This window comes from Nocardia lijiangensis NBRC 108240 (assembly GCF_001613045.1).
Taxonomy (GTDB): Bacteria; Actinomycetota; Actinomycetes; order Mycobacteriales; family Mycobacteriaceae; genus Nocardia; species Nocardia lijiangensis.
Genome location: NZ_BDBP01000072.1, coordinates 1 through 56,068, shown reverse-complemented (window position 1 = coordinate 56,068; position 56,068 = coordinate 1). Strand labels below are relative to the sequence as shown.

48 protein-coding genes, 1 tRNA gene and 1 pseudogene are annotated in these 56,068 nt (G+C 68.9%); 31 read left to right on the top strand and 19 right to left on the bottom strand.

The window, feature by feature from the left end:
- Both NL1_RS37840 and NL1_RS39680 read right to left on the bottom strand, forming a co-directional pair.
- Positions 1 to 239: pseudogene (locus tag NL1_RS37840) on the bottom strand (DUF4328 domain-containing protein); the annotation flags it as partial.
- An 85-nt stretch (positions 240 to 324) separates the two neighbouring features.
- Complete coding sequence (locus tag NL1_RS39680; protein WP_373862594.1) at positions 325 to 690, bottom strand: rhodanese-like domain-containing protein; 366 nt, start codon at positions 688 to 690, stop codon at positions 325 to 327.
- 593 nt (positions 691 to 1,283) lie between these two features.
- Between NL1_RS39680 and NL1_RS25270 the strand changes: the two genes are divergently transcribed.
- Entirely contained in the window at positions 1,284 to 1,895 is a 612-nt protein-coding gene (locus tag NL1_RS25270) for a hypothetical protein (RefSeq protein WP_067844223.1), read from the top strand.
- 71 nt (positions 1,896 to 1,966) lie between these two features.
- Here NL1_RS25270 and msrA read toward each other — a convergent pair whose 3' ends face one another.
- Positions 1,967 to 2,674 carry a peptide-methionine (S)-S-oxide reductase MsrA gene (gene msrA, locus NL1_RS25265; protein WP_067844220.1) on the bottom strand — a complete coding sequence of 236 codons (708 nt, stop codon included), beginning with the start codon at positions 2,672 to 2,674 and terminating at the stop codon, positions 1,967 to 1,969.
- Positions 2,675 to 2,871: 197 nt separating this feature from the next.
- On the opposite strand from msrA, the gene NL1_RS25260 reads away from it, so the two are divergent.
- The 3 genes from NL1_RS25260 (at position 2,872) to NL1_RS25250 (ending at position 5,315) form a co-directional block, all read left to right on the top strand.
- Positions 2,872 to 3,495: a superoxide dismutase gene (locus NL1_RS25260; RefSeq protein WP_067844217.1), complete on the top strand. Its 624-nt coding sequence runs from the start codon at positions 2,872 to 2,874 to the stop codon at positions 3,493 to 3,495.
- 350 nt (positions 3,496 to 3,845) lie between these two features.
- Positions 3,846 to 4,373 (top strand): peptidase, encoded by a 528-nt coding sequence (locus NL1_RS25255; RefSeq protein WP_067844214.1) that lies wholly within the window; start codon positions 3,846 to 3,848, stop codon positions 4,371 to 4,373.
- A gap of 123 nt (positions 4,374 to 4,496) precedes the next feature.
- Positions 4,497 to 5,315 carry a class I SAM-dependent methyltransferase gene (locus NL1_RS25250; protein WP_067844212.1) on the top strand — a complete coding sequence of 273 codons (819 nt, stop codon included), beginning with the start codon at positions 4,497 to 4,499 and terminating at the stop codon, positions 5,313 to 5,315.
- 67 nt (positions 5,316 to 5,382) lie between these two features.
- On the opposite strand, the gene NL1_RS25245 is transcribed toward NL1_RS25250, so the two are convergent.
- A complete protein-coding gene (locus NL1_RS25245) occupies positions 5,383 to 6,150 on the bottom strand; it encodes an SDR family NAD(P)-dependent oxidoreductase (RefSeq protein ID WP_067844248.1) in 768 nt (255 codons plus the stop codon).
- A gap of 208 nt (positions 6,151 to 6,358) precedes the next feature.
- On the opposite strand from NL1_RS25245, the gene NL1_RS25240 reads away from it, so the two are divergent.
- Together NL1_RS25240 and NL1_RS25235 are read left to right on the top strand one after the other, a co-directional pair.
- Complete coding sequence (locus NL1_RS25240; RefSeq protein ID WP_067844208.1) at positions 6,359 to 7,237, top strand: SDR family NAD(P)-dependent oxidoreductase; 879 nt, start codon at positions 6,359 to 6,361, stop codon at positions 7,235 to 7,237.
- A 58-nt stretch (positions 7,238 to 7,295) separates the two neighbouring features.
- Positions 7,296 to 7,964 (top strand): TetR/AcrR family transcriptional regulator, encoded by a 669-nt coding sequence (locus NL1_RS25235; protein WP_067844205.1) that lies wholly within the window; start codon positions 7,296 to 7,298, stop codon positions 7,962 to 7,964.
- Positions 7,965 to 8,071: 107 nt separating this feature from the next.
- On the opposite strand, the gene NL1_RS25230 is transcribed toward NL1_RS25235, so the two are convergent.
- From NL1_RS25230 to NL1_RS25220, 3 genes are all read right to left on the bottom strand, one after another.
- Complete coding sequence (locus NL1_RS25230) at positions 8,072 to 8,788, bottom strand: TMEM165/GDT1 family protein (RefSeq protein ID WP_067844202.1); 717 nt, start codon at positions 8,786 to 8,788, stop codon at positions 8,072 to 8,074.
- 418 nt (positions 8,789 to 9,206) lie between these two features.
- Positions 9,207 to 11,165, bottom strand: coding sequence for a molecular chaperone HtpG (gene htpG, locus NL1_RS25225; protein WP_067844245.1), 1,959 nt, complete (start codon positions 11,163 to 11,165; stop codon positions 9,207 to 9,209).
- Positions 11,166 to 11,211: 46 nt separating this feature from the next.
- On the bottom strand, positions 11,212 to 12,894 hold the full coding sequence (locus NL1_RS25220; protein ID WP_307623751.1) for a TM0106 family RecB-like putative nuclease: 1,683 nt from the start codon (positions 12,892 to 12,894) through the stop codon (positions 11,212 to 11,214).
- Positions 12,895 to 13,164: 270 nt separating this feature from the next.
- Between NL1_RS25220 and NL1_RS25215 the strand changes: the two genes are divergently transcribed.
- The 9 genes from NL1_RS25215 (at position 13,165) to rraA (ending at position 18,632) form a co-directional block, all read left to right on the top strand.
- On the top strand, positions 13,165 to 13,797 hold the full coding sequence (locus NL1_RS25215) for a DUF6474 family protein (RefSeq protein WP_067844196.1): 633 nt from the start codon (positions 13,165 to 13,167) through the stop codon (positions 13,795 to 13,797).
- Between the two features lie 11 nt (positions 13,798 to 13,808).
- Entirely contained in the window at positions 13,809 to 14,474 is a 666-nt protein-coding gene (locus NL1_RS25210; RefSeq protein WP_156095034.1) for a hypothetical protein, read from the top strand.
- 38 nt (positions 14,475 to 14,512) lie between these two features.
- Positions 14,513 to 15,160, top strand: a complete 648-nt coding sequence (locus NL1_RS25205) for a YcnI family copper-binding membrane protein (RefSeq protein WP_067844189.1) — start codon at positions 14,513 to 14,515, stop codon at positions 15,158 to 15,160.
- Positions 15,157 to 15,705, top strand: a complete 549-nt coding sequence (locus NL1_RS25200) for a copper resistance CopC family protein (protein WP_067844186.1) — start codon at positions 15,157 to 15,159, stop codon at positions 15,703 to 15,705. Before NL1_RS25205 ends, NL1_RS25200 begins: the two co-directional genes overlap by 4 nt.
- A gap of 7 nt (positions 15,706 to 15,712) precedes the next feature.
- Complete coding sequence (locus tag NL1_RS25195) at positions 15,713 to 16,642, top strand: CopD family protein (protein ID WP_156095033.1); 930 nt, start codon at positions 15,713 to 15,715, stop codon at positions 16,640 to 16,642.
- Between the two features lie 37 nt (positions 16,643 to 16,679).
- Positions 16,680 to 17,135 carry an SRPBCC family protein gene (locus NL1_RS25190; protein WP_067844183.1) on the top strand — a complete coding sequence of 152 codons (456 nt, stop codon included), beginning with the start codon at positions 16,680 to 16,682 and terminating at the stop codon, positions 17,133 to 17,135.
- Between the two features lie 3 nt (positions 17,136 to 17,138).
- Positions 17,139 to 17,528 carry a DUF5313 family protein gene (locus NL1_RS25185; RefSeq protein ID WP_067844180.1) on the top strand — a complete coding sequence of 130 codons (390 nt, stop codon included), beginning with the start codon at positions 17,139 to 17,141 and terminating at the stop codon, positions 17,526 to 17,528.
- 87 nt (positions 17,529 to 17,615) lie between these two features.
- A complete protein-coding gene (locus NL1_RS25180; RefSeq protein WP_067844177.1) occupies positions 17,616 to 17,981 on the top strand; it encodes a DUF5313 family protein in 366 nt (121 codons plus the stop codon).
- A gap of 165 nt (positions 17,982 to 18,146) precedes the next feature.
- The gene (gene rraA, locus NL1_RS25175; RefSeq protein WP_067844174.1) at positions 18,147 to 18,632 is read left to right on the top strand and encodes a ribonuclease E activity regulator RraA; all 486 of its coding nucleotides are present in this window, start codon (positions 18,147 to 18,149) and stop codon (positions 18,630 to 18,632) included.
- Between the two features lie 10 nt (positions 18,633 to 18,642).
- Here the strand turns inward: rraA and NL1_RS25170 are convergent, their stop codons facing one another.
- Positions 18,643 to 18,864 (bottom strand): RNA-binding S4 domain-containing protein, encoded by a 222-nt coding sequence (locus tag NL1_RS25170; protein WP_067844238.1) that lies wholly within the window; start codon positions 18,862 to 18,864, stop codon positions 18,643 to 18,645.
- A 257-nt stretch (positions 18,865 to 19,121) separates the two neighbouring features.
- On the opposite strand from NL1_RS25170, the gene lysX reads away from it, so the two are divergent.
- A complete protein-coding gene (gene lysX, locus NL1_RS25165) occupies positions 19,122 to 22,448 on the top strand; it encodes a bifunctional lysylphosphatidylglycerol synthetase/lysine--tRNA ligase LysX (protein WP_373862593.1) in 3,327 nt (1,108 codons plus the stop codon).
- Between the two features lie 139 nt (positions 22,449 to 22,587).
- Positions 22,588 to 22,920, top strand: coding sequence for a hypothetical protein (locus tag NL1_RS25160; protein WP_245673520.1), 333 nt, complete (start codon positions 22,588 to 22,590; stop codon positions 22,918 to 22,920).
- A gap of 106 nt (positions 22,921 to 23,026) precedes the next feature.
- Here the strand turns inward: NL1_RS25160 and NL1_RS25155 are convergent, their stop codons facing one another.
- Positions 23,027 to 23,605, bottom strand: a complete 579-nt coding sequence (locus NL1_RS25155) for a Uma2 family endonuclease (protein WP_067844232.1) — start codon at positions 23,603 to 23,605, stop codon at positions 23,027 to 23,029.
- A gap of 135 nt (positions 23,606 to 23,740) precedes the next feature.
- Here NL1_RS25155 and NL1_RS25150 point away from each other — a divergent pair, with 135 nt between their 5' ends.
- A complete protein-coding gene (locus tag NL1_RS25150; protein ID WP_067844168.1) occupies positions 23,741 to 24,352 on the top strand; it encodes a histidine phosphatase family protein in 612 nt (203 codons plus the stop codon).
- Positions 24,353 to 24,553: 201 nt separating this feature from the next.
- Positions 24,554 to 24,874, top strand: coding sequence for a hypothetical protein (locus tag NL1_RS25145; RefSeq protein ID WP_156095032.1), 321 nt, complete (start codon positions 24,554 to 24,556; stop codon positions 24,872 to 24,874).
- Between the two features lie 65 nt (positions 24,875 to 24,939).
- Here the strand turns inward: NL1_RS25145 and NL1_RS25140 are convergent, their stop codons facing one another.
- The 4 genes from NL1_RS25140 to aroQ form a co-directional block, all read right to left on the bottom strand.
- Positions 24,940 to 25,836: a cutinase family protein gene (locus NL1_RS25140; RefSeq protein WP_084510932.1), complete on the bottom strand. Its 897-nt coding sequence runs from the start codon at positions 25,834 to 25,836 to the stop codon at positions 24,940 to 24,942.
- 304 nt (positions 25,837 to 26,140) lie between these two features.
- Positions 26,141 to 27,610, bottom strand: coding sequence for a glutamate synthase subunit beta (locus NL1_RS25135; RefSeq protein WP_067844162.1), 1,470 nt, complete (start codon positions 27,608 to 27,610; stop codon positions 26,141 to 26,143).
- Positions 27,603 to 32,249, bottom strand: coding sequence for a glutamate synthase large subunit (gene gltB, locus NL1_RS25130; protein ID WP_067844159.1), 4,647 nt, complete (start codon positions 32,247 to 32,249; stop codon positions 27,603 to 27,605). Before gltB ends, NL1_RS25135 begins: the two co-directional genes overlap by 8 nt.
- Before the next feature lie 751 nt (positions 32,250 to 33,000).
- The gene (gene aroQ / locus NL1_RS25125; protein WP_067844156.1) at positions 33,001 to 33,576 is read right to left on the bottom strand and encodes a gamma subclass chorismate mutase AroQ; all 576 of its coding nucleotides are present in this window, start codon (positions 33,574 to 33,576) and stop codon (positions 33,001 to 33,003) included.
- A 183-nt stretch (positions 33,577 to 33,759) separates the two neighbouring features.
- Between aroQ and NL1_RS25120 the strand changes: the two genes are divergently transcribed.
- Both NL1_RS25120 and NL1_RS25115 read left to right on the top strand, forming a co-directional pair.
- Positions 33,760 to 35,550, top strand: a complete 1,791-nt coding sequence (locus tag NL1_RS25120; RefSeq protein WP_067844153.1) for a DUF4407 domain-containing protein — start codon at positions 33,760 to 33,762, stop codon at positions 35,548 to 35,550.
- 153 nt (positions 35,551 to 35,703) lie between these two features.
- Positions 35,704 to 37,257 carry an adenylate/guanylate cyclase domain-containing protein gene (locus tag NL1_RS25115; RefSeq protein WP_067844150.1) on the top strand — a complete coding sequence of 518 codons (1,554 nt, stop codon included), beginning with the start codon at positions 35,704 to 35,706 and terminating at the stop codon, positions 37,255 to 37,257.
- Positions 37,258 to 37,538: 281 nt separating this feature from the next.
- Here the strand turns inward: NL1_RS25115 and NL1_RS25110 are convergent, their stop codons facing one another.
- Positions 37,539 to 39,092: an MFS transporter gene (locus NL1_RS25110; RefSeq protein ID WP_067844147.1), complete on the bottom strand. Its 1,554-nt coding sequence runs from the start codon at positions 39,090 to 39,092 to the stop codon at positions 37,539 to 37,541.
- A gap of 88 nt (positions 39,093 to 39,180) precedes the next feature.
- Between NL1_RS25110 and NL1_RS25105 the strand changes: the two genes are divergently transcribed.
- The 5 genes from NL1_RS25105 to NL1_RS25085 all read left to right on the top strand — a co-directional run bounded on the left by NL1_RS25105 (position 39,181) and on the right by NL1_RS25085 (position 43,935).
- Positions 39,181 to 39,726, top strand: a complete 546-nt coding sequence (locus NL1_RS25105) for a TetR/AcrR family transcriptional regulator (protein ID WP_067844144.1) — start codon at positions 39,181 to 39,183, stop codon at positions 39,724 to 39,726.
- A 126-nt stretch (positions 39,727 to 39,852) separates the two neighbouring features.
- Complete coding sequence (locus tag NL1_RS25100) at positions 39,853 to 40,650, top strand: hypothetical protein (RefSeq protein ID WP_245673519.1); 798 nt, start codon at positions 39,853 to 39,855, stop codon at positions 40,648 to 40,650.
- Complete coding sequence (locus NL1_RS25095) at positions 40,647 to 41,669, top strand: DUF4129 domain-containing protein (protein WP_067844141.1); 1,023 nt, start codon at positions 40,647 to 40,649, stop codon at positions 41,667 to 41,669. Before NL1_RS25100 ends, NL1_RS25095 begins: the two co-directional genes overlap by 4 nt.
- Positions 41,666 to 42,646, top strand: a complete 981-nt coding sequence (locus NL1_RS25090; RefSeq protein WP_067844139.1) for an AAA family ATPase — start codon at positions 41,666 to 41,668, stop codon at positions 42,644 to 42,646. Before NL1_RS25095 ends, NL1_RS25090 begins: the two co-directional genes overlap by 4 nt.
- Before the next feature lie 2 nt (positions 42,647 to 42,648).
- Positions 42,649 to 43,935 (top strand): DUF58 domain-containing protein, encoded by a 1,287-nt coding sequence (locus NL1_RS25085; RefSeq protein ID WP_067844136.1) that lies wholly within the window; start codon positions 42,649 to 42,651, stop codon positions 43,933 to 43,935.
- 195 nt (positions 43,936 to 44,130) lie between these two features.
- Here NL1_RS25085 and NL1_RS25080 read toward each other — a convergent pair whose 3' ends face one another.
- On the bottom strand, positions 44,131 to 44,907 hold the full coding sequence (locus NL1_RS25080; RefSeq protein WP_067844134.1) for an RDD family protein: 777 nt from the start codon (positions 44,905 to 44,907) through the stop codon (positions 44,131 to 44,133).
- Positions 44,908 to 44,951: 44 nt separating this feature from the next.
- On the opposite strand from NL1_RS25080, the gene NL1_RS25075 reads away from it, so the two are divergent.
- On the top strand, positions 44,952 to 45,962 hold the full coding sequence (locus NL1_RS25075) for a stage II sporulation protein M (protein WP_067844131.1): 1,011 nt from the start codon (positions 44,952 to 44,954) through the stop codon (positions 45,960 to 45,962).
- Between the two features lie 743 nt (positions 45,963 to 46,705).
- Here NL1_RS25075 and NL1_RS25070 read toward each other — a convergent pair.
- On the bottom strand, positions 46,706 to 48,865 hold the full coding sequence (locus NL1_RS25070; protein WP_067844128.1) for an MMPL family transporter: 2,160 nt from the start codon (positions 48,863 to 48,865) through the stop codon (positions 46,706 to 46,708).
- Between the two features lie 88 nt (positions 48,866 to 48,953).
- On the opposite strand from NL1_RS25070, the gene NL1_RS25065 reads away from it, so the two are divergent.
- Positions 48,954 to 49,655, top strand: a complete 702-nt coding sequence (locus NL1_RS25065) for a TetR/AcrR family transcriptional regulator (RefSeq protein ID WP_245673518.1) — start codon at positions 48,954 to 48,956, stop codon at positions 49,653 to 49,655.
- 303 nt (positions 49,656 to 49,958) lie between these two features.
- Here the strand turns inward: NL1_RS25065 and NL1_RS25060 are convergent, their stop codons facing one another.
- From NL1_RS25060 to NL1_RS25050, 3 genes are all read right to left on the bottom strand, one after another.
- Positions 49,959 to 51,404 (bottom strand): NHL repeat-containing protein, encoded by a 1,446-nt coding sequence (locus NL1_RS25060; protein ID WP_067844122.1) that lies wholly within the window; start codon positions 51,402 to 51,404, stop codon positions 49,959 to 49,961.
- A gap of 57 nt (positions 51,405 to 51,461) precedes the next feature.
- Positions 51,462 to 52,229, bottom strand: coding sequence for an SDR family NAD(P)-dependent oxidoreductase (locus tag NL1_RS25055; RefSeq protein ID WP_067844119.1), 768 nt, complete (start codon positions 52,227 to 52,229; stop codon positions 51,462 to 51,464).
- A 599-nt stretch (positions 52,230 to 52,828) separates the two neighbouring features.
- A tRNA-Leu gene (locus tag NL1_RS25050) sits at positions 52,829 to 52,911 on the bottom strand.
- 236 nt (positions 52,912 to 53,147) lie between these two features.
- Between NL1_RS25050 and NL1_RS25045 the strand changes: the two genes are divergently transcribed.
- From NL1_RS25045 to NL1_RS25035, 3 genes are all read left to right on the top strand, one after another.
- Positions 53,148 to 54,578: an FHA domain-containing protein gene (locus NL1_RS25045; protein ID WP_067844116.1), complete on the top strand. Its 1,431-nt coding sequence runs from the start codon at positions 53,148 to 53,150 to the stop codon at positions 54,576 to 54,578.
- A 204-nt stretch (positions 54,579 to 54,782) separates the two neighbouring features.
- Positions 54,783 to 55,250, top strand: a complete 468-nt coding sequence (locus NL1_RS25040) for an FHA domain-containing protein FhaB/FipA (protein WP_067786390.1) — start codon at positions 54,783 to 54,785, stop codon at positions 55,248 to 55,250.
- A partial coding sequence (locus NL1_RS25035) for a PP2C family protein-serine/threonine phosphatase (protein WP_162272769.1) occupies positions 55,247 to 56,068 on the top strand: 822 nt, incomplete at its 3' end. The genes NL1_RS25040 and NL1_RS25035, both read left to right, overlap by 4 nt.

Below are 56,068 nucleotides of genomic sequence, written 5' to 3'. Positions count from 1 at the left end.
GGGATCTGCGTGTAGCGCGGGGTCGGCGAGGCGGGCCTGCGGCCGACCGCCGTGACGGGTCTGCCGTTCCGGTGGTCCGGGCGGCGCGCCACCCAGCGGTAGTTGCGCCGTTCGGCGGGTGCGTCGATGGGCCCCGGCGAGAGCAGCACGCCGTGACAGCGCGGGCACCAGTGCATCGGTGGGCCGTGCACGGCCCACCGCGCGCCGCAGCGCGCACAGGGCTGCAGCACGGTACTCACAGCGTGTCCTTCGCTCGCCCGGCGTTGTCCCGCGGGCTACCGCTTCCCGGCCTGACGCTCATTGCCTGGGCACCTCGCTCTTTCGTCAGTAGATCTTCGCCGGATGGTCGCCCTCGGCGACCAGCGGGCGACCCATCCGCTGCCAAGCCACCATGCCACCGTTCACCTGCACGGCCTCGAAACCGACGTGGGCCAGGTATTTCACCACTTCGATGGACCGGCCGCCCTGCCTGCAGATGACGTAGAGCTCGGCGTCGTAGTCCAGCTCGTCGATGCGCGCGAGCACGTCGACCATCGGGATGTGGATCGCACCGGGAGCGTGCCCGAGCTGCCACTCGTCGTCTTCGCGCACGTCGAGCAGGATCGCCCGGACCGGGCCGGGTCGCTCGCTGTGGTCGAATTCGCCGGGCAGGGCGTCCACCGACACCGACGGAAACTCGGGGCTCGTCACGATTCGATCCTGCCATGATCGCCGCACTGCCGTGGACCAGGCGTACCCCTGCCTCCGCTCCCGCCGTGCGGGGATTTTCGGGCGGACTCGGCCCGGTGACGCCGACGGGCGTAACGCCGAATGGTTGCGGGGTCGGGGTGCGCCGGACAATTTCGTACCCCGAGTACGTTTCCGGCGCAGTTCCCCTATGCCCGCCCCGTTCGGTGCCGACCTGTGCATCTCTTTATCGGAGTTATCCACACAATCCACAACCTGATCCACAGGCCGTACCTATCGCGAGTCGAGGAAGTCACAGGGCGCGGCTATAAGCAAACTTCACGCGAACTCGACCCCTCCCGATCGGAACGGGATCGGGACCCACGCGGCCCGTCCAGCTCATCCTCGGCGAAGCGGGGGTCACGAACGACCGATCCGGGACTCCCCTCCTTGTCCATCCCGGAGCGGTCGTTCGCCGCTGCCTCGGAACCGCGGCCGAGCGGGTCCCGACATCTACTTGGACGGAGCAGCGAACGATTCGGTTCCAGAAAAAACGAGAACACTAGTGAAAAACTGAAATACCGGGTTCCAGCTGGCGCTGTCGGTAGCCTGAGGGCATGGACAGGCGCAGGGGGCTATTCGACGGACTGGACTCGACCGGACTCAATACTGCGATCTCGGAGGCGACCTGCCTCGGACTCGAGATCGACCCGAAGGCGGCGACACTGCGCCTCGATCTGACAGTCATGACCGTTCCCGCCGACGAGGCCGCGCCACAGGACCATCAGGTTCGACTGCACTTCACCGGTGTCAGCAGAGTCGCGGCCTCGCTGCGCATCCAGCGCTGGGACGACATCGAGGCCGAAGTCCTTCCGCTGCAGCTCGACGGCCTCGCCGAGGCGATCCGCAGCTTCGGCGGCGGCCGCCTGCACGGCTGGGAATTCATCGACGTCGACGACAGCGGGTGGGCGCTGTGGCGCGAGCTGCTCAGCTTCGACACCAAGATCGACGATCACACCCCCTCGCATGTACTGGAGTTCTCCCAGGAGGAGGGCATCGACCCGCGCGAACTCGACGTGCGCGTGTGGTTCGACAACGTCACGGTGCACGACGCCAAGGGCAAGGAGATCGCGCCCGCCGACTTCATCGCGGGCGGTGCGCGCTGGTGGAAGGCCCACGACGCGGGCGATCCGCGCACCATGCGTCCCGGCATCGTGCCGCCGCTGTAACCGAGCCCCCGCGACCACGCGCGCCCGAATCACACCGGGTGCGCGGCGGTTCGCCGTTCGCGCAAGGTTTTTCAGGCCCCCAGCCCGACCGGGCAGGTCACCCCCGTCGCGTGCACCGGGCAGTAGCCGCCGGGATTCTTCGCGAGGTACTGCTGGTGATAGCCCTCGGCGTAATAGAACCCGGACAGATTCGGTCCGGGACCGCCGGCGCCCGGGGTCGGCAACGGTGCGATCTCGGTGCTGATCGACCCGTACCCCGCCTCCGCCAGCCGCTTGCCATAGGCCTGCGCGGTGCGCACGGCCAGCGCGGCTTGTTCGTCGCTCAGCGTGAAGATCGCCGACCGATACTGCGTGCCGCGGTCGTTGCCCTGGCGCATGCCCTGGGTCGGATCGTGTTCTTCCCAGAAGTTTTTCAACACGCCCGCGTAATCCAGCACCGCGGGATCGAAGACGACGAGCACCGCCTCGGTGTGCCCGGTACGGCCGCTGCACACCTCCTCGTAGGTCGGGTTCGGCGTGTACCCGCCGACGTAACCGACCGCGGTCGTGTAGACGCCGTCGAGTTCCCAGAAACCCTTCTCCGCGCCCCAGAAACAGCCCATCCCGACGACCGCCACCTGCGTGCCTTCGCGAAATGGCGGACGGATGGGATTGCCGTTCACAAAGTGGGTATCCGGCACCAGAATTGGTTCCTCCCGGCCGGGGAGCGCCTGCTCGGCGGTCACCATCGCCGGCTCCGGGAGACGGATCCGTCCGACCAGTTCGTCGAAGAACGACATGGTTCCGATGCTACTCACGAATGCTCGCGCTCGAACCGCCCTTCGGCTCACGCCGGAACCAACCACTGCGTGATCGGCCGATCTCCGATGGAATGAGGGGGCACACGGCCCGGTTGGAACCGAGCGGGTGTACGAATGATGGTTGGAAGCGCTCGAAACTCCGGGCGCCACAGCCCGACAACTGAGAAAGGGACATCGTGGCTGAGTACACGCTGCCAGATCTGGATTACGACTACAGCGCCCTGGAGCCCCACATCTCCGGGCAGATCAACGAGCTGCATCATTCCAAGCACCACGCGGCCTACGTTGCGGGCGCGAACACCGCACTCGAGAAGCTCGAGGCGGCTCGCGAATCCGGCGATCACGGCGCGATCTTCCTCTACGAGAAGAACCTCGCGTTCCACCTCGGTGGCCACGTGAACCACTCCATCTGGTGGAAGAACCTCTCCCCGAACGGCGGCGACAAGCCGGTCGGCGAGCTGGCCGCCGCGATCGACGACCAGTTCGGTTCGTTCGACAAGTTCCGCGCGCAGTTCACCGCGGCCGCCAACGGCCTGCAGGGCTCCGGCTGGGCGGTGCTCGGCTACGACACCCTCGGCGGGAAGCTGCTCACCTTCCAGCTCTACGACCAGCAGGCCAACGTCCCGCTGGGCATCATCCCGCTGCTGCAGGTCGACATGTGGGAGCACGCCTTCTACCTGCAGTACAAGAACGTCAAGGCCGACTACGTGACCGCGTTCTGGAACGTCGTCAACTGGGAGGACGTGCAGGAGCGCTTCGCCCGCGCCGTCACCCAGGGCAAGGGCCTCATCTTCGGCTGAGTTTTTGGCGCGCTGGCGCGCGCGTGTTCGCGGCCTTTATGTCTCGCTTCCGAGCGGTCGAGACTCGCGCCTCCGGCGCATGCGCTTCGACCACTCGGAAGCGAGACGGCCGCGAACGGGCTCGTAAGACTCGCCCTAGGCAGGGCTGGTAGTGCGAGCACTGTGCGTTGATTCCGATGCACGCAGTCGGAAACCCGCCGGGTAGATGGTTCGCCCGGCGGGCTTTTCGCTGTTCTGCGCCCGATTAGCACTCATTGGTACTTGTGTGCCAGATGATCCGTGAGTCATCCTCTGAATCCAACAGTTCGAGGACGGGCAAGGCCGCCCCCGGTTCGATCTCGGGAGGCACGATGCGGACCAACGGGCCGATCGGCGTCACGCCGTTCCACTCGCGCGGGTCGCTGCGCGGGTTCGTCATTTCCGGTCGCTGGCCGGACACCACCAAAGAATGGGCGCAGGTTCTGGTGCTCGCCGTGCGCGTGGCGAGCCTGCCCGGCCTGCTCGCCACATCCACCGTTTTCGGCGTGCGCGAGGAGCTGCCCGACGACCCGGAGCCGGGAACGGTCGGGCTGGTGCTCGCCGAGGGCACGGTACTGGGTGAGGAGGCGCTGGAGCCGGGCCGGTTCGCCGATCACGTGCCGCCCGCGTTGCTGATGCTGCACCCGCCCTCGGAGACACGCCCGTCGCTGCCCGAATGCGCGGGCGCGGCGTCCGGCTGCGTGCTGCTGCCCGGTGTGCCGCACCTGGGTCTGGAACACCGCGCCGCGTGGGCCGAGGCGGAATACGACGGCACCGTCACCTCGCTGGTCAGCCGGGTCGGGCTCGATCCGATCAGCGATCCGGATACCGCCGTGCTCGCGATGCTGCTCGCGGCCTGAGCGGGTCTTCGCCGTTCGCCGCACGGCTGCCTCGAACACTTTCGTGCGCAGCCGTATTCGCGTGAGTTGGTGGTTTGCGAGGGGGCTGCACAGTTAGCCTGTCACGGTCGAAAGGATCGTGGAATGTCCGGAAATCCCCTCGCCGCCGCCGAACCCTGGGATCTGGTCGCCGACGGCTATGCCGAATCCGCGCTCGCGATCATGGCGCCGTTCTCCGACCGCGCGCTCGAACTCGCCGATCTACCCGCCGACGCGCACATCATCGATATCGCCGCAGGGCCCGGCACGCTGACCCTGCCCGCCGCCGCGCGGGTCGGCCGGGTGCAGGCCGTCGATTTCGCCGAGCACATGCTCGAACGCCTCCGGATTGCCGCGCGGGAGGCCGGTCTCACGAATGTCGACGTGCAGGTGGGCGACGGTCAGGCACTGCCGTTCGAAGACAACAGCTTCGACGCGGGCTTCTCGATGTTCGGTCTGATGTTCTTCCCGGATCGGCTCGAGGGCTTCGCCGAACTGTTCCGGGTATTGCGGCCCGGCGGGATCGCGGTGGTGTCGAGCTGGGCGCCGGTGGCCGAATCCCCGCTGATGCGCATGATGTTCGGCGCGTTGGCGGCGGGCGATCCGACCATTCAGGAGCCGCAGCCGAATTTCCTGAGCCTGGAGAATCCGGAGGTCTTCGCCACCGAGATGCGGGGCGCGGGATTCGCCGGGGTGTCAATCCAGCGTCACACCACCACGGTGGCCTACCCGGACGCGGACCGGATGTGGGACGAGATGTCGCGCAGCAGTGCGCCGATGATGCTGCTGCGGCGCTCGATCGGCGAGGACGCGTGGGCCGCCCGCTCCGAGTCCATGCGGGCCTACCTCGCGGAGAACTACCGTCCCAACACCCCGCTGGCCACCACGGCGTTCCTCGGCATCGGCCACAAGCCCCTGCCCTGATCACCATGGGGACCGAAAAGGCCGCCCCCGAAAGCGAATCGGAGGCGGCCGTCGCGTGCGACGCGGATTACCGCGGCGCCATGCGCAGCGCGCCGTCCATGCGGATGGTCTCGCCGTTGAGGTAGTCGTGCTCGACGATGTACTGCGACAGCTGCGCGTACTCGTCCGGGCGACCGAGGCGCGACGGGAAGGGCACGCCCGCCTCGAGGCCCTTGCGGTACTCCTCGGTGACGCCGGCCAGCATCGGGGTGTCGATGATGCCGGGGGCGATGGTGTTCACGCGAATGCCGAACTGCGCCAAGTCGCGCGCGGCAGGAACGGTCATGCCGTGCACGCCGCCCTTGGAGGCCGAGTAGGCGATCTGGCCGACCTGGCCCTCGAAGGCGGCGACCGAGGCGGTGTTGATGACGACGCCACGCTGGCCGTACTCGTCGACCGGATCGGTCTTGGCGATCGCGTCGGCCGCGAGTCGCATGACGTTGAAGGTGCCGAGCAGGTTCACGGTGATGACGGTGCGGAACAGCTCCAGATCGTGCGGGCCGTTCTTGGACAGGATGCGCCCGGCCCAGCCGACACCGGCGCAGTTGACCACGATGCGCAGCGGCGCACCCGACTCGACCACCTTCGCGATGGCGGCCGAGACCTCGTCGCCGCTGGTCACGTCGGCCGGAATGAGGGTGACCCCGGCGGGCACGCTGTCACCGGCGCGCTCGATCGACTGCGGCACGTCCAGGCCGAAGACAGTGGCGCCCAGCTCGGCGAATCGCTTGGCGGTGGCGGCGCCGAGGCCGGATGCGCCTCCGGTGACGATGGCGGCGGAACCCGAAATCTCCACGATGGTCCTCTCGTTCGTGACAGCCAATTGGCCCTTTGTCAATTGCACCCTAATGGATGCTCCCGGGCGGAGCCCGCACCCCGCCCGAGCACATTCGACGGTACTCCCGACGGCCCTTCGTGAGAGAATCGGCATGACTTTCTCTCACCCCTCGGGCGGAGCGAACATATTTGCGAACATCGCTGTTCATCGGTGGTATCGTCGCCGCATGAAGCTGTTCTCCGGCCCGGTCGTCGCCGGTAGAAGGGTGTTGATCACCGGGGCGGCGCGGGGCATCGGGGCCGCGCTGGCCAGGCAGTTGTACGCGCACGGGGCGTCGGTCGCACTGCTCGGACTCGAACCCGATCTGCTGGCCGAGGTGGCGCGCGAATGCGGCGACGCACCGTGGCGGTACTGCGACATCGGCGACCCGGCCCAGGTCGAGCGGGTGGTGACCACGCTGGCGAGCGAGCTCGGCGGCTTGGACGTGGTGGTCGCCAACGCCGGGGTGGCCAAGCAACTGGCGCTGATCGGCGGAGATCCTTCGGTGATGGAGGAGACGCTGGCGGTGAACGTGCTCGGCGTCTACTACACGCTGCGCGCCGCGGGCCCGCACATCTGCCATCCGCAGGGCTATGTGCTCGTCGTCTCGTCGCTGGCGGCCGCCGTGAATCTGCCGCTGGCAGGGGCATACAGCGCGTCGAAGGCGGGGGTCGAGGCGCTCGGCCACACCCTGCGCAACGAAATCAGGCACACCGGCGCCAAGGTCGGCATCGCGTACTTCGCCGAACTGGACACCGACATGACCTCCCGCGGCTTCGGCACGGCCGCGGCGCGCGCCATCCTCGGCCGCGCGACCGTCTCGGGTGTGGCACCGCTCGGCCCGGCCATCGACGCCGCCGAACGGGCCATCGCACGCCGGGCCCGTCAGATCGTTTCGCCATGGTGGGTGGCGGTGGCACTGCCGTTCCGCCCACTCGCCCAGCGCATCGTGGACGCCACGCTGCGTCGCGGGGTGGCCGAGGCGCTGGAGATCGCCCGCGCCGAAGACGCCCCCTTCACCACCGAACAACCCAGCAGGCCACGCAGAATGGAGCGGCCCGCCTGATGGGCGCAGTGCACGGCCCGTCGAAGACCTGCCCCACCGAATCACCCGGAGTCACCGCATGACCGACACCGCAGGCACCGCACGCCAACTCCCCAGGGGCAGGCACGGTTTACCTCGGGAGCAAGTGATCGCGTCGCAGCGGGAACGGATTCTGGACGCGATGGCCGAGACCATGGCGATCGCCGGCTACGTCGGCACCTCCGTCGCGGCAGTGCTCAAGCGCGCGGGCGTCTCGCGGGAGACCTTCTACGAGCAATTCCGTTCCAAGGAGGACTGTTTCGCCGCCGCCTACGAACGCGCCGTGGAACGGCTGGTCGACCGGATCGCGGAGGCCTCCGAACCGGCGGCCGAAAACGGTACGAGCGAAACGAAACTCGACAGGATGGAGCGCCTGCTCGACGCCTACTTCGAGGGCCTCATCGAGGACCCCGCCTACGCCAGGCTCTACCTGGTCGAGGTCTACGCGGTGGGTTCCGACGCCCTGACCCGCCGCGCCCAGCTCCAGGACTCGTTCGTCGCGGTGATCGCCGAGGTGCTCGACGCCCACACCGAAGAACAGCGTTTCGCCTGCCAGACCTTCGCCGCCGCGGTCAGCGCGATGGTCACCGCGCGCATGGCCGCCGCCGACCTGGAAGGACTGCGGGGGCTGTGCGCGCCGCTGCTCGACATGATTCGGCGCAGTGGTGAGCTGTACGGGTATGCGATGGTGCACGAGGTACGGGCCTGAGGTCGCTTCGGCGCGGCGTGGTTGCGTAGGGCTCGCCTGAAACACCGCCCGCAACAAACCCACCGACCGGACGAGACCCCGGCCGAACTCGGGACAGCCCCTCACCCCTACCGCTGCACACCCTCCGCGACGGCAGCCTCGCCCCCGATCTTCTCCTCCCGCAAGCGCCCCCGCCGCACGAGCAGCGCCACACCGAGCGCCACCGGAGCGATCGCGGCAAGCCCCATACCCGCCAGCGCACTCAGCGACGGAGCCGCCGCCCCGAGCAACGTGGCGGTGCCGAAGTAGAGGAACAGCAGGCCGGAGCAGATGCCGATGAGGCGTTCGGGCAGGTGCTTGCCGACCGCGATGCCGACGGCGATGGCGAGCGCGTCCGCGGCGACCATGCCGACGGTGGAGCCGAGCCAGACGCCGAACCAGCTGTTGTCGGTGGCCAGCGCCGCCGTGGCGAACATGGTGCGGTCGCCGAGTTCGGCGAGGAGGAAGGCCGAGAGGACGACGAGGAACGGGGCGGCGGTGGAGCGGGGCGCCTTCGGCTCGTCGTGCTCGTCGGGAGCGCCGAGGTGTTCGCGCAGGGTCCACAGGCCGACGGCCAGGAAGGTGAGGGCGGCGACCAGGGAGATGGCCCGGGTGGGCAGGGCCGCGCCGAGGAAGTAGCCGATCGCGACCGAGATCAGGTGCACGCCCGCCGTCGCGGTCGCGATGCCGCCGAGTACCACCCACCAGCGATAGCGCAGCGCGAACGTCAGCGCCATGAGCTGAGACTTGTCTCCGAGTTCGGCGAGAAAGACGATGCCGATGCTCAGCAGGATGGTGGCGATCATTCTGTGACGTACTCCCGGGTCTCCGACCTGTCGGCCGGAGATCTGGGTACGCCTCCGGCCGACAACGCATGGTTGTTCAGGCCGAAGGTCTCGCCCACCGGATGAAAACCCGGTTCACACAACCGGACCCGAGCCTCGGGGAGGCGGCGGGTCAGTATGTCGACTGCATGATTGGGGGCTACTCCCCTTCGCTGCTTCCGACCCTACCCCAGCAACCTCCCCGACGCCAACCCGATGTCATCCAAATCGCAATGCGCACAATAAGTTTGGTGCTCCTGCCCATGAGTTTCGGTAACCCGCACAACCCTCTCAGCAAACCCTCATCGGCAAGGCAGGGACCCTGGACGAAGACATACGGATACCCAGAGACGACGAAGGCCCTCTCCCGAAGTGGGAGAGGGCCTTCGAAGCGGGAAACCTACAGCGTGCGGGTGAGGCGGTCGGTGAGGATGTGGGCGAAGCGCGCCGGATCCTTCAGCTCGCCGCCCTCGGCCAGCACCGCGGTGCCGTAGAGAAGTTCGGCCGTCTCGGTGAGCTCGGGGACCTTGCCCTCGTCCGCGTCCTGCTTGCGCGTGTCGTACGCGTCGCGCAGGCCGGTGACCAGCGGGTGGGCCGGGTTGAGCTCGAGGATGCGCTTGGTCTCCGGGAGGATCTGACCCGAGGCCCGGTACATCCGCTCCAGCATCGGGGTGAAGTCGAAGACGTCACCGACCAGGCAGGCGGGCGAGGTCGTGAGCCGGTTGGTCAGGCGCACCTCCTTGACGCTCTCCTCCAGGGCCTTGCCCAGCCAGGTCAGCAGCTCGGCGAAGTCCTTGTCCTGCTGCTCGCGCAGCGCCTCGGACTCCTTCTTCTCCTCCTCGGTCTCCAGATCCACCTCGCCCTTGGCGATGGACTGGAACCGCTTGCCGTCGAACTCCGGCACCGAGCCGACCCACATCTCGTCGACCGGATCGGTGAGGATCAGCACCTCGAGCCCCTTGGCCTCGAGCGCCTCCATGTGCGGGGAGCTCACCACCTGCTGGCGGGACTCGCCAGTCATGTAGTAGATCGCGTCCTGGCCGTCCTTCATCCGCTCGACGTACTGCGCGAGCGTGGTCAGCTCGGACTCGGAGTTCGTCGAGGCGAACGAGGAGACCTGCAGGATGGTCTCGCGGTTGTCGAAGTCGGAGAGCAGGCCCTCCTTGAGGACGCGGCCGAACTCCGTCCAGAAGGTCTGGTACTTCTCCTGATCCTCGGCGCCTTGCAGCTCCTTGACCGTCGAGAGCACCTTCTTCACCAGGCGCTTGCGGATCATCTGGATCTGCCGGTCCTGCTGGAGGATCTCGCGGGAGACGTTGAGCGAGAGGTCCTGCGCGTCCACCACGCCCTTGACGAAGCGCAGGTACTCCGGCATCAGCTCTTCGCAGTTGTCCATGATGAACACCCGCTTGACGTAGAGCTGCACGCCGCGCTTGTGCTCACGGGTGAACAGGTCGAACGGCGCGTGCGACGGAATGAACAGCAGCGCCTGGTATTCGAACGTGCCCTCGGCCTTGAGCGGAACGATCTCCAGCGGGTCGTCCCATGCGTGGCTGACGTGCTTGTAGAACTCCTTGTACTCCTCTTCGGAGACCTCGCTCTTCGGACGCGTCCACAGCGCCTTCTGCGAGTTGAGGGTCTGCTCCTCGAGGACGGTCTTCTCCTGCTTGTCCTCGCCCTCGCCCTCGGTGACGGTCCGCTCGACCTGCATACGGATCGGCCAGGCGATGAAGTCGGAGTACTTCTTGACGATCTCCCTGAGCTTCCACTCCAGGGTGTAGTCGAAGAGGTGGTCCTCCTCGTCGGCGGGCTTGAGCTGCAACGTGACCGCGGTGCCTTGCGGCGCGTCGTCGACGGCCTCGATGGTGTAGGTCGAGCTGCCCGCGCCCGCCCCCCAGCGGGTGCCCTCGGTCTCGCCCGCCTTGCGGGTGGTCAGGGTGACCTGGTCGGCCACCATGAAGGTCGAGTAGAAGCCGATACCGAACTGGCCGATCAGCTCCTCGGCCGCCGCGTCGGTCTTCGCGTCCTTGAGCTGCCTGCGCAGCTCCGCGGTACCCGACTTGGCCAGGGTGCCGATCAGATCGACGACCTCGGCGCGGGACATGCCGATGCCGTTGTCCCGGACGGTCAGCACGCGATTGTCCTTGTCGACCTCCAGCTCGATGTGCAGGTCGGACGTGTCGACGTGCAGGTCCTTGTCCTGATAGGACGCCAGCCGCAGCTTGTCCAGCGCGTCGGACCCGTTCGAGATCAGCTCCCGAAGGAATGTGTCCTTGTTGGAGTAGACGGAGTGGATCATCAGCTCGAGCAGCTGATGGGTTTCTGCCTGGAACTCGAGTTGTTCGACGTGCTGAGTCACGTCGCGATGGTACCGCCGCGGACCGGCGGCACCGCCGCACGCCCGCTCAGGCGCCGCGGCCGATCGAGGGAGCGGCGCCACGGCCACCGGCGGGCAACTCCGGAGCGCGCCCGAAATCGGCGAGCGCGGGCACCTCCACTTCCGCACAATGCGGATTCGGCACCCGCGGTGACATCCATTCGCGCAGCACCTGGGTGGCACGCACGTCGTCCTCGTTGTATTCGAACAAGCGGGTGCGCTGGGTCAGGTCGGGTGCTCCGTCGTAGCCGACGGCCTGGCGGTACCAGCTCATCGACGCCTCGCCGCCCGCCTCGGGGTCGCGCCAGGCGAAACCGGCCACCGGCGCGATCTTCTTGAGCCCCTTGCCGTTCGGGCAGATGAACTGGTCGGTGACGGCCTGGAACATGTCCACCCACTCCGGCCCGTCCACGAACGCGCGCACCTGGTCGACCGTCGGCACCCCGGGACGCCCGGCGAACCGGCGCGCCGACTCGTACAGCCACTTGTCCTCGGCCGTGCGCGAATAGCAGTAGGCGGCAAAGGTCTTCCCGGCCGTCGCGGCCTCGGCGCGGACCGTCATCAGCCAGGTCCAGAACTCCCCGAAGGAACGGCCCTCGTCATCGGTGGGCAGCGGATCCCAGGTGACGAACGGCCGATACCGCCCGTCCAGCAGGGTGCCCCACAGGTAGGCGCCGTGCTCCTGAAAGCTCTCCAGGTCCACGTCCACTTCGACATCGGCGCGGCGCACCTGCACCCGGTCGTAGCGGCGCACCAGCGGCGCGCCCGCCAGCCAGGCGCGCGCGGTGACCACGGCCTCGTCGAAGGGACCGTGCTGCCAGTCGTCCGGGTCGTCGCCGGTCCAGGCGGCCAGGTCGTCGATGGTCTCCACACCGTGCCCGCGCAGCACCTCGGCACGCGAGCCCGGCGCGACCAGGCTCACGTCGCGGTGCTCGGCCAGCCAGCCCTCGCAGCTGGGGCCCTCGACTCCCCTTGTCCACCAAGGGCATTGCCTGCACTCGGGCACCTTGGACGGCACCGTCGGCAGCTCGCCGCGCACCACCGCGATGCGGTCGGCGTAGCGGCGGTCGTAGTCGTCGAGCAGCGGGCCCAGATCGTGCACGAGGATGCGGTCGAAGTGGTAGCCGATGACGCCGCCGACCAGCGCCGGACTGGCCAGCCCGTGGCGCTGCAGCATCCGGTAGAGGTGGGCGAGGCGCTGCTGGTCGCGCGGCTGCTGGCGCAGCTTCCGGGAGGGATCCGGGCGCGGATCCCAGCGATACGGGTCCGAGGTGGTCGGGTGGAAGTCGGCCGGTTCCGGTTTGCGCGGATCGGTCACCTTGTGGTTGACCACGATGACCGGGATGTAGCCGCCGCGATCCCGATCGCGCAGCAGGATCTCCGAGCCGCCGCGCCTGCCGGTGTCCGGTTCCTGCGGCAGCAGGCCGCCCCAGATGTGTTGCGCCCCAGCGGCGCACGCGCGCATGGTGGCCGCGGCGCGATCCGACGCCCGCAGCCCGGGGTCGATGATCACCCAGTTGTCCGGATCGGCCGCGACGAGCGCGTCGCGCACCCGATGGCGATGGGCGGTCGCGGCCTCCCGCCGCTGGCGCACCCCCGGATCCTCCGAAACGCCCGTGAGCATCTGCGGGTGGTCCGCATCCAGGTGCAGCCGGTGCCGGCAACCGATCAGAGCTCGCGCGTCGATGAACGCGGCCCGCGCCTTCTCGATCGGCGCGTTCTCGGTCGGCCCGTCGTGGTCCAAGGCAGCGGCGAGGTCACTCGACCGGTCCGCGGCCGAGCCGTCGTCCTTGCGACCCTCGCGGTCACCGCTGCCCGAATACACGTATGCAGTATGGTCCAGACCCCTGACAGGACACGGTGTGCCCTCGCTGCCGCCGCCGTCGACCCGATAAGGTGGGCGCAAACCGCGTGGTAGACGGCAGACGGCCTCGCGCCGCAAGCGCTGCCCTGGCACACAGCATTGACGGAGGGCCTTCCGATGGGGTTGTTCACGAAGCGCAAGCGGCGTCCGAGTCGCCGGGCCGAGGCCAAAGCCCTCAAGCACAAGGCCGCGATGGAGGCCAAGCTTTTCGCCAAGAACGATCGCAAGGCCAAGCGCGAGGAAGCCCGCACTCAGCGCAAGGTCGCCAAGCAGCAGATCGCCACCTTGCAGGCCGAGGAGAAGGCCGCGCTGAAGATCGCGTCCAAGGCCGAGCGCGACGTGTTCAGCCCGGGCCAGGTGCGCAAGTACCTCGGCGTGGCCCGTGTCCTCGTTCCGGTGCTCGCGCCGCTGGCCTACCGCGGCGCCACCTTCGTCCGCGGCCAGCTCGACACCCGCCGCGCGCAGCAGCTCGGCATCGGCATCGATCAGCTCGGCGATTACACCGGGCACGGCGCGAAGCTGCAGGCCCGCATCGCCAATGCCGAAGCGGCGCTGGGCAAGATCGACGACAAGGGCGGCGAGGGACAGAAGTTCGTCACCGCCACCCGCGCCCGGCTCGACAGCCTCGGCGCCGCCATCCGCACCGCCGAACAGATGCCCGCCTCGCGCAGGCGCGCCGTGCACACCTCGATCTCGCACGAGCTGTCCGGCATCGAGGCCGACGTGCTCGCCCGGCTCGGCGTGAGCTGAACGCCGTCTCCGTGATGCGTCCCGGCCCGAGCACCGGCTGGCCGCGCGGCGGCCTGGTCGGCGCGCTGGTCGGTCTGCTCAGCGTCGCCGCGCACGGCGCCGCGGGCGGGGGCTACCCGGATTCGCCGGAATTCGCCCTGCTGCTGACGATTTCGGCGGTTGCGGGGTGCGTGGCGACGGCCGGACTCACACCTAGCGGCGCACCGCATGGGCGGCTCTGGGCCACACGCACGCCCGAGCGCACGTGGCCACGCAGCACACAACGCGGCAGCTCCGACATTCGACGCCGCCTTGCGCGCCGCGTCAGTGCCGGACCGGTGATCGGGGCACTCGCGGTCGGGCAGTTGGGCGGGCACGCGGTGCTGGCCGGGCTGCTCGGGCACGCGCACGGGGAACGCGCCTCGCACATCGCGCGCGGTGACGCGCCGCTGGCCGGTTTCGTGCCGAGCGGCTGGATGCTGGTCGCGCATGTTTTCGCGACACTCGGCTGCGCGGCCTTGATCCTGGCCGCCGAGCGCCTGTACGGGATCGTCACCGGCGCGGTCCGAGCCGTTCTCGGCGAGCCTCGGCGCCTGCCGGTCGCCAGGGCAGGCCGCTGGTCCGATCCCACGACTTCGACCTACTGCTTTCCTCCGAACGGAGCCATCGGGCCGCGCGCGCCACCGGCATTCGCCTGATCCGCGCACCCCAATTCCTTTCGGACAGAAAGCCCCCCATGCGAAGTTCTCTTTCACATGCCTGCGGTGCGGTGGCGACCGTGGGTTTCGTGCTGCTCTCCGGCGGCGTCGCCGCCGCGCACGTGACCGCCGACGCGCCAGGCGCCCAGCAGGGCAGCTACTCCGTCGTCACCTTCCGGGTGCCGACCGAATCGGACACCGCGTCCACCACCGCGCTCACCGTCACGCTGCCCAACGTGCGCAGCGCGCGCACCGAACCCATGCCGGGCTGGACGGCCCGGGTGGAGCGCAACGACAAATCCGAGGCCATCGCGGTGACCTGGACCGCGGACCCCGGCGCGCCCGGCGTCGGCCCCGGCCAGTTCCAGCGTTTCGCCGTCTCGCTCGGCCCGTTGCCCGCCACGGAGACGGTGAGCTTCCCGGCCAAGCAGACCTACAGCGACGGCAAGGTGGTCGACTGGAATCAGCCCGTCGGCCCCGACGGTGCGGAGCCCGAGCACCCGGCACCCACGGTGACCCTCGCGGCGGGCGGTGACCATCACGGCGACGGACACCGCGTGGACACCGGCGCCACCGCGGACGATGACACCGACAACACGGCGCGCTGGCTCGGCGGCATCGGCCTGGCTCTCGGCGTGCTCGCGGTCGGGCTCGGACTCGGCAGCCTGATCAGGAGGCGCTCATGAGGACCACCACTCGACGACTCGGCGGCGCACTTGTCGCCGTCCTGCTGCTGCTCGGCTTCGGGCTGGCCACCGCGGGCGTCGCCGCCGCGCATTCGGCCGCCGTCGGCAGCGTGCCGGAAGACGGCTCCACCGTGGACACGAGTCCCGGACGGATCAGCGTCACCTTCAACGAGGAGTTGCAGCCGAACTTCCCGTCGCTGACGCTCACCGGCCCAGACGGCAACCTCTGGTCCAAGGGCGACCCGGTCGTCGACGGCAAGACGGTGAGCGTCGAGGTGGGCGAACTCGGCCCGGCCGGTGCCTACGTCATCGCCTATCGAGTGACCTCCGCCGATGGCCATCCGGTCACCGGCAAGCGGACGTTCACGCTCAGCCAGCCCGGCAAGGGCACGCCGGGCCCGCGTGCCGACGCCAAGGGCAGGGCCACCGAGGACGACGGGTCCGACGGAATCCCGGTGTGGATCTTCGTGATCGGCGCGGTCGTGCTGTTCGGCGGCGGTCTCGCGGTCGCACTGATCGGATTCGGCGGCGGGAAGCGCCGGTGAGAACACGGTGAGCGGCGGGCCGACCGTCATCCGGGACGCGCGGACACTGTTGCTGATCGTCCCGGCCGGTCTGCTGGGGGTGGGGTTGGCCTGGCTGCTCACCGCGGGACCTGCGCCCGCCGAGGGAGCCGTGCGGGTGCTCGCGGACGGTCTCGGCGCGACAGTTCTCGGGCTCGCCGCGCTCCCCCGGTTGCACGAACGGCTGTCGCCGCCGTGGCGCATGCTGGCCGCCCTGGCCGGGGCCTGGTGCGGGACCGAGTTCGTCGTACTGGTCTTCGAGGCGGCCGAGGTGGTCGGCGTGCCGACGCGGCGGCTGTCGGCCGAACAGTTCGGCACCTTTCTCACCGAGATCAGCGGCGGCCAGGTCGGCATCGCCATCCTGGTCGCGACCGCCGCGGTGGCCGGTTATTCGACGCTGGCCTTCCGCGGCGGCGAGACGGCCTCCACCGATCTCGTGCTGGTGTTCGCGGCGGTGGCGGTGGCGCTGCGCCCGATCACCGGCCACATGTCGCAGCAGCCGTTCGGCTCGGTCCTCGGCGCGGTGCACGCGCTCGCGGCCGGGGCCTGGTTCGGGCTGCTGATCGCACTGGCGCTGGTGGTACGCACGCGCGGCGAATGGGCGGTGACGCTGCCGCGGTATTCGGCGGTGGCGCTGCCGCTGATCGGCGTGGTCGCGGCGACGGGCGTGGTGAACGGGCTCGTCCGCCTCGGTGGCTTCGGCCCGCTGCTCGACACCGGATACGGCCGCATCCTGCTGGCCAAGACCACGGTGCTGGCGGGCCTGCTCGCACTCGGCTGGTGGTGGCGGCGCACCTGGGTCCGGCGCGCCGCCGACCACCGGATGGACGCGACGGGCTCGCTGCGCCGCGCCGTACTCGAGGTGACCGTCATGGCCGTGGCCTTCGGTTTGGCGGCAACCCTCGCCGTCACGGCGTGATCCGCTACCGCAGGGGAAACCCGTTAAAGTTGGGCGCATGACCGAAGTGAAGATCGTCGAAGACTGTGCCGGGTCGGCCGAATCAGCGTTCCAGTACGTCAACGATTACCGGAACCTGCCGAGCTTCCTGCACGGAATCCAGTCCTTCACACCGGTCGGCGAGCAGACCGAGGGCGTCGGCGCCGTCTTCGACGGGCACATCAAGCTCGGCCCCGCGTCGCTGCACTCGCGCGTCGAGGTGATCCGCTGGGAGCAGAACTTCGCCATCGGCATCAAGTCGATCAAGGGCTTCGAGATCGTGTCGACCTTCCTGTTCCACCCCAAGAACGACTCGCTGTGCACCGTCGACGCCATCATCGACTACCGGGTGCCCGGCGGGCTGGCGGGCAAGGCGCTCGGCAAGACCATCGAGCCGTTCGTGAAGATCGCGGTCAAGCACACCACCGACAACCTCGTCAAAGAGATCGCCGCGTTCCACACCAGCCGCGCCTGACCCGTGGCCGCGTCTCCGGAGCGCACCACCCCGACCTTCGCCCAGCGGATCGGCTACATCTGGGGCCGCACGCTGCCACCGGCGATGTCGGAGTGGGTGCGCGCGGACCTGACCGGCCCCGGCGCCACCCGCCGTTACCTGGTGCGCATCCTGGTGCCGATCATCCCGGTGCTGAGCCTGTTCCTGCTGGTCCCCGGCCCGCTGTGGATGGGCTTGGCCATGATGGCGCTGCTGTACCTGCCGCTGATCTACTTCACCGTGGCGCTGCTGTACGTCTACCGGCGGCACCGCCTCATCAAGCACGGGCTCGACCCGGCGCTGGCCGACGCGGATGCCAGGGAGCGGGCCGCGGCGGACCGATCGGCCTACGAGCGCAGGCACGGCCGCTCCTGAATACGCGCCGCTCCGCGGCCGGAAAAGCGCCCGTCGGCGGCGTCCGGAGGCTGGCGGTGACTTATATCACGGGCATAGCCTGTAGGCATGAACAAACCCAGATTCGGCCAACGGATCGCCTACGATCTGGGCCGCGAGCTTCCCGAGGACATGCACGAGTGGGTCGTCCACGACCTCGTCGGACACGGGGCCATGGAGCGGTACCTCGTCCGATTCCTCGTGCCGATCATCCCGTTCTTCGCGCTCGTGCTGCTGTTCCCGGGGCCGATGCCGCTCAAGATCGGCATGATCGTGATGATGGTCGTCCCGCTGGTCGTTTTCACGGTGGCGCTGAGCTATGTGTGGCGGCGCTTCCGGTTGATTCAACACGGCCTGAGCCCGGACCTGCTGGACCACAACAAGATCTCCGATCACGACCGCGCGCTGTACGAACTGCGCTATCGACATCATTGACGCCGGCGACACCAGCCGGACGGCATCCGCGCCCGTCGCCGTCGACGGCCGCCACGACAGCGCGCACCGGCGGCCACCGTGGCGGGCCGCAGCGAGTAGCGACCCAGCTCACATCGAGCAACCGGCCGCGGCCACCGTTCGGCGCGCCCACCTAAGCTGACACCCGTGACCGAATCAGTGAACATTGCCACCGCCGATCTGGCCGACGAGATCGGCCCCGAGATCCGCAGCTGCGATACGCAGTTCATTCAGTTCGGCGGCCGCGAGGTGTTCTCCGGGCGCATCACCACCATCCGCTGCTTCCAGGACAATCTGCTGGTCAAGCAGACGCTGAGCGAACCGGGCAATGGCGCGGTGCTCGTCGTCGACGGCGGCGCGAGCGTGCACACCGCGCTGGTCGGCGACATCATCGCGGGCCGCGGCGTGGACAACGGCTGGGCGGGCGTGATCGTCAACGGCGCAGTGCGCGATTCGGCGATCCTGCGCACCCTCGACATCGGCGTCAAGGCGCTGGGCACCAACCCGCGCAAGAGCACCCAGACCGGCAGCGGTGAGCGCGACGTGACGGTGGAGTTCGGCGGCGTCACCTTCGTGCCCGGCGAGATGCTCTACAGCGACCACGACGGCATCGTGGTGCGCGCAGAATCCTGAACCGCCCCGGTCAGTCCGGGGCGACCCGCACCTTGTGACCGGCGAGGGCGACGACGTCGCCGGCGTGCAACTGCCGTCCGCGACGTAATTCGACCTCGTCGTTCACCCGCACCAGGCCCGCGGCGATCACCGTCTTGGCCTCCGCCCCGGACTCGATCAGGTTCGCCAGTTTCAAGAACTGGCCGAGCCGAATGACGTCGTCATCAATCGGCACATCGACTGGATCCGACATGGCGTACATCCTTGCGCCAGTAACCCCGGATCGGCAAACCGCCTCCGCCGCGCACCCCCGCACACACCCGCTCCGGACGCACTCGACCACCCCGGGGGCGAGTCTTACGAGCCCCGTTCGCGGCCCGTCTCGCGTCCCAGCGGTCGAAGCGCATGCGACGCAGTCGCGAGTCTCGACCGCTGGGACGCGAGACATCGAGGGCCGCGAACACGCCGCGCGAAGGCGCGGCAATCCAACAGAGCAGCGTACAAACTGGGTTGGTGACTTCCACGCAAGCCGGTGAGCGTTCCGAGATCGAGCTACCGGCGGACAGGCCGACTCCCCCGGTCCCGCACCGCGGGCACGGACGGTTCACTCAGGTCCCGCACATCGCGGGCACCGTGCTCGGCGTCTTCGCGGTGCTGTGCTTCCTCTGGAGCCTTTCCCCCGCCCTCCGTTTCCTGACCGAGGTGCCGCGCCGCTACCTCGACAACTACTACTTCGACGCGCCCGACACCAACCTGATGTGGGCGTTGATCGTCGGCCTCATGGCGGGCGCGATCGCCAGTCGCAAGCGGATCGCGTGGTGGTTGCTCGTCGGCTATCTCGCGCTGTTCGCACTGACAAACGCGGTGGAGTTCGCGACCGAAGGCGATATCGACGCGCTCGTCGCGATGATCGTGCAGCTCGGCGTGATCGGCGTGCTGATCGCCTCCTGGCGGGAGTTCTACACCAAGGTGCGCCCCGGCGCGGGCTGGAAGGCGCTCGGCGTGCTGATCGGCGGGCTGGCCGTCGGCTGTCTGCTCGGCTGGGCTCTGGTCGAACTGTTCCCCGGCACGCTGCCCCAGGGCTGGCAGCGCCCCGGCTGGGCGGTGTACCGGGTGACCGCGGCGATCCTGGTGGACAACGAGCATTTCGACGGTCACCCGCGTCCGTTCGTCAACTTCCTGCTCGGCCTGTTCGGCGCGATCGCGTTGCTGGCCGCGGTGATCACGCTGCTGCGCTCGCAGCGCGCGGACAACGCCATGACCGGCCTGGACGAGTCGGCGATCCGCGGCCTGCTCGACCGCGCCGATGAGGAGGATTCGCTCGGCTACTTCGCCACCCGCCGCGACAAGGCGGTGGTGTTCGCGCCGAGCGGAAAGGCCGCGATCACCTATCGGGTGGAGCTGGGCGTCTGCCTGGCCAGCGGCGACCCGATCGGCATCCGCGAGGCCTGGCCGCAGGCGATCGACGCCTGGCTGCGGCTGGCCGATCAATTCGGCTGGGCGCCCGCCGTCATGGGCGCAGGCGAACTCGGAGCGACCGCCTATCGCAGGGCCGGGCTCTCCGTGCTGCGCCTCGGCGACGAAGCCATCCTCGACACCAGGAGCTTCTCGCTGGCGGGTCCCGAACTGAAGCAGGTGCGCCAGGCCGCGAACCGGCTACGCAAGCACGGCATTTCGGTGCGCATCCGCCGTCATCGGGACATCCCCGCCGAAGAGTTACCGCAGGTCATCGCCAGGGCCGACGCCTGGCGCGACACCGAGACCGAGCGCGGCTTCTCCATGGCGCTCGGCAGGTTGGGCGACCCGCTGGACGGCGACTGCCTGCTGGTCGAGGCGGTGAACCAGCAGGACCGGGTGCTCGCCATGCTGTCGCTGGTGCCGTGGGGCCGCACCGGCGCGTCGCTGGAGTTGATGCGCCGCGACCCGCAGAGCCCCAACGGCGTGATGGAGCTGATGATCTCGCAGCTGGCGCTGACCTCCGAGGAGCACGGCATCACCAAGGTGTCGCTGAACTTCGCGGTGTTCCGCTCGGTGTTCGAGGAGGGCGGGCGGATCGGTGCGGGGCCGGTGCTGCGGCTCTGGCGCGGCGTGCTGCTGTTCTTCTCGCGCTGGTGGCAGCTGGAGGCGCTGTACCGGTCCAACGTGAAGTACCAGCCGCACTGGGTGCCTCGCTTCTTCCTGTTCGAGGAGCGCAGGCAGTTGCCGCGGGTCGCGATGGCCAGCGCCTTGGCCGAAGGCTTCCTGCCGCGCTTCGGCAAGGAGCCGGAGACCGCGACGCACACCGGTCTGCACAGCGCGGTGCCCGGCACCGTCACCGGCCTACACGCCGACGGCAGCGCTCCGGAAGCGCCGGAAATCGGTGTCGCCGAACAGCTCCCGCGCCGTCCCGAGCAGGTCAGGGTGCGCATGGACAAGCTGGACCGGATGGCCGCGGCGGGCATCGATCCGTACCCGGTCGCCTATCCGCCGACGCACACCGTGGCCGCGGCCCGGCGCTCGCCGCGCGGCACCACGGTCCGGGTGTGCGGCAGGCTGCTGCGCATCCGCGACTACGGCGGGGTGATCTTCGCGGTGCTGCGCGACTGGAGCGACGACATCCAGCTGGTCATCGACCGCGAGCGGGTCGGCGCCGAGCGCAGCGCCGAGTTCGGCGAGTACTTCGACCTCGGCGACCTGATCGAGGTGAGCGGCCAGATAGGGCGCAGCCGCCGCGGCGAGCTCTCCCTGCTGGCGGCCGACTGGCGGATGAACGGCAAATGCCTGCACCCGCTGCCGGACAAATGGAAAGGTCTCGCCGATCCCGAGTCCAAGGTGCGCCAGCGCTACGTCGACATGGCCATCAACCCGGAGGCCCGCGAGGTGCTCGCCAAGCGCAGCGCGGTGGTGCGCTCGCTGCGCGACTCGCTGGCCTCCTGGGGCTACCTCGAGGTCGAGACGCCGATCCTGCAGAAGGTGCACGGCGGCGCCAACGCGACGCCGTTCGTCACCCACATCAACGCCTACGATCTGGACCTCTACCTGCGCATAGCCCCCGAGCTCTACCTGAAGCGACTGTGCGTCGGCGGCATGGAGAAGGTGTTCGAGCTCGGCCGCACCTTCCGCAACGAGGGCGTCGACTTCAGCCACAACCCCGAGTTCACCATCCTCGAGGCGTACGAGGCGCACAGCGACTACGAGCGCATGATGCACACCTGCCGCCACCTGATCCAGAACGCCGCGATGGCCGCCAACGGCGCCATGGTCGCGATGCGACCCGCGGACGACGGCTCGTTCGAGGCCGTCGACATCTCCGGCGAGTGGGCGGTGAAGACGGTGCACGGCGCGGTGTCGGAGGCCATCGGGTCCACCATCACCCCGCAGACTTCCATGGAAGAGCTGCGCGCGCTGTGCGACGAGGCGGGCATCCCGTATCAGCACGGCTGGGACGCGGGGCAGGTGGTGCTGGAAATGTATGAGCACCTGGTGGAATCACAGACCGGGGCACCCACCTTCTACATCGACTTTCCCACCTCGGTGTCGCCGCTGACCCGCGCGCACCGCAGCATCCCCGGCGTCGCCGAGCGCTGGGATCTGGTCGCCTGGGGCGTCGAACTCGGCACTGCCTACAGCGAACTCACCGATCCGATCGAGCAGCGGCACCGGCTCACCGAGCAGTCCATGCTTGCGGCGCACGGTGATCCGGAGGCGATGGAACTGGACGAGGACTTCCTGCAGGCGCTCGAGCACGCCATGCCGCCAACCGGCGGTCTCGGCATGGGCGTCGACCGGATCGTCATGCTGATCACGGGCCGCAGCATCCGCGAGACGCTGCCGTTCCCGTTGGTGAAGCCGCGCTGAAGCGAGGATCTCACTATGAGAGATTGCATCCGCGAAGAGTTAACGATGATCGAATTCGACCGATAACCTTTGAGATTCGGCTCCGGGAGGAGGCCGATACCTTCGACGATCGGGATGGGACCTTATGTACGTTGACCTGTTGACCAACGCCAGCCTGCTGGATCCGTCCGTGTGGGCGAGCCCGGACACGTGGACAACGGCAATGGAGTACGCGGCCAAGAAAAAGAAGAAGAGCAACAGCGGCCTGATCTTCGGCGGCATCTGCTGCTTGCTCGTGGTCATCGCCATCGTGGTGGGCATCTACCTGCTGATGAACAAGCGCAAGAAGAACGACCAGCAGCCGCCGAACGGCCAGCCGCCCTACGGCGCCCCGGGCCAGCCGCCGTACGGCCAGCCAGGTCAGCCGCCGTACGGCCAGCCGGGTCAGCCGCCGTACGGCCAGCCGGGTCAGCCGCCCTACGGCCAGCAGTAATCCGAGACGCGAAAAGCCCGGGCCGCGTAGGCGACCCGGGCTTTCGTGTGCGGCGCGGAATCGGCTCAGGCCGCCGCAGGTCGGCGGCCGAGTTGGTTCGCCCGAACTACATCCGATCGATCTCGGTCAGGTCGATGTCGATAGGGAACGGAACGCTCAGGCGCAGGCGGTCGTGGTGGATGCCGGTGAGCGCGTAAGTCTTTGTCGCGGGGTCGAGTTCGTACACGTAGACGACCGGGTGCCCGTCGCCGTTCTCCACTCGCCAGAAGTATGCGATACCGGCCTTGGCGTACAGCTGAGGTTTCCGCTCGCGATCCCGAGTTCGGGATTCGATCGACACGACCTCCACGGCCAGCACGACTTCCTCGGACCAGTAGGTTGTCCTCTCCATACCGCCATCGGTGTGTGCACGCACCACCAGCACATCCGGTTCGGGCCGCTGGTCCCGGCCGAGCGTGACTGTCATCCCGTGGCGAACCCGCATGCCGGCAGGCGCGAGGCGACGCAGCATCGATTCGAGCAATGAGATGACCAGCACGTGAAACTTCGACTGCGGGCACGCGAAGACGAAACTTCCGTCGATCAACTCGGTGTGCGGTGGCAGATCGGGCAGGCGGTCCAGGTCCTCGGCGACGAACCCGCCGGGCGGCGGACGCAACCACTGTGGGAACGGTTCGGCGGTCACGGCGACGAGTATGTCACCGCACTTCGACGCGATGTATCCGAAAAACACGGCCTTGAAGTGAACACCAGGAGCCTTTTCCGCCTGACAACGCCACCTGAGCCGGACCGCTGCGGGAGCATGCGGCAGAGTGGGTGGGTGCAGTTGATTCTCGTTCGCCATGCTCAGCCGGTTCGGGTGTGGAACGCGTCCGGTCCCGCCGATCCCGAGTTGTCGGAGGTGGGGCGGGAGCAGGCGGAGCGGGTGCCGGGGGCGTTGAGCCACCATCGGATCGCGCGGGTGCTGAGCAGTCCGCAGCGGCGGGCGCGGGAGACCGCGACGCCGACGGCGGCCAAGCTGGGGCTGCCCGTCGAGATCGTGGACGGTCTGGCCGAATACGACCGCGACCTGCCCGCCTATATCCCGATCGAGGACGCCAAGCTGGAGTTCCGCGACGCCTACGAGCGGATCAAGGCCGGATTTCTGCCCGAGCAGATCGACGGTCCCGCGTTCGTGCACCGGGTTCGCGAGGCCGCGACGGCGATCGCCGCGAGCACCGATCCGGCCGACACCGTGGTCGCCTTCGCCCACGGCGGCGTGATCAACGTGCTGCTCCAGGAGGTGCTCGGCCTGCCGCGGCCGCTGACCTTCCCGATCGACTACTGCTCGGTGACCCGAATCCTGTTCTCCCGCACCGGCCGCCGCACCGCCGCGACCGTGAACGAGAACGGACACGTGTGGGATCTGTTGCCCCGTAACATCGGCCGCTGATCGCAGGAGAGCCCACCGCCGTTAACACCGGGCCGCTGATCGCAGGAAAACCCGCCGCCGTTAACACCGGCCGCAGATTCACAGCGATGCCCGCCGCTCACAGCCGACTACCAGACGCATCGCACCCGGGACACAGCGCCGAGGCCTTCGATAGGAGTTCGTGAGTCACCGCGACTCGCGCTCTGAGAGAAGGAGTTCCGAATGTTTTCCACAACGAACATGCGCCGGGCAGCCGGTCGGGTCGCCGTGGCGGGCGCAATGGTGACGATTCCCCTGGCCGCCGTGGCCGCGACGGCCAGTGCCGAAACGCCCGCGACCGACACCGTTCAGGTTCAGCAGGTGTCGGACGGCGTCGCGCTCGAGGGCACCGATGTCAGCCGTCCGCATCATCCGGGACACCACGGGTTCCCCGGCAGGCCGGGCCACGGCGGACGGGACTTCTCCAGGACGGACAACGACTCGCCCGGGCCGTATGTCTACCAGCAGGGGATCCCGGCCACCGGCTCGGGCAGCGGCAGCTGATCCGGCAACGACGAAGGCCACCTCCCGCACGGGGAAGGTGGCCTTCGATGTGTCCACGGACCCGATCAGGCCATGCCCGCGATCCAGTTGTGCATCCAGGTGACAGCGGTCTGACCGCCGCCGACCGAGTAGTTGCCGTACACGGTGTGCGCCTGCGAGCGGTAGAAGCGCTCCAGGTCCTTGGCGCGCTGCTGGTTCGCCGCGTCGGTGAGCTGCGACTGCAGGATCGGCACGCCGCCGAAGGCCATCAGATCGTTGATGATCGCGCCCGCCTCGAGCTGGTAGCGCCAGATGTTGGCGGGGTTGGCGTCCGAGCTCTGAGCGAGGAAACCGGCGAAACGGGTGACGAAGTCGTCGGTCGCGGTGGCGCAGTACAGGTCGTCGACCGCGCAGATGGTGCGGGTGCGGTCGCTGAGCCAGCCGAAGCCGCCCACACGGGGACCGCCCGCGCCCGCGCCGTGCGCCACCGGGCCGACCTGGATGTCGGTCGGCGAGCGGCGAGGATCGGAGATCAGGCCGACGCCCGCGACACGATCGGGCGCGACCACGCCGAGACCGGTGCCGATCTCGGCCGCGAGATCACCCGCGGCATCCGCGCCCTGGCTGTACCCGACCAGCGCGATCTGCGTGCCGCCGCAACGCTGGGCCATGTCGCCGATCAGCCCGCGCGCGGAGCTGACCGCCTCTTTCTTCGAGTTGCCGTAAACCTCACCCTCCCAAGGGAAGGCGGTCGCGGCGTAAGTCACGTAGTCGACGTCGACCGAGCCCGGCAGGCCACGGGTGACGCCGGCCAGCATGCCCGGCTGCGGCTTCTTGTCGTGACCGGTCTCCCACGTGCCGGGGATGGCCACCACGTAGAGGCTTGGGCAGTTGTCCGCCGCGGCGGTCCCACTGCCGATCATCAAGCCGGACGCAATCGCCGCGGACGCACCGAGGGCCGCGACAAGCTTCTTCAACTGCATACTGCTCCAGTTCAACCTGGCCCCGGTTGTGGTGGGGCGCTCCCCGACGAGTTGCCACTCACATACTGAATCCGACGCATGTCGTTCCAGTGCACACGCGGCTAACTCGTGTCATCCGTCGACATGACGTGCACAACGACCCCACATCCCATAGGCCCGCCGCACGCCAAGATCACAATAGGGCCAGCGAGCCCCACACGCCATTCGGGCCACGGTTATGTCCGATTTCCGACAGCGAGCAAACACACGAAAGCGCCCGTGGACGAGTTGTCCACGGGCGCCTCGCGTTCGCGCTAGGAGCGACTCAGCGCTGGGCGACCATCGTCGGGGTGACCGGCGCGGGCAGCGCCGTCTCGCCCTCGAGGAACTGGTCGACCGCGGCGGCCGCGGCACGGCCCTCGGCGATGGCCCAGACGATCAGCGACTGGCCACGGCCGATGTCACCGGCGACGAAGACGCCGGGAATGTTGGTGGCCCAGTTCTTGTCGCGCTGGACGTTGCCGCGCTGGTCGTAGCCGACACCGAGATCGGTGAGCAGGCCCGGCTTCTCGGGTCCGACGAAGCCCATGGCCAGCAGCACCAGATCGGCCTCGAGGGTGAAGTCGGTGCCGTCGACCTTCTCGAAGCGGCCATTGACCATCTTGACCTCGTGCGCCTCCAGGCCGGTCACCTTGCCGTCCTTGCCGACGAAGCGTTCGGTGTTCACGGAGAACACCCGCTCGCCGCCCTCTTCGTGGGCCGAGGACACCCGGTACATCAGCGGGTAGGTCGGCCACGGGGTGGAAGCGGCACGCTCCTCCGGCGGACGCGGCATGATCTCGAACTGGTGCACCGACTCCGCGCCCTGACGGTGCGAGGTGCCGAGGCAGTCCGCGCCGGTGTCGCCGCCACCGATGATGACGACCTTCTTGCCCCTGGCGTGGATCGGCGGCAGGCCTTCGGCGTCGGTGACGTCGTCGCCCAGCTGCACCCGGTTGGACCAGGGCAGGAACTCCATCGCCTGGTGGATGCCGTCCAGCTCACGACCCGGAATCGGCAGGTCGCGGGCCAGGGTGGCGCCACCGGCGAGCACGACCGCGTCGTACCGCTCGCGCAGCTCGTCGGCGGTGATGTCGACGCCCACGTTCACGCCGGTCTTGAAGATGGTGCCCTCGGCCTCCATCTGCGCGAGACGGCGGTCGATGAAGCGCTTCTCCATCTTGAATTCCGGGATGCCGTAGCGCAGCAGGCCGCCGATGCGATCGGCGCGCTCGAACACGGTCACCGTGTGGCCTGCGCGGGTCAGCTGCTGGGCGGCGGCCAGACCGGCCGGGCCCGAACCGACGACGGCGACCTTCTTGCCGGTGATGCGGGTCGGGTAGACCGGGGTCACCCAGCCCTCGTCGAAGGCGTTCTCGATGAGCTCGACCTCGACCTGCTTGATCGTCACCGGGTCCTGGTTGATACCGAGGACGCAGGACGCCTCACACGGCGCCGGGCACAGCCGACCGGTGAACTCCGGGAAGTTGTTGGTCGCGTGCAGGCGGTCGATGCCCTCCCGCCACTGGCCCTTGTACACCAGGTCGTTCCACTCGGGAATCAGGTTCCCGAGCGGACAGCCGTTGTGACAGAACGGGATACCGCAGTCCATGCACCGGCTGGCCTGGGTCTTCAGAGTGTCGTGGGAGAACTTCTCCTCGTAGACCTCTTTCCAGTCCATCAGGCGCAGCGGAACCGGACGCCGCTTGGGCAGTTCCCGCGAGGTGTGCTTCAAAAATCCTTGTGGGTCAGCCACGTGCGGCCTCCATGATCGCCTCGTCCACGTCCTTGCCGCTCTTCTCAGCTTCGGAGATGGCGAGCAAAACCTTCTTGTATTCGCGCGGCATGACCTTGACGAAGTGGTTCACCTGCTGCGACCAATCGCTCAGGATGCGATCGGCGACAGCCGAACCCGTCTGGTCACGGTGCTCGGCGATGATGTCGCGCAGCCAGGTGAAGTCGTCACCCGCGAGCTGCTCGATCGCGTCGGCCTGTTCCGGGTTGACCCGCTCGGCGAACGTGCCTTCCGGGTCGTAGACGAACGCGACACCGCCGGACATACCGGCGCCGAAGTTGCGCCCGGTCTCGCCGAGGATGACCACCCGGCCACCGGTCATGTACTCGCAGCCGTGGTCGCCCACGCCCTCGACCACCGCGGTGGCGCCCGAGTTGCGCACGGCGAACCGCTCGCCGACCACGCCGTTGATGAACGCCTTGCCGCTGGTCGCACCGAACAGGATCACGTTGCCCGCGATGATGTTCTGGTCCGCGACGAAGTCCGACGGCGCGTTCAGCGACGGGCGCACGGTGATGTGACCGCCCGAAAGACCCTTGCCGACATAGTCGTTCGCGTCACCCTGTACCCGCAGCGTGATGCCGGCGGGTACGAAGGCGCCGAAGCTGTTGCCCGCGGAACCGGTGAACGTGATGTCGATGGTGTCGTCGGGCAGGCCGGTGCCGCCGTACAGCTTGGTCACCTCGTGGCCGAGCATGGTGCCGACCGTGCGGTTCACGTTCGTGATCTTGGTCTCGAACTTCACCGCCTGGCCGCGCTCCAGCGCGTCCCTGCTCTGCACGATCAGCTGCTGGTCCAGTGCCTTTTCCAGGCCGTGGTCCTGCGTCTTGGTGCAGCGGCGGTCCTGGTACATGAACGCCGTCTCGACGTCGTCCAGGATCGGCGAAAGGTCCAGCTTGCTGGCCTTCCAGTGCTGCTTGGCCTTGGAGGTGTCGAGCATGTCGACCCGGCCGATGGCCTCGTCCAGCGTGCGGAAGCCAAGCGACGCCAGCAGTTCCCGGACCTCTTCGGCGATGAACAGGAAGAAGTTCTCGACGAATTCGGCCTTGCCGGTGAAGCGTTCGCGCAGCACCGGGTTCTGCGTCGCGACACCGACGGGGCAGGTGTCGAGATGGCAGACGCGCATCATGATGCAGCCGGAGACCACAAGCGGCGCGGTCGCGAAGCCGTACTCCTCGGCGCCGAGCAGCGCGGCGATCACGACGTCGCGGCCGGTCTTCATCTGACCGTCGACCTGCACCACGATGCGGTCGCGCAGACCGTTCAGCAGCAGCGTCTGCTGGGTCTCGGCGAGGCCGAGCTCCCAGGGACCGCCCGCGTGCTTGAGCGAGGTCAGCGGGGACGCGCCGGTGCCGCCGTCGTGGCCGGAGATCAGCACGACGTCCGCGTGCGCCTTCGACACACCCGCGGCGACGGTGCCGACGCCGGGCTCCGCGACAAGTTTCACGTGAATCCGCGCCTGCGGGTTCGCGTTCTTCAGGTCGTGGATCAGCTGCGCCAGGTCCTCGATCGAGTAGATGTCGTGGTGCGGCGGCGGCGAGATCAGGCCGACGCCCGGCGTCGAGTGCCGCACCTCGGCGACCCACGGGTACACCTTGTGCGCGGGCAGCTGGCCGCCCTCGCCCGGCTTGGCGCCCTGGGCCATCTTGATCTGGATGTCGGTGCAGTTGGTCAGGTAGTGCGCGGTCACGCCGAAGCGGCCCGAGGCCACCTGCTTGATCGCCGAACGACGCCAGTCGCCGTTCTCCTCGACCTCGAAGCGAGCCGGGTGCTCGCCGCCCTCACCGGAGTTCGAGCGGCCGCCGAGCCGGTTCATCGCGATCGCGAGGGTCTCGTGCGCCTCCGCCGAGATGGAGCCGTAGCTCATCGCGCCGGTGGAGAACCGCTTCACGATCTCCGAGGCGGGCTCGACCTCGTCGATCGAGATCGGCGCGCGCTCGCCGGACTTGAACTTGAACAGGCCGCGCAGCGAGGCCAGTCGCTCGGACTGGTCGTCGACCAGCTTGGTGTACTCCTTGAAGATCGAGTACTGGCCCGAGCGGGTCGCGTGCTGCAGCTTGAACACGGTGTCCGGGTTGAACAGGTGGTATTCGCCCTCGCGGCGCCACTGGTACTCGCCGCCCACCTCGAGCTCGCGGTGCGCGCGCTCGTTGCGGTTCTCCAGGAACGCGACCCGGTGCCGGGCCGCCACGTCGTCGGCGATCTCGTCCAGGCCGATGCCGTCCAGGTGCGAGCGCAGGCCGGTGAAGTACTCGTTCACCAGTTCCTGCGACAGGCCGATCACCTGGAAGAGCTGCGCGCCGTTGTAGGAGGCCAAGGTCGAGATGCCCATCTTGGACATCACCTTCAGCACGCCCTTGCCCGCGGCCTTGTTGAAGTTCGCGACCGCCTTGCGGTAGTCGGTCTCCAGGCTGCCGGTGCCGAGGTCGAGCGCGCCGCGCTCCAGCATGTCCTCGATGGTCTCGAAGGCCATGTACGGGTTGATCGCAGCCGCGCCGAAGCCGACCAGCATGGCCATGTGGTGCACCTCGCGGGCGTCACCGGCCTCCACGATCAGGCCGACCTTGGTGCGGGTGCGCTCGCGCACCAGGTGGTGGTGCACCGAGGAGGTCAGCAGCAGCGACGGGATCGGCGCCAGCTTCTCGTTGGACTCGCGGTCGGAGAGCACGATGATCCGCGCTCCGCCGTCGATGGCCGCCGAGACCTGGGTGTTGATGGCCTCGAGCGCCTTGCGCAGGCCCTTGCCACCCTCACTCACCGGGTACAGACCGCGCACGACCACCGAGCGCAGCTCGGGACGCGAGCCGTCGTCGTTGATGTGCACGAGCTTGGCCAGCTCGTCGTTGTCCAGGATCGGCTGCTCGATGGCGATCTGCTTGCACGACTCGGGGCCGGGGTGCATCAGATCGGCCTCGGGGCCGATATTGCGCTTGAGGCTGGTGACGACCTCTTCGCGGATCGCGTCCAGCGGCGGGTTGGTCACCTGCGCGAACAGCTGCGAGAAGTAGTCGAACAGCAGGCGCGGGCGGGACGAGAGCACCGCGATCGGGGTGTCGGTGCCCATCGAGCCGAGCGCCTCGAGGCCGCTCTTGGCCATCGGCGAGATCAGCAGGTTCAGCTCTTCGTTGGTGTATCCGAAGATCTGCTGACGGATCAGCACGCGGTCGTGCGACATGTGCACGTGCGGGCGGTCCGGCAGGTCGGCAAGCCGGGTCACGCCCTCGTCCAGCCACTGCTGGTAGGGGTGCTCGGCGGCCAGCTCGGACTTGAACTCGTCGTCGGTGACGATGCGGCCCTTGGAGGTGTCGACCAGGAACATGCGGCCCGGCTGCAGACGGGCCTTCTTGACGACCTTGGACTGGTCGATGTCGAGCACGCCGACCTCGGAGGCCATCACGACGAGGCCGTCCTCGGTGACCCAGATACGGCTCGGCCGCAGACCGTTGCGGTCGAGCACGGCGCCGATCACGGTGCCGTCGGAGAAGCACACCGACGCCGGGCCGTCCCACGGCTCCATCAGCATCGAGTGGTACTCGTAGAACGCCCGCCGCTGCGGGTCCATGTTCTCGTTGCGTTCCCAGGCCTCGGGAATCATCATCAGCACGGCGTGGGGCAGGCTGCGGCCGCCGAGGTGCAGCAGTTCCAGCACCTCGTCGAAGCGGGCCGTGTCGCTCGCTCCCGGGGTACAGACGGGGAAGATCTTCTCCAGGCGGTTCTTGCCCGCGGAGTCGGTGCCGAAGACGTCGCTGTTCAGCAGTGCCTCGCGGGCACGCATCCAGTTCTCGTTGCCGGTGACGGTGTTGATCTCACCGTTGTGCGCCACCCGGCGGAACGGGTGCGCGAGCGGCCACGACGGGAAGGTGTTGGTGGAGAACCGGGAGTGCACGATGCCGAGCGCGGACTCCACGCGGCCGTCCTGCAGGTCCAGGTAGAAGGCGCGCAGCTGCGGCGTGGTGAACATGCCCTTGTAGACGAAGGTCTGGCCGGACAGGCTCGGGAAGTACACCGACTCCTTGCCGACGGCGCCCTGGCCCGCGCCCGCCGAGCCGAGCTCGTGCTCGACGCGCTTGCGGATGACGTAGGCGCGACGCTCCAGGTCCATGCCGGACAGCTGCTCGGCGGCGGCCTTCGGGGAGGCGATGAAGATCTGCCGGAAGGTCGGCATGGCGTCGCGCGACAGCGCGCCGAGCGACGACTCGTCGATCGGCACCTCGCGCCAGCCGAGGACCTCGAGGCCCTCTTCCTTGACGATCTTCTCCACGCCGTAGGCGGCGCGCGCGGCCTCGCGGCGGGCCTGCGGAAGGAAGGCGATGCCGGACGCGTAAGCACCTTCGGCGGGCAGCTCGAAGTCCACGATCGCGCGGAAGAAACGGTCCGGGATCTGGAGCAGGATGCCCGCGCCGTCGCCGGAGTTCGGCTCGGCACCGGCGGCACCACGGTGCTCCAGATTCAAGAGGGCCGTAATAGCCTTGTCAACGATGTCACGGCTGCGGCGGCCGTGCATGTCGACTACGAATGCGACACCGCAGGCGTCGTGTTCGTTCGCCGGGTCGTAGAGACCGATGGGTCCAGGTGACCTGTGGCCAGGAAGTTGCGTCATGCCTCTGCCTTCAAGAAAGTGGCCTTCGAAGAAAAAACGGCCTTTCGTCGAACGCCTCCGTCAAGACTGCGCCCGCACGTTCCGGAATCCAGCCGCGCTGATGGTCTTCCGGCGTGCAGTCACGTCTCCAGTTGTCCACCCGCGATCGGTACGTAGTGGGTGCTAGTCGGTAACGGAACACTTACGTGTTCCTTACCTCCGTGCGGGTGCTCGCCCGCTACTCTGGGCACCTACTTGGTGAGCCCGAGCGGGCGATGTTGCCGAGCCCTTTTGTGTTCGGCGTAAGAGCAAACGATAAGTCAGGTCCGGGGCCCAACCAACTTAGGTAGCACTAATAACCTGGTTAAGCTGGGCTTCTTCCAATCGGTCCTCCACGTGTGCGCGTCGTCCAGTGTAAAGCAGCGAATGGACCTGGATCGATCCCCCGGCACTCGGTGCCGAGCAGCGGCGACAAACCACCGCGAGACCGCCCGACGAGGCCTTCGAGCCCCGAGAACAGGCGCTCACCTGCATCGAAGAGGGTTTCCCCTACCCGGAGAACGGCAAACCACTTGTGCCACGGCTAACTCGCCGACGGCCTTGATGAGATATTTACGACAGGGGTGTGACAAGCCTCAGAACGTATCCGACCGTCCGGGTTCTTTTGTCCCATGTGCTTTTCAGCACATTTTCAGCAAACAAGATCAGTGGTGTTGCACACATCGCGCGGAGCAGTCTGCGGCGTGGATCGGCACCGCGCGAGGCGCGCAGATCAACACAGCGCCGACGCGGCCCGGATCAGCGCCAGCTGGTGCAGCGGGTCCAGGGCCACGAGCTGGGCGAATACACCGTGCGCCAACCGTTCCATGCAGTCCGGCGCGGTGAGTTCGGCACGGTGCTCGGCCAGCTGATCCACGATCGCCGCGTTCAGCCGATCGATGGTCGGACGCACATCCGTCAGATCCGGTGGCGCGGCCGGAGCCGAGGCCGGGTCGAACCGCCAGCGCGCGATCAGTCCGTACTGCACCGTCTTGCTGGCCTCGATCTGGCCGAAAAACACCCGCCTGACCCAGTTTTCGGGCAGGCCATGGGCGGCGCCGAGGCGCGCCATCGCGTCGTAGACCGCCGCCTCGCGCTCCGGGTCGTCGATGGTCGGTGCCGATCCGTCGCGCGCGGCGTCGGCCCATTTGGCGGCGGCGACGGTGTCGGCGGTGTCGAGGCGGTGAGCGATCAGGACGACGAGCCGGTCGAGCGAGGTGTCCACCGGCTCGCCGGGAACCGGCCGAGCGCTACCCGCGGCCCACACGAGCAGCGCCGCCGACAGCAGTGCCACCGCAAGTGCGCGCATGCTCCCGCCTGTTCGCCCGACAACGAATCACCCTGTCAGGTTAGGCGCTCGTGCTGTGAGCCTTGCCACATCCACTGGGCCGTACTCGGTGTGTCGGGCCCATCCCTGTCACGCTGGGACAACGAATCTGTGACAGTTTCGCCAAGCTGCCAAATGACTGGGACGTAGAGGATGTGAGATCCCATGACCGTCACCGGCTTGTTCACCTGGCTCGGCGGAGGTCAGACGGGTGAACTCACCGAGCGCCACGAACGCGCGGACTATGCCGTCACCGGTGCGGCCGTCGCGCTGTTCGCCCTGGTAGCGGGTGTCGTGACGACCTTGGCGCTGGCCGTGACCGACGGCTGGCCCCTGTTCGCCATCGTGCCGATCGCGCTGATCGTCGCACTGATCGCAGGCACCGTCGGGCGTGCGCTGGCCACCGCGCGGCCCGGTCGTATGCCCGACCGGCTCGGGCTGGCAGGCCGCGTCGCGGTGGCCGTCCTCGCGGGTGTGCTGCTGGCCGAGCTGGCGAGCACGGCCCTGTTCGGCGGTTCGGTGGACCGGGTCCTCGATGAAAAGTCCCACGCCGCCGTCGAATCCGCCCCCGCGGTGGCCGCCGCCCGCGCCGACCTGGACCGGGCGCGCGCCGACCGCACGGCGCTGGATCAGACCATCGCGGCCGCGCAGGCCGATATCGACCGCGCGCTGGTGATCGCGCGGTGCGAGTTCAACCCGACCCCGGAATGCCCGCAGACCCGGATCACCGGCGTGCCCGGCCGGGGACCCGAATCTCAGACCGCCAACGAGATGCTCGACGACGCCCGCGCCCGGCTCACCGCGGCCCAGGACCGGGCGGCGGCACTGGACCAGCGCCTGACCGAGGCCGAAAGGGCAACGGCCGCAGCTCGATCCGCCGCCTTCACGGACGGTGATCGGGGGCTCGGCGCGCGCTGGGTGGCGATGAACGACCACACCTCGGCGGCGGGCGGCGCGCTGCTGCTGCGGCTGGCGACCCTGGTCGCCTTCGTGCTGCTCGCCCTGTTGCCGCTGCTGTTGCGCTGGTGGCGCGGGGAGACCTCGTTCGACCGGCACGTCGCCGCTCGCGCCGTGGTGGACCGCGCCGAACGCGAGGCGGAGGCGGCGATCGCGGTCAAGCGCGCCGAGGTGCGCGCGGAGGCCGAGCATCTGCGCGCCGAACAGCAGCTCACCGCCGCCCGGCTCGCCGTGGAGGCCGACACCGCCATCGACAGGGAGCGCCAGCGCACCCGCATCATCGCGGCCATCGGCGGGCTGGAGATCGGCATCACCGAACCGCGCGGCCTGGACAAGCCGAGGCACCACGAACTACCAGCCGCACCGGCTGCCGATCGAAAGGACAGCCCTGTGTCTCAGGACGGGATCGTGACACCGAACCTGCCCGCGACCGTCAGCGCGGGCGCGCTGACGCCGACCTCGGGCCCGGGCGCGCTCGTCCCGGCCGCGCCGAGGCCCGCCGAGCCCAAGGGCGCCGGCGGGCTGGAGCTGCCGATCATCGGCACGGTGCCGTTCACCGACACCGCCGCGCGCTTGATCCGCCCGCTGGTGCCTTCGTTCGTCGCCAACGCCATCGACACCGCGACGCACCCGCTGCGCACGGCGCGACAGGCCTTCGAAGAGGTGGAGGAGATCACCTTCACGCTGCGCCGCACCAGGAAAGTGACGGTGGACTCGCAGGATTCGCACGCCCAAGCCCAGCCGTACGCCGTCGCCCCGCCGGTCGGTTATCAGCTGCCGCCCGGTTCGCCGGAGGCCTTGCACGCGCACCGCGTCGCCTCGACCGTTGTCGACGCCCAGTACCCGGCGGCGCACGATCCGCGGTACTCCGCGCTGCCGCAGGGCTACGGGCCGCAGGGGTACGGTCTGCCGCCCGCCGAGCACCGTGACGAGCTGGCCGCCCGCGAACAGCGGGAGCTGCCGGGCCACGGCCGCCGGGAACTCCCGCCAGGCCGCTGAGCGAGCGGCCCTCGGCCGGGCGGTGATCGAGACTGCGCGGCCATCGAGGCGGTTCGTGCCGAATTCCGAAAAACGCCGAGCTGTGGTTGGGGCGACACCCAGCCATCGTGAACTTCTCCGATGGGTTCACGCCCGGCGATCTACTCTGCACCCATGTCGGTGCGTGATGTGACGACCGGGACGCCTGCGCCGTGGGGTTCGCGGCTGCTCGGATCCGCCCAGGAATCCTCGCGAATGCGACGGTTCCGTATTCAGCTGCTGCTGACGGCGCCGCTGCTGCTCGCCAACGTCACCGGCATGGTCGTCTCGATCGCGCTCGCCGGGTTCGTGCTGCCAGGCCCCTCGGTGTTCACCCGCGACCTGCTGCTGCTCGACGTGATCGCGGCGCCCGTGTACGCCGCGCTGGCGACGGCGTACGGCATGTGGTGGGGCACGACGCGCGGACTGCGCGCCCTGCGCTGGGCGACCGATCTCGATCACGTCCCCACCGAGGCCGAACAGGCGGCCGCGGCCGGGGTGCCGCGGTCGCTGGTGACGAAGCAGGGCCTGCTGTGGCTCGGCGGGCTCGTCCTGCTGACGACGCTGTACGGGCTGGCCGAACCCGAGCTGATCGCGAAGGTCGCGTTCGCCGTCGGAATCAGCGCGATCGTGGTGTGCGCGAACAGCTATCTGATCATCGAGTTCGCGCTGCGGCCGGTGACCACGCGGGTGCTGGAGGCCGCGCCCGCCCATCGCCGCCGCGGCATCGGTGTCTTCGGGCGCTCGCTGCTGGCCTGGGTGCTCGGTTCCGGTGTGCCGGTGGCCGGGCTGATGGTGATCGCCGTGCTCGCGCTGGCGCTTTCGGATGTGAGCGTCGAGCGCTTGGCGGTCTGCGTGCTGGCGCTCGGCGGCGCGACGCTGGTGTTCGGTCTGTTGCTGATGACCCAGACCCTGGCCGCCACCGTGGCGCCGATCCGCGGGGTGCGCCAGGCGATGCGTCAGGTGGAGAAGGGCGATCTGGACGTCTGGCTCGCGGTGTACGACGGCACCGAACTGGGTGAGCTGCAAAGCGGTTTCAACCACATGGTGCAGGGGTTGCGTGAGCGCGAACAGATCCGCGACCTGTTCGGCAGGCATGTCGGCCAGGACGTCGCGGACGCCGCGCTGGCGGCCGAGCCCGCGCTCGGCGGTATAGAAACCGACGCGGCGGCATTGTTCATCGACATCATCGGCTCGACGACGATGACCGCGACCCGCCCCGCCACCGAGACCGTCGCCCTGCTGAACCGCTTCTTCGGGATCGTGGTGGACGAGGTCGAGCGCTGCGGTGGACTGCTCAACAAGTTCGAGGGCGATGCGGCGCTCGCGGTCTTCGGCACCCCCACTCCGCTGTCCGACGCGGCGGGCGCCGCCCTGGCCTGCGCCCGCGCCATCCGCGCGCGCCTCGGCGAAATCCCCGAGTTCACCGCGGGTCTCGGCGTGGCGGCGGGGCGGGTGGTCGCGGGCAATGTCGGTGCGCACCAGCGCTACGAATTCACCGTCATCGGCGACGCGGTCAACGAGGCGGCGAGGCTGTGCGAACTCGCCAAACAGGATTCGGGGCTGCTGCTGGCGTCCGGGTCCACCGTCGCCGCAGCGGATTCCGCCGAGGTCCAACAGTGGCAACTCGGCGAGTCGGTAACCCTGCGCGGCCGCGTCACGCCGACCACTCTGGCCCGGCCCCGCTGAGCCGGACACCTGCTGATCGTCGAGGCCGACCGAGGACTCGGGTGCCCTCGCGCGGTCGCGGCACGCCGGCCACCTCGCCACCAGGGCTGAGGGTCGAGTCACTCTGCGCGACCGGCGACCCTCGCCCGCCCAGGCCGAAACACGAACGTGCGCACCGCGGCCCGCCCCCCGGAGCTTCGGGTCATCGCCACCCCGCCGTCGACATCGATCGAAGCCGACATTCGAACCGCACTCGGTATGACGAGGACTCGCACCCCGATCGGAGTGCGAGTCCTCGCGGATCACGACTGCGTCGCCCGCAGCCGGAACGCCACCCAGGCGGCGATCAGCAGCACCGAGGCGGTGCCCATCGCGGCGAGGTGGATGCCGGAGACGAAGGCCTCGTGCACTGAGACCAGGAAGGTCTCGGCCGCGGCATCCGGCAGCTGGCGGGCGAATTCGGTGGCGGCGCCGAGGGATTCGGACGCCGCGCCCGCGGAGTCGCCCGGCACCTGGGACAGATCGAGGCCGTTGCGGAAGATCGCCATGACCACGCTGCCCAGCAGCGCGACACCGAGGGCGATGCCCGTCTCGTAGGCGGTCTCGGAAACCGCCGCGGCCGCGCCGGCCCGCTCCACGGGAGCGGAACTGACCACCAGGTCCGACGAAACCGTCAGCGCCACGCCGACACCCGCGCCGATGCCGAGGAAACCGAGAACGAACGGCACTGTGCTGGTCGCGACATCCGGACTGAGCCAAAGGAACAGCACCGCGCCGGACGCCGCGGTCACCAGCGCACCTGCCAGCACCGCACCCGGCCGGTAGTACCGCACCAGCCAGGCCGCCGCCAGCGAGGCGACCACGGTGGCCGCCAGACCCGGCAGCAACAGCAGCCCGGCCTGCAACGGCGACTTACCGAGCACCAGCTGCAGATACTGCGAGCCGAAGAACAGCACACCCGCCAGCGCGAACACCGCGAGCAGGTTGGTCACCACCGCGGTGCGGAACCTGGGGAGCGCGAACAACTTCAGATCCAGCATCGGATGCGCCAGCCTGCGCTGCCTGCGCACGAACAGCACGCCCGAGAGCACGCCCACCGCGCCGACGACGACCAGCGCCGCGCTCGGACCGTGCGCCGCGGCTTCCTTCACCGCGTACACGATGGGCACCAGCGCCAGCATGGACAGCGCCGCGCTCGGCAGGTCGAATCGGCCCGGGTTCGGGTCGCGCGATTCCGGGATCAGCACCGGGCCGAGCGCGACGAGCACCAGCATGACCGGCAGGTTCACCAGGAACACCGAACCCCACCAGTAGTGCTCGAGCAGCCAGCCGCCGAGCAGCGGACCGGCCGCGGCGCCGCCGCCCGCCATCGCGCTCCACACCGCGATCGCGACGGTGCGCTGGCGCGGATCGAGGAACATCGATCGGATCAGGCCGAGGGTCGCGGGCATCAACGTCGCACCGGCGACGCCCTGCAGCACGCGGGCCGCGATGAGCATTTCGGGCGAGACCGCCCATGCCGCCACGGCGGAGGCGAGGCCGAAGCCGACCGCACCGATGAGCAGCAGCCTGCGCCGCCCGATCCGGTCGCCGAGGTTGCCCATCACCACGAGCAGACCGGCGAGGACGAACGAGTACACGTCGATGATCCACAGCAGCTGCGGCGTGGTCGGCGCGAGATCGGCGCTGATGGCGGGCACCGCCAGGTCCAGAACGGTGGCGTCGACCGCCAGCAGCAGCAGGGCGAGCGCGAGTACGGAGAGACCCGCCCACTCGCGTGCGGTGGCGCGCGGCGGTGCGGTTCGGGTTTTCGACGCGGCGAGGGTGGTGGCCGCGGTCGTGGTCTGGGAGTTCATCGACTCTCTCGACTTCCGTCGTCAGTATTGTTTACCGTCCAGACGGTACAGTACAGGACATTACCGTCCAGCCGGTATAGTTCGGGTGGTGACGGCAAACACCCGCGACCGGATCCTGGACGCACTGGAGTCATTGCTGCTGAACAAAGGCATGTCGCAGGTGACGCTGGAGAATGTGGCCGCCGCCGCGGGCGTCTCCAAGGGCGGGCTGCTCTATCACTTCAAGAGCAAGGACGCGATGCTCGCCGGCTTGGTCCGCCGCCTCGGCGAACGAGCCACCCAGCAGCTCTCCGACGCGCGAGCCAAAGGCACCTCCGCGATGGAGTGGTACCTCCAGACCCCCAACCCCGACAGCGCCGCCGATGCCGTCGAACTCGAGCTCTACCGCTCGCTGCTTGCCACCATGCGCACCATCGACGCCAAATCCGGTCCCGAAATCGACGAGGTCCAGCGCGCGCTCGTCGAACTCATGGAGTCCTGGTCCGACGGACTGGACGCGGAAGTCGACGACCCGGTCCGCGCCGACATCATCCGGCTCGTCGGCGACGGGGTGTACCTGCGAGCGCTGCTCGGCATCCCCCCGATCGACCCGGAACGGTACCGCCACGTCGTCTCTCGTCTGCTGGAACGCTGACGCGCACCGCAAAACCGACCCCCACCGTGCGCGCCCATTAGACTCGGCCGCGTGTTACCAGCCGCTGACCCGGCCGGTGCCGTCGGGGCGGGGAGCGATCCGGTACCAGGGTCCCCTGGAACGACGGTGCCGATCCGGCCGCTGACCTTCCGCGAACTGCTCGACCTGCCGTTCGCGCTGATCCAGGCCAACATCGCCACGCTCGCCGGTACGGCGGCGGCCGGACTCGTGGTGGCCGAGATCGTCGTCGTGGCGATCACCGCGAGCGTCTCCGATGCGACCGGCGGGTCCGACGCGGGCACCGCGTGGGCGGCGATCCTGTCGACCGTTGTCGGCGCGTGGTTCCTGCGCCTGCTGCTGCGCGGCGTGACCGTGCCCGTCGGGCTGGCGAGCATCGCGGGCGAGCGGATCGGATGGCGGGCCGCACTGGCGCGGCTGCGCGGGGTCGCGCCCGCGCTGCTGATCGGGCAGGTGCTGTTCACGCTCGTCGGCGTCGGCGTCTTGGCCGGCGGCGCCATCCTGATCATCACCTTTCCGTTCGCGGTGATCTGGCTGGGCTACCTGCGCGCCAAACGATTCCTGGTAGCGCCGGTGCTGTTCGCCGAGCACGGCTCGCACGGCAACGCGGTGCACCGCACGAAACTCCTTGTGGGTGGCTCGGAATGGCCGCTGACCGGGCTGTGGCTGAGCCAGCGCTTCCTGTTCACGCTGCTCGCCGTTCCGCTGCTGGCGGTCCCGTGGTTCGTCTCGGATTTCTCCGGCACCCATCGCTGGCCGGTGATCGTGCTGCTCACCTCGGCGGGGCTGCTGCTCGTCGCGTTCGGAGAGATCGTCGAGGCCAGCACGCGGGTGGTGTGCTACGTCGATCTGCGGTGCCGCCGTGAGGGTCTGGACATCCGGATACCGTCCGGAGGAGCGCGGTGACACACCCCGAGACCCCGCCGCCACCGCGCCTCGGCCCTGCCGCCGACCACCGCGCCGCCGCCGAGGAGGCCGCCCAGCGCCGCGACTTCGACCGTGCGCTGCGCGAACGTTTCCGCGCCGTGCTGCGCGGGATGGAACAGCGCGGTGTGCTGGAGGTCCGCCGCTCCCGGACCGCCGACGAGACCGTCGATGACGTCTCTGCCGTGCTGCCGCTGGAGGTCACCACCGAACTCCAGCCCGCCGCACGCAGTTTCGACGAGGTCGTCTACGGCGGCCGCACGGCCACCGAGGACGAGTACCGCAGGCTCGAATACGCCGACCGCTTCTCCGCCGCGGCCCCGCCGCCCGCCGCCGAACCCGTCGAGCGGGAGGCCGTGGAGACCGCGCCACGCACGCGCAGGAAACTGCCGCCGCTGCCGGACCTGCTACGGAATCCGAAGTTCTGGGCGACGCTGGCCGTGATGGCCGTGCTCACGCTGTTGCTCTACGGCGCCTTGCAAGCCTGCGGCGCGCCCACCGCGCCGAAACCGCCGCCGGACATCCCGCCGCCACCGCCGCCCTCCGACAACGACATCGACCGCCCGGACATCGGCGCGGGCGAGGACTCGATCTTCTCCCGGCTCCCCGCGCCGCTGGCCTTCGGCGGCCTGCAATTCCTGATCGCCCTCGCGCTGCTGGCGTGGTGGCGGGCCCGGCGACGCGGCGCATTGGTCGGTGAACCGCGCCCGGTGGAGGTCGCCGCCAACGAACTGGTCGCGGGCCAGGCCGCTCTCTATCGCAAGTCGCGCGACCACGAGTACGTCGCGGGGAAACTGCGCGCCGCCACGCTGCGCAGGCTGCGGCCACTGCTCGGTGTCGGGGCCGACGCGCCGCCCGACCTGCTCGCCGCCGCGATCGCGGCACGCAGCGGCGCGGACCAGCAGCTGGTCGCGAACGCGTTCTTCGGCCCGGTGCCGGACGCGGGCGCGCTGCACATCGTCGCCGCACAACTGGAATGGATCGAAACGGAGGTCGGATGACCACGGACATCACGAAGGCCGCCACCGCCGAGCAGGCCGGTGCGGCTTTCGGCGCGCTGCGGGCCGAGATCGGCAAGGCGGTGGTCGGCAACGACAACGCGGTCATGTACCTCGTGCTCGCGCTGCTGTGCCGCGGGCACGTGCTGCTGGAGGGCGTGCCCGGCGTGGCGAAAACGCTGCTCGTCCGCGCGCTGGCCACTGCGCTCGATCTGGAGTACGCCCGGGTGCAGTTCACGCCCGACCTGATGCCGGGCGATGTCACGGGATCGCAGATCTACGACCCGCATTCGGCCGAGTTCACCTTCCGGCACGGCCCGGTGTTCACCAATCTGCTGCTCGCCGACGAGATCAACCGCACGCCGCCGAAAACCCAGTCGGCGCTGCTGGAATCGATGGAGGAGCGGCAGGTCTCGGTCGACGGCAAGCCGCAGCCGCTGCCCGACCCGTTCGTCGTGATCGCCACGCAGAACCCGATCGAGCAGGAGGGCACCTATCCGCTGCCGGAGGCGCAGCTGGACCGGTTCCTGTTCAAGGTCGACATCCAATTGCCCAGTCGCGACGACGAATTCCGCGTGCTACAGCGGCACGCGGCCGGTTTCGACCCGCGCGATCTGGCCGCGGCCGGATTGCGACCGGTGGCCGGGCCCGCGCACATCGCCGCCGCGCGGGCCGCGATCGCCACGGTGACGATCAGTCCCGAGGTGCTGGCCTACACCGTCGATCTGTGCCGGGCCACCCGCACCGCGCCCGCCGTGCAGCACGGCGCATCGACGCGCGGCGCGACCGCGCTGATGGCGGCCTCGCGGGCGTTCGCGTGGTTGAACGGACGCGGCTTCGTCACGCCCGACGACGTGAAGTTCGTCGCGGTGGCGGTGCTGCGGCACCGGCTGCACCTGCGGCCGGAGGCGGAGCTGGACGGGGTCACCACCGAGGGCGTCATGTCCGCGCTGCTCGGCTCGGTCCCGGTTCCGGTCTAGCCGTGGTCGTCACCGGTCGTCTGGTCGCCGCCGCCGCGGTGCTCGGGTTGTTCGTCGCGGTCGTGCTGCCGTCCTGGTACGGGGTCGCGCTGGCGTGCGCCGTGCTGGCGATCGCGGTGCTCGTCGACTTGGCCGCGGCGGGCGCGGCCGCCGACGTGACCCTGAGCAGGCCGGAGCTGACCGCCGTGCGGCAGGGCCGCGCCACCGAGGTGGAGCTCACCGTCGTGAACACCGGAGCGCGCACGGTGCGCGGCCTGCTCTGGGACGACTGGCCGCGCAGCGCGCGCACCGAGAACCGCAGGCACGCCCTGGAACTCGCGCCCAATACGAAGGTGCGGCTGCGTACGTCGCTGCGGCCGGTCTATCGCGGCGACCGGGTCGCCGGTCCGGTGACGCTGCGACTGCTCGGCCCGCTCGGCATGGCGGGCAGGCAGACCAGGCGCACCGTGCCCGCCCGGGTGCGTGCGCTACCCGCTTTCCGCAGCGAGCGTCTGATGCGCTCGAAAGTGAAGCGGCTGCAACACCTCGAGGGCCGCAACGTCGCCAACACCCGCGGCCAGGGCAGCGAATTCGATTCGTTCCGTGAGTACGTCGCGGGCGACGACGTGCGCGCCATCGACTGGCGCGCCACCGCACGCGCCACCGACGTGCTGGTACGCACCTGGCGCCCGGAGCGCAACCGGCACGTGCTGATGCTGCTGGACACCGGCCGGGTCAGCGCGGGCCGGGTCGGCGAAGGCACCCGCCTGGACGCCGCCATCGAAGCAGCGCTGCTGCTCGGCGGGCTGGCCGCGGCGGCTGGCGACGGCGTGGATCTGCTCGCCTACGACCGCACCGTCCGCACCGAGGTGCGTGGTGTACGCGGCAACCGCCTGCAACTCCAGCTCATGCACGCGCTGGCGGGTGTGACTCCCGCGTTGGTCGACACCGACAGCGCCGGCTTGGTGCGCGCCACCATCGAACGCGCCCGCCGCCGCAGCCTGGTGGTCTGGTTCACCAGCCTGGACGGCGCGGCGGTCGAGGAGAACCTGCTCCCGGTGCTGCCGGTTCTCGCGCACCGCCACCGCGTCCTCATCGTCTCGGTGATCGACCCGGACATCGCCGCGGCCGCCACCACCCGCGACGACGTCTACGCCGCGGCGGCCGCGGAAACTGTCCTCGCCGAACGCGCCCTCGTCCAGGAGTCCCTGCGCCGCAAGGGCATCGCCGTGGTCTCCGCACCCCCCGACCGCCTCCCCGAGGCCTTGGCCGACGAATACCTCGAACTCAAACAATCCGGCTCCCTCTGACCCCACCGAGGTGTCCACACACCTTTCCCACGCCTCACACAGGCACCGCCTATGTGAGGCGTCGGAACGGTCTGTAGGGAGCGGCCAGTCGGCCAGGCAGGTAGCCGAGCGGTCGATCGACGGCAATAGCGTCGATATGGCGGCACGCGATACCAAGCGGCCCCGCCGCCTGGCTGCAGCGCGAGTTTCTCCGGACTAGGCGACGCGGACGAGGCCGGGGGCGGGTGGGGCGAGGGCGCGGCGTTGGCGTTCGGCGACGATGGCGCCGAGGATCTGGATCGGCGGGTAGCCCTGCGGAACGGGCACGCGCAGGTGGGTGCAGAGGGCGGTGACCAGTGCCTGGCCGAGGCTTGCCTGGGCGGCCGGGGTGAGGGTGCGCAGCCGGGTCAGGTACTGGCGGATGGCCAGGGCGAGGTCCTCCGGGATGCCGGAGAGGTCGAGGCGGGCGGCCCAGCCCACCAGCCAGGGCGGCGCGAAGGCCAGGGCGGGGGCGGGCAGGCTGCGCTGGGCGTGGACCACGACCGTGCCCGCGAGCACGTCGCCGACGCGGCGGGCGTTCGGGGAACACATCGAGGTGATCACGGCGATGGCGCCGAAACCGCCGAGCATCCAGAAGTCGACGATGGCGCCCGCCAGGCCGCGCGTCATGGCGTGGCGGAAATCGATGGGCCCGCCGTCGGTGCGGACGACCCGCAGCCCGAGCGCCAGCTTGCCGAGCGACCGGCCGCGGCTGAGCGTCTCCCACACCACCGGATAGCCGACGAGCACCGCGACGACGGTCGTCAGCATGATCGCGTCTCCCCACGCCGCGTCCGCATCGGTGCGCACCACGAGGACGCCCGCGAGCGCGACACACAGCACGCCGAGCGTCAGTTGCGCCACCAGGTCGATGAGGAACGCGGTGGCGCGTGTCGGTATCCGGGCGATCGAAAGCTCCAGGGCAACCGCTTCGCCGGTGGTGAACTCAGCCATCTCGATAGCATTCTTGCGACCGGTGGTAGTGGGAGGCAACCGATATGGACGTAGACGCATACAGTTACGCGCACCGGCGGTCCTGGGACCGGCTCGACCAGCTGTCCCGCAGGCGCAAGCTGAGCGGCGCCGAGTCCGACGAACTGGTCGCGCTGTACCGGCGGACCTCCCAGCAGCTGGCCCGGTTGCAATCGCACAGTCCCGATCCGGAACTCATCGCCGGGCTCAGCGCGCTGCTGGCCAGGGCGCGCGGACGGGTGCTCGGCACCAGGACCGACACCTGGGGCGAGATCGCGCATTTCTTCACCCATCGCTTCCCTGCCGCGGTCTATCGCGCGTGGCCGTGGTGGGCCTCGGTGGCCGCGGTGTTCGTCGCGGTCTCGGCATGGCTGGCGACCTGGATCGAGGGGTCGGGCCGGGCCCGCGAGCTGTTCGGCATCCCCGCCGACAATTCCGCGATCACCGCGCCGGGCGGTGCGTTCGAGACCTACTACACCGAGCACCCCAACGACGCGTTCGCCGCGCAGGTGTGGACCAACAACGCGTGGGTGGCGGCGATCGCGCTGTTCACCGGCGTGCTGATCCTGCCTGCGGTGTATCTGCTGTTCATGAACGCGCTCAACGTCGGCATCACCGCCGGATTGATGGCCGAGGCGGATCGGCTCGATTCCTTCTTCGGCTTCATCCTTCCGCACGGAACCCTGGAATTGACCGCTGTTTTCGTGGCGGGCGGCGCGGGGCTGAAGCTGGGCTGGACGCTCGTCGACCCCGGTCGGCTGAGCCGGATCGAGGCGGTCGCGCGGCAGGGCAGGGCAACGGCGACGATCGCGCTCGGTTTGGTCGCGGTGCTTTTCGTGTCGGGACTGCTCGAGGGTTTCGTCACGCCGAGTCCGCTTCCCGCCCCGGTACGGATCGGTATCGGCTTCGCGGCGGAGGCGCTGTTTCTCGCCTACGTATTCGGTGCGGGACGAAGAGCGGCGCTCGCGCAGGACGCGGCGGCAGCTTTGCCGGTCGAACAAGAGGATCGGTGGCAGACAACCTCGGGCACACGCTGAGTGAAATGGTCTCGGGCAATCGGCAGCAACGCCGTGCGCGGATCGATTGGTGTGTCCCCCATTTGAGTTCCGCTGGCCGCAGCGAGTCGTGCTCAGCTGCGGCCAGCGTTACCGTCGACTGTACACAATCGTTATGCCCGCGCAACCCTCCACACCGGTGTCGAGCGTATAAAGCAGCGCGCTGGCAAACCCCTGTGACCACACACTTTTTCACACTGGCAGCTAACTCTTGGCTGACGCTCGGACACCCCGATTTCACCCCTCCGGAGGGTGCCCGAAGTGCGCGCGAAAACTACTCCGTACACCCCTTCTGCACACCGAACAATTGGCTACGCAATGGTTAGCCGAAGCCTGTTTCCAGCATCGGTATGTACCGCTTACAACGCATCTACCAGCAGGTTTGTCAAATCTATTTTGGGTAACTATCTGTTCCAACGACAGAAAGAGACCTCAGGTTTGTTTGCAACCGAATAAACAAGATCAGCACCCTGTCGGGACGACATACGGTGTACTCGCATCAGGTGCACACGGATGGTTGCCAGGCGCGGAATTGCAGGCCGGAGCCGGAACCTCGAGCGGTACCCCAGCACCGAAACCGCAATCGAAACTGGTCGTGTGATCTTCGCCTCACCATCTCGCTCAGTGAGTCAAAAGACCAGGGCCGGGCCGGTTTCGGGTAAAGAAACGACAGCGTCCGGCCGAGCGGGAAAAGCTCGGCCGGACGCATTCAGATGTGTTGACAATCACGCCTCGGCGAGACCGATTCGCGCGTGCACCACCCGCAGCGGGCGCGGCGCGAACCAGGCCGCCGGGCCGAGCAGCCGCATCGCCACCGGAACGAGCACACCGCGCACCAGCGTCGCGTCGATCAGGATGGCCAGCCCGGCGCCGAGTCCGAAGAACTGGATGAACCGCACGTCGCTGGTGACGAAGGCGAGGAAGCTGATCGAGATCAGCGCCGCCGCCGTGGTCACCAACCTGCCCGTGCGAGCCAGCCCCTCGACGACGGCGTCGTGCGCGGAGGCGCCCTTGTCGTGCATCTCCTTGATCCGGCTGATCACGAAAACCTCGTAGTCCATGGACAACCCGAAAGTGATGCAGAACAACAACAGCAGCATCGACACGTCCAGCGGGGCGGGCGTGAACCCGAGCAGGCCGGACAGGTGCCCGTCCTGGAAGACGAAGACCATCAACCCGAGCGTGGCCGCCAGGCTCAGCACGTTCGACAGCAGCGCCCGCAACGGCTGCACGATGCTGCCGGTGAACAGGAACAGCAAGACGAAGGTGGTGAGCACGATCCACGCCACCGCCGCGGGCAATCGCGATCCGATCGAGGCCAGGCTGTCGCGCAGTTCGGCGACCTGTCCGCCGACCAGCGCCGTGGCCGGTGCGGGCACGTCGCGCACCCGGTCGACCAGCTCACGCGCCTCGGCCGAATTGCGGTCGAGATCGGTGAGGACATTGAGCCGTTGGGCGTCCGGCTCGGCGAACCTGGCGTCCGCGGGCGAACTCGCGGTGCGCTCGCCGCGCACGAAAGTGCCCGCGCTGGAATCGACCTGGGTGACGTGCGTCACTCGAGAGAGCGCGGCGGCGTATTCGGTGAGCGGCCCCGCGTCCACTCCCGTGGCGGTGACCACGGACAGGGCATTGGTGTCGCCGCCGCCGAAATCCTCGCGCAGCGCGTCGCCGACCTGGCGCACCTCGGTACTGACAGGCAGCACGCGATCGTCGGGTGTGCCGAACTGGACGTTCGACAGCGGGGCCGCGGCCAGCAGCAGCGCCGCCACCACCGGGATGCCGGTGAGCAGCGGCCGCCGCATCGCGAAACTCGCCACCCCCGCCCAGAACGGCGCCGCGTCGCCGCGAATACCGCGCACCCCGGGGATCTTCCACGCGTCGGCCTTCGATCCGAGCGCGACGAGCAACGCGGGCAGCGTGAGCACGGCGGCCGTCGCCGAGATGGCGACCACCCCGATGCCGGCGTAGGCGAACGAGCGCAGGAAGTACTGCGGGAAGATCACCAGCGAGGAGAGCGCCGCCGCGACGGTGGCCGCGCTGAACACGATGGTGCGTCCGGCCGTCGACACCGCGCCGATCACCGCGTCGTCGGGTGCTGCGCCCGCCGCGCGCCGTTCCCGGAAGCGGCTGACCATGAGCAGCCCGTAGTCCACGGCGAGGCCGAGGCCGAGCGCGGTCGTCAGGTTCACCGCGTACACCGACACGTCGGTCACCGATCCGAGGATCGACAGCTCGGCGAAGGTGCCGAGAATCGCGACGCCGCCGACCACCATGGTGAGCAGCGCGGCGACCACATTGCCGAAGGCCAGCACCAGCAGCGCGAGGATCAGCGGCACCGCGATGCCCTCGGCAAGGCCGAGATCCCTGCCGATCTGCTCGGTGATGGCATGGAAGATCGGGTTGGTGCCGCCGATCCGGACATCGGCGATCGGGCCGTCGGAGCCGTATTCGGCGACGATCTTCTCGGCGATCTCGGTTTCCCTGGTGGGGTCCTGGTCGGCTCCGCCCGCCAGGATGACCGCGGCCGTGCCGTCGCCGGAGCGCATGGCGGGAGAGCCGGTGTCCCAGTACGACACCACGTTGGTGAGCCGGTCGTCGGCGGCCAGCCTGCGCGCGAGCTCCCTGCCGAAACCGGCGGTCGCCTCGGCGTCGACGCTGCCCTGCTCGGCGCTGATCAGGAAGACGTAATCGGTGTCGGCGCCGAACTTGTCGGCCAATTGCGCGGTGGCGGTGCTGGACTCCGCGTTCGGATCCTCCTGACCGCCGGGTTGCATCTTGCCGAACGCGGTGACGCCGAGCGCGCCGCCCGCGATCAGGGCGAGCACGCTCGCCACGAGTATCCAGCGGGCATGTCGGGCCACGAAGCGGCCGAGTCGTTCGAACATGTCGAGCCTCCAGACAAGCATGTGTGCATGCGTAAACTTTATGGGTGTTAACTTGCCACCGATGTGTGCGGGTGTCAACATCGAAAGGGTGACGACATCGGAGTCAGCGACCGGACCAGCGGCGCAGCGACCGAGCCGGGAAGGGCCCTATCACCACGGGGACCTGCGCAATGCCCTGGTGCGGGCGGCCGCAGAACTCGCCGAGACCGGCGGGCCCGAGGCGGTCACCGTCCGCGCCGCCGCCCGCCGGGTCGGCGTGACGCCGACCGCCGCCTACCGGCACTTCACCAATCACGAGCAGCTGCTCGCGGCCGCGCAGGAGCAGGCGCAGCAGACCCTGTTCGATGCGATGGCCGAGACCATCCGGACGTTCCCGCCCGACGCCGACGCGGTGACCCGCCTGTTCGCGGTCGGGCGCGGGTACATCGTCTTCGCGCTGCGCGAGCCCGGCCTGTTCCGCACCGCGTTCTGCAACCGCGAGCAAGACGGCCCGGAGGAATGGAACTCCCCCGCCTTCGGTCTGCTCTCGGATCTGCTGGACGAGCTCGTCGAGATCGGCTTCACCGATCCCGCGCACCGGCCGGACGCCGAATTCGCGGCGTGGTCGGCGGTACACGGCATGGCCTCGCTGCTCATCGAGCGCGCGCTGCCCGAACAGGGGCCACAGGCCAGGGATCTGGCGATCGCACGCATGCTCGCGATGATCGAGCGCGGACTGGCGACCGGGCCGAAGGCCGCGGACTTCCCCCGCAGTGCGCAGCGCGCAGCAATGCTCGACGGGCTGGACTGATCGCCGCGGTGCGCACATCCTGTGGATAAACGCGCGGATGTCGTTGTGAGCGGGCGCAGTTCCGTTCTTCCGGCGCGGTGCCGATCGGATATCCACAGGCCGGACGACGGCTCGCCACTTCGAAAGCTGGCGTTCTACCAGCGAAAATAGGGTCTAAACCTGGCCGGGCTCGGGCACTCGCGCTGGCGCGCAAGGAGTTTCAATCGCCGCCCATCGAGTTGTGCACAGCCCGCCGCATATCCCCTGCGCCGCACACGTTTTCCACAGGAACGCCGGAGATATCCACAGGCAGGTGCAGGGTGGTCAGCCGACCCGCAAAACGCCGGTAACCGTGCCTTGCAGCACCCGCCCGCTCGCGGTGATCAGCGGAGACATCTGGAGCGGATCGTCCACGATGGTGCCTGGCAGCGGCGTATTCGAGACCACCGCTCCGGTGCCGGAATCGATGACGGTGAACGCGTAGCCGTCCAGCGGCGTGGTGACGTCCAGCCCGCGCCGGGTCACCGTGTAGACGTATCCGTCCGCAGTGGACAGATGCGGCACGGCCGCGCTGCGGACGGTGTTCTCCCACACCGTGCGGCAGCCGCCCGCGTCATCGATGTCCACGCGGGTCATCCCGCCGGCGAACGGCGCGCTCGGCGGCACCGCCGGGCCAGCGTCCTCCGGCACCGCGGGATACGGATAGCCGTAGGTGCTCGCCACGAACACCGACCCGCCGATGCCGACCGGCGAATTCTCACTGCCCGCACCGCCTTTCGTCAGCACCGGCTGCGAGCACACCAGCTGCCCGGTGCCCGAGGCGTAGACGAGCACCCGCACCTGTCCGTCGGCGTTGTCCACGATGGTCAGATAGTCGGCGCCGGTGCGCGGGCCGAAGTACGTCGGGGTGGAGCCGGTGCCCCAGCTCAACTGTCCCGGCTTGCGGGCGGAGCCGCGGTCGTAGGCCGCGCGCCAGATCACCTCGGGCCGCCCGGCCGCATCGGCACGCAACTCGTAGAGGGCGTGCGTGGTCGCCACGGCGATCCGTCCGCTCGGCGCCGCCGAAATGCTGTTGGCCACCAGTTCATCGGCGGGCAGCGGCACCGTCGCCACCGTGCCCGCCGGAGTGACCAGGCCGACGAGCCCCTTGCCGGTGGCGAACCAGACATTGCCGGACCAGTCGGGCACCAGCCCGGTCACGTTGTCGCCCACCGGAATCGCGCCGGAGAGATCGGTGCGCGCATCGACGCGCAGCTGCCAGTGATCCCTCGAATCCTTGGCGTGCGCGATCCGCAACAGCGCCCGGTCGCCGTCCACCACCACGAGCCGGTCGGTGTTGTCGAGGTAGGCGTACACGCCGCCGAGCAGGCTGCCCTTGGACAGTTCCAGCGCGGCGAGCGAGTGCCCTACCGGCCCGGCGCCCGGATCGAGCAGGTGCACGGTCGGCGCCCGCCCCACGATGGCGGTGCACAACGCGACGACGAGCCCGTCGGAGCCCTGAAGCAGCGTCGGGCACGCGGCGGCCAGCGGATGGGCGCCGACCCCGCGCAGTCCGGGCCCCGGCCCCGCCAGCGGAGTGGCGTCCGAGGACCCCGCATCGCCGTGCATGGTCGACGTGCCGTTCGGGCCGAGGTGCGGATTCGGCGGCGCGAGCGGCCCCCACTGCTCCGCGGCCTGCGCCTGCCCCGGCGAACCCAGCGCGAGGACGCAGGCGGCGAACAGCACGAGGGATCGTCCGTGCCGTGACGGCACGCCAGAGGTGATACCCATGGGAGCTACGAAATCAGACTGCGCGTCCGGGCGTCGCGAGGGAATCCTCGACGGCCCTCACATCAACGCGCCGCCGTCGATGCGAATCTCGGTGCCGGTCATATAGCGGCCGTCGTCGGAAGCGACCATCGCGACCACACCCGCGATGTCGTCCGGCGTGCCGAGCGCGCCGCCGTTGAGCCATCCGGTCAGCCGCGCGAACAGGCTGTAGTCCACGCCCTCGGGCTGCTCGAGGATCGACTTGGTGGTGATCCCGCTGGTGATGCCCGCGGGCACGATGTTCACCGCGCGCAATCCCTGCTTGGCGTATTCCAGCGCGATCGAATGCGTGAACGAGCTGACCCCGCCCTTCGACGCGGCATACGCCGCCAGATACGGCGCGGCGCTGTAGGCCGCGGTCGAGGACAGGTTGACCACCACGCCGTGCCCCGACTCCAGCAGCGCGGGCAGCGCGCTCTGTGTCATCAGGAAGGTTCCGGTCAAGTTGACCGCAATGACCTGATTCCACGCATCCAACGGCATCTCGTGCGTCCGCGCGGGCTTCAGAATCCCCGCCGCGTTCACCAGCACATCCAGCCCGCCGAGAAACTCGAGCGCAGCCGCCGTCCCCGCCCGTACCGACTCCACATCGGCAATGTTCACCTCGACCGCGCGAAACCGCCCACCCCCATCCCCCGCCTTCTCCGCGGTGACATCCAACCCCGCCCGATCGATATCGATCCCCACCAGCTGCGCCCCCTCGTCGAGCAGCCGCAGAGCAATCCCCTGCCCGATCCCCGACCCAGCTCCGGTGACGACAACCCGACGACCCTCGTATCTACGCATGCCCAAAATTAGAACAGGTTCCTACAAGGAATCAACCCATTCCACCACCACATTTCCGGTAAACCCCCCTGAAACCGGTTACAGAACGACCCCCCAGCCCTCCGACCGCACAACACACACATATAGATAAGGCCCTCAACCCCTGCGCACACGCCGGGGCCAACGCAACGCAGTCGCCAGACAACGCCGACCGAACCCAACCCGCAGAACCCCGGCTCCACAGCCCAAGGCCGACTGCAACGCCCATCAAGGCCCCAAGGAAGTAGCGCCCACGACCCACGAAATCCCCATTCGCCCCTACCCGAGCAACACCCCGCCCACCACCACAAGCCACCACCAAGCAGCACCAAAGCTCCACACGGCACCTACCAAATAGCGGCCACCACCACCAAAGCCCCACTCGGTACCTACCAAGTAGCGCCCCTCGGCACCAAAGCCCCCACTCGGCACCTACCAAATAGCGCCCACTCGGCACCCATGAAACGGGGGACTAGGGGGCAGAGCCCCCAGGCGGGGCGTGGGGGCTGCGCCCCCACAAAACACACGAAACGAGAAAAGGCTCATGCTCTCCATGAGCATGAGCCTCTTATCGAGTGCAGTGGGCGAAGGGGGACTTGAACCCCCACGTCCCGAAGGACACTGGCACCTGAAGCCAGCGCGTCTGCCATTCCGCCACTCGCCCGAGCGACTCCGGAACAGTATCACGGGCCCGGTAGAGAAACGAAATCGGCTGCTCAGTGGGGCTGGTGATGCCTAATGGGCATCAGGGGAACCTCCTGGGATTTCCAAGAGTTACAGGTGTGGAGGATCGTGGATATCATGCAATGAACGTGGTCGTTGCGCGACACGCCATGCGCGTGTGTCGTTGTTATGAAGCTGGGAACGAGATAGGAAGACGCTCACCGAAGGGAGGCCGAGATGGGCATCGTTTCGCGGTTCGAGCGTCGCCTGCAGGGCGCCGTCGGTGATGTGTTCGCCCGGGTCTTCGGGGGCAACGTCGTGCCCCAGGAGGTGGAGGCGGCGCTGCAACAAGAGGCCGCCGACCACGTCCAGGACGTGGGCGGTGGTCATATGCTGGCGCCGAACAGCTATGTGATCACCATCAACTCTTCCGACCACCAGCAACTGGACGCCGATCACGACCTCACGACCCGCGCGTTCGCCAAGCACCTCCAGGACTACATCCGCGATCAAGGGTGGCAGACCTATGGCGAAGTACACGTAGCGTTCGAGGCATCACCTACGCTGCACACCGGACAGTTCAGGGCGAGCGGCCGCGTCGATCCGGACGTCGGCCGTCGAGCTGCACCCGCTCGAAGCCCGGAACCCACGCCACAACGACCTGCACACCCGCAACCAGGAGCTGGCCCCATGACGCAGAACTCTGGCTACGACCCGAGCCGTGAGCCCGCGGAGTCCGATCCACGCAATCGCGGGTACGCACCTCCTCCCGGCGGGCGTGCCGGTGGTCCCCAGAACGGTGCGTACCGCGACGAGTACGGGCGCAGCGGCGCGCCGTACGGAGCCTCCGAGTACCCGGCGCCGGATTCGCAGCAGGCGTACGGCGACTACGACTACCAGCAGGGCGGCCAGGGCTACGCCGGCGGCCAGGGCCAGCAAGGCTACGCCGACCAGGGGTACGGCCAGCAGGGCGGCCAGGGTTACGGCGACCGCGGCGGCTACGGCGGCCAGCAAGGTTTCGGCGATCAGGGCTACGGCGCGCAGGGCTACCAGGAGCCGGGGTACGGCCAGCAGGGCGGCGGCTACGGCGACCAGGGTTACGGTCAGCAGGGCTACGGCCAGCAGCAGGGCTACGGTGACCAGGGCTATGCCGATCAGGGCTACGGTCAGCAGGGCTATGCCGGCCAGCAGGGTTACGGCCAGCAGGGCTACGCGGAGCCCGGTTACGGCGATCAGGGTTACGCCGATCAGGGCTACGGCTCCGAGGAGCAGGGCGGCTACGGCCAGGCCTACTCGCAACAGTCCGGCTACGCCGGCCAGCAGCAGCAACAGGCGGGTTACGCCGCGCCGTCGTACGGCGGCGGCGCCGCGGCGGGTTCCGGATACTCGGCCACGCTCCAGCTGGACGACGGCAGCGGCCGCACGTACCAGCTGCGCGAGGGCAGCAACATCATCGGCCGCGGTCAGGACGCGCACTTCCGGCTGCCCGATACGGGTGTCTCGCGCCGCCACATCGAGGTCCGCTGGGACGGCCAGACCGCGATGCTGTCCGACCTCGGGTCGACCAACGGCACGCTCGTCAACGGCTCACCGGTCCAGGATTGGCAGCTGGCGGACGGTGATGTGATCCGCGCCGGGCATTCCGAGATCCTGATCCGTATCGTCTGATCCCGTAAGCTCGCGGTGCAGGTCACGACATGGCTGCCACGGGTTCGTCGGTCGTATCGTGATCGGAATCGACCGACGGCCCTATGATGCTGCCAACGCGCGCGGCCCCGAACCCGGGGCCGGCAAGCCCAGCACGCCGTGGGGGTGGGTCGAACCGCACCTACGGCACCGACATACCTACAGCCGAACAGGAGGTGGAACGCCGTGCAGGGACTGATACTGCAATTGACCCGTGCGGGGTTCCTGCTGCTGTTGTGGCTGTTCGTCTGGGCGGTACTGCGGACCTTGCGCAGCGACATCTACGCGGCATCCGGCATACGGATCCAGCCCAGGGCCGCACGCGGTTCCGCGGTGCTGCCTTCCTTCAGCCGAGGCCAGAAGGGCGCCAAATATCTTGTGGTGACTCAAGGTTCACTCGCCGGCACTCGCATCTCACTCGGCACCCAACCGGTGCTGATCGGGCGTGCGGACGATTCGACGCTGGTGCTCACCGATGATTACGCCTCCACCCGACACGCGCGACTGTCCCCGCGCGGTGACGATTGGTACGTCGAAGACCTCGGCTCGACCAACGGCACCTATCTCGACCGCGCGAAAGTCACCACCGCCGTCCGAGTTCCGCTCGGCACCCCGGTCCGTGTCGGCAAAACAGTGATAGAGCTGCGATCGTGACACTCGTTCTCCGCTACGCAGCGCGCAGCGACCGCGGTCTGGTCCGAGGCAACAACGAAGATTCCGTCTACGCGGGCGCCCGCCTGCTCGCACTCGCCGACGGCATGGGCGGGCACGCGGCGGGTGAGGTCGCGTCGCAGTTGATGATCGCCGCGCTGGCGCATCTCGACGACGACGAGCCCGGCGACGACCTGCTCGGCAAGCTCGACACGGCGACGCGGTCGGGCAACGCCGCCATCGCCGATCAGGTCGAGGAGGAGCCCGAGCTCGACGGCATGGGCACCACGCTCACCGCGATCCTGTTCGCGGGCAAGAAGCTCGGGCTCGTGCACATCGGCGATTCACGCGCCTACCTGTTGCGCGGCGGCGAGCTGGCGCAGATCACCCGCGACGACACCTTCGTGCAGTCGCTGGTGGACGAGGGCCGGATCACGCCCGAGCAGGCGCACACCCACCCGCAGCGTTCGCTGATCATGCGCGCCCTCACCGGCAACGAGATCGAGCCGACGCTGATCATGCGCGAGGCACGCGCGGGCGATCGCTATCTGCTCTGTTCGGATGGCCTTTCGGACGTGGTGAGCGACGAGACCATCGCCAACACCATGCGCGAGGGCAGCACCGACGAGTGCGCCGATCGCCTGATCGAACTCGCGCTGCGCAGCGGCGGCCCCGACAACGTCACCGTAGTGGTGGCCGACGTCATCGATCTGGACTACGGCCAGAGCCATCCGATCGTGGCGGGCGCGGCCTCCGGTCAGGACGAGGACACCCCGCCGCCGAACACCGCGGCAGGCCGTGCCGCGGCGATGCGTCCGCCG

Excerpts from the sequence above, each read along its gene's own strand:
- NL1_RS25270 (WP_067844223.1), top strand. The coding sequence starts at position 1,284 with ATGGACAGGCGCAGGGGGCTATTCGACGGACTGGACTCGACCGGACTC.
- msrA (WP_067844220.1), bottom strand. The coding sequence starts at position 2,674 with ATGTCGTTCTTCGACGAACTGGTCGGACGGATCCGTCTCCCGGAGCCG.
- NL1_RS25255 (WP_067844214.1), top strand. The coding sequence starts at position 3,846 with ATGCGGACCAACGGGCCGATCGGCGTCACGCCGTTCCACTCGCGCGGG.
- NL1_RS25250 (WP_067844212.1), top strand. The coding sequence starts at position 4,497 with ATGTCCGGAAATCCCCTCGCCGCCGCCGAACCCTGGGATCTGGTCGCC.
- NL1_RS25240 (WP_067844208.1), top strand. The coding sequence starts at position 6,359 with ATGAAGCTGTTCTCCGGCCCGGTCGTCGCCGGTAGAAGGGTGTTGATC.
- NL1_RS25235 (WP_067844205.1), top strand. The coding sequence starts at position 7,296 with ATGACCGACACCGCAGGCACCGCACGCCAACTCCCCAGGGGCAGGCAC.
- NL1_RS25230 (WP_067844202.1), bottom strand. The coding sequence starts at position 8,788 with ATGATCGCCACCATCCTGCTGAGCATCGGCATCGTCTTTCTCGCCGAA.
- NL1_RS25215 (WP_067844196.1), top strand. The coding sequence starts at position 13,165 with ATGGGGTTGTTCACGAAGCGCAAGCGGCGTCCGAGTCGCCGGGCCGAG.
- NL1_RS25205 (WP_067844189.1), top strand. The coding sequence starts at position 14,513 with ATGCGAAGTTCTCTTTCACATGCCTGCGGTGCGGTGGCGACCGTGGGT.
- NL1_RS25200 (WP_067844186.1), top strand. The coding sequence starts at position 15,157 with ATGAGGACCACCACTCGACGACTCGGCGGCGCACTTGTCGCCGTCCTG.
- NL1_RS25190 (WP_067844183.1), top strand. The coding sequence starts at position 16,680 with ATGACCGAAGTGAAGATCGTCGAAGACTGTGCCGGGTCGGCCGAATCA.
- NL1_RS25180 (WP_067844177.1), top strand. The coding sequence starts at position 17,616 with ATGAACAAACCCAGATTCGGCCAACGGATCGCCTACGATCTGGGCCGC.
- NL1_RS25170 (WP_067844238.1), bottom strand. The coding sequence starts at position 18,864 with ATGTCGGATCCAGTCGATGTGCCGATTGATGACGACGTCATTCGGCTC.
- NL1_RS25145 (WP_156095032.1), top strand. The coding sequence starts at position 24,554 with ATGTTTTCCACAACGAACATGCGCCGGGCAGCCGGTCGGGTCGCCGTG.
- NL1_RS25140 (WP_084510932.1), bottom strand. The coding sequence starts at position 25,836 with ATGCAGTTGAAGAAGCTTGTCGCGGCCCTCGGTGCGTCCGCGGCGATT.
- gltB (WP_067844159.1), bottom strand. The coding sequence starts at position 32,249 with ATGACGCAACTTCCTGGCCACAGGTCACCTGGACCCATCGGTCTCTAC.
- aroQ (WP_067844156.1), bottom strand. The coding sequence starts at position 33,576 with ATGCGCGCACTTGCGGTGGCACTGCTGTCGGCGGCGCTGCTCGTGTGG.
- NL1_RS25120 (WP_067844153.1), top strand. The coding sequence starts at position 33,760 with ATGACCGTCACCGGCTTGTTCACCTGGCTCGGCGGAGGTCAGACGGGT.
- NL1_RS25115 (WP_067844150.1), top strand. The coding sequence starts at position 35,704 with ATGTCGGTGCGTGATGTGACGACCGGGACGCCTGCGCCGTGGGGTTCG.
- NL1_RS25110 (WP_067844147.1), bottom strand. The coding sequence starts at position 39,092 with ATGAACTCCCAGACCACGACCGCGGCCACCACCCTCGCCGCGTCGAAA.
- NL1_RS25090 (WP_067844139.1), top strand. The coding sequence starts at position 41,666 with ATGACCACGGACATCACGAAGGCCGCCACCGCCGAGCAGGCCGGTGCG.
- NL1_RS25080 (WP_067844134.1), bottom strand. The coding sequence starts at position 44,907 with ATGGCTGAGTTCACCACCGGCGAAGCGGTTGCCCTGGAGCTTTCGATC.
- NL1_RS25075 (WP_067844131.1), top strand. The coding sequence starts at position 44,952 with ATGGACGTAGACGCATACAGTTACGCGCACCGGCGGTCCTGGGACCGG.
- NL1_RS25070 (WP_067844128.1), bottom strand. The coding sequence starts at position 48,865 with ATGTTCGAACGACTCGGCCGCTTCGTGGCCCGACATGCCCGCTGGATA.
- NL1_RS25060 (WP_067844122.1), bottom strand. The coding sequence starts at position 51,404 with ATGGGTATCACCTCTGGCGTGCCGTCACGGCACGGACGATCCCTCGTG.
- NL1_RS25055 (WP_067844119.1), bottom strand. The coding sequence starts at position 52,229 with ATGCGTAGATACGAGGGTCGTCGGGTTGTCGTCACCGGAGCTGGGTCG.
- NL1_RS25045 (WP_067844116.1), top strand. The coding sequence starts at position 53,148 with ATGGGCATCGTTTCGCGGTTCGAGCGTCGCCTGCAGGGCGCCGTCGGT.